Origin of the sequence: Flavobacterium sp. 90 (assembly GCF_004339525.1) — a bacterium.
GTDB lineage: Bacteria > Bacteroidota > Bacteroidia > Flavobacteriales > Flavobacteriaceae > Flavobacterium.
On sequence record NZ_SMGE01000001.1, the window covers coordinates 5,651,415 to 5,709,085 of the forward strand.

Consider the following 57,671-nt stretch of genomic DNA (forward strand, 5'->3'; position numbering starts at 1 on the left):
GTAGATTTACTGGTGGTCTTGTTGGTGTTGCCAAGTTTGCTAAAAATGACAAAATTTGGCAAATGAGATCTTTTCAACCTGCAGTTGCTGGATTTGGCGCATTTGCACAAGCACCAAAACCTAAACTTGTCGAAATTGGTGAAGATCAATATGCTTTTACGTTATTACATGTTAATGGTGGTGCCGGAGGTCCGTTTGAAGGCATTCTTTATCTTGTTGCAGGATTTGAAGGAAAATACCAACCTATTATGCAAGTTTATGATTATCAGCTTACAAATGTTTCAAGTGTAACCTGGTCAAGCTCTTATACTGTTGTAAACGACAATATCAAAAAACATTTCAGAGATATTGTCATTAAAACAAATGGCTCTTTTGATAAAGCTGAACAGGCAAACGATGAATTTGAAGTTACTCTTCCCGAAGAAATAGCTGCAATGGCCAAAACGAAAAAAAAGTTTAACTTCGAGATTGAAAAACATTTTTCGTTTAAAGGAAAACTATACAAAATGGTTGGTAAGCCAATTGTGAAATTCTCGAATGTAAAATAATTTTCTTTTAATGAAAGTATAGTATTGAAGCCAAGCCTAAACAAGCAATAAATATCCAAAGGAAAACTCCTTGCAATAATGGCTTCACTCCTACTGATTTCAACGTATTTATATTTAAGGTTGCGCCAATTAAAAACAACGTAATTGTCAATCCAATTTTTGCAATTCCTATAATATGAGGCGCAATAATAGCAGTTGCAGGTACATAAGTATTAAAAAGCATCGCAAGAATAAATAATCCTATGAAGTAAGGTATTTTTATTTTTGAGTTTTTATTTTTAAAAATCATAGCTGTCAAGATCGAAATTGGAATAATCCATAATGCTCTTGCTAGTTTTACGGTTGTTGCAATTTGCAAAGCTTCAGCTCCGTATTTATTTGCTGCGCCAACTACAGAACTTGTATCATGAATAGCAATTGCGCACCATAATCCGAAATCTTTTTGAGATAAGTCAAGCTGATGTCCGATAAACGGAAAAACAAATAATGCGATTGAATTCAGAATAAAGATTACGCCTAATGCGATTGAAGTTTGGTTTTCATTTGATTTAATAACAGGTGAAATCGCCGCAATCGCGCTTCCTCCACAAATCGCGGTTCCGCAAGATATTAAATGTGATATTTTTTTATCGGTTTTAAGCCATTTTCCCAGAAAAGTTCCTAATATTAAAGTACTAAAAATTGAAAGTATCGTTAGAACAAAGCCTTCTTTTCCGGCAGAAAGTGCACTGGAAGCATTCATTCCGAAACCTAAACCAACTACTGAAAATTGTAATAAATAGGTAATCGCTTTGCTATTGAATTCAACAAATGGATTTCCGAATATATTCACCATTATAACTCCTAATAATAATGCAATTGGCGGGGAAATTATAGAAAATAAGCAAAGAGCAATAATCAAAACAAAAATTGCTTGTTGTATATAAAGGTTAACTTCTAATAAATGTGACGTTGTATGTTGTTTCGTTTTCAAAATAATTGATTTGATATTTCTTTTACAAAGGTCTGCCGTTTATATCATAATCACTAATCGTAAATTGCAATCGACTATAACTCTAAGTTATAGTAAGAAGAAATATTCTGAATAAAAAGTTCTGACAATGAATCTGTTTTTCCTAGTAAAGTGATGATATAGAAATACCTTTCGACAGATAAATTTTCTACATCAAGAACCATAAGTTCGTTATTCTTAAGCTCTTTATCTACTGCATGTATTGACATAAAAGCAAAACAATCAGAATTTAACAAATAAGATTTTATACTTTCTGTGCTTCCTAATTGCATTTCGATTTGTAAATCAGTTATTTTAAAACCAATTTGCTTCAAAGCAAATTCTATAACTTCAAGTGTTCCGGAACCACGTTCTCGAGTTATGAAATTCATTGTTTTTAAATCTTCTACAGAAACTTCATTTTTCTTTGCAAAAGGATTATTGACATTACAAACCAAAACCAATTCATCTTTCAAAAACGGAATATATTTAATAGACTGATTTTTAGATTGTCCTTCTACAATTCCTATTTCTATTTCTTTGTTGATTAAAGCATTTTCGATTTGTTCTGTATTTCCGTTTAACAAATTGACTTTTATATCTTTTTGCTTTTGATGAAAACGAGCCAAAACCGGCGAAATAAGATATTGTGCAATTGTAGTACTTGCACCCAAACGCAATAAACCTTGACGTTCGTTAATAAAAGAACTCATATCAAAATCAATTTCGCGATAGATTTCGAAGATATTTTTGGTGTGTTTTAGCAGAATTTCTCCGGCTGGAGTTAAGGCAATTTTAGAACCATTACGTTCAAAAAGTTTTGTTTTGTAAGTTTCTTCTAATTCCTGAATGTGTTTAGAAACTGCTGGCTGTGAGATATATAATTCCGTAGCTGCTTTAGTAAAATTTAAGCGGAGTGCAACGGTGTAGAATACTTTTAGCCTGAAATCCATTTCTTATTTTTTTGAAAACTTATTATTGCCACTCAATTGGAAATATCGCTGATTCATTTATAACTAAAGTTAAAAAATATTTATCAGTCTTTTTATCTCTTCTATAAATATAAACTTTTTTTGAAAATGCTTTTTTGACCAAACTATCCTCTTTTTGAATGTCTTTTTTATATGAATCAAAATTTGCAAAACCAAATTCATTATCAGCATTACTAACAGTCAAATTACCTTTTGCTTCTTCGATAACTTTCGTAATTACAAAATGATAATCTTTTCTATTTTCTTTTCTATCGTTGATATAAATAAGAGAGAAAATGCTTAAAAAAAATAGACTGAAAAAAGCAATGATTTTCTTTGTCTTCATATAATTCTCAAATTAATTAACTCCTACTACAACTTACTAATTTCAATACTTTTTTTGAATAGGCTCCAGCTTTAGCTGGAGCTTAATATTTTCCAATTGATTTAACTCCAGATTCTGAAAATTTTAAAATTTCAGTTGTAATTGGATATCCCGAATTCTCATATTCTTCTACTACGATAGGACCGAGACGTTCAGAAAAATATTCAAAATCTTGCTCTCCAAAAATATAACAAAAGTCTCTCACAGGAATGACAGCATAAAATGGAAAACCAATATTATTTTTAACTAAATCCTTAATTTTTAATGAAAAAAGACAAGCGCTTTTAAGCCAGACTTCCTCAACATCAATCATTCCAAGTTTATGATTATCAAGATCTTCAACCTGTATCTGAACTTTATCCACAAAAGTATCTAGATTTAAATCAACTTGTTTTTTTAGTTCTTCTAAGTCTAAGTTCCAGTCCACCAAATCATCATGAGAAATAAATGAAAAATTATTATTAGTATTTACCATAAAAACTTTACTGAATTCATCTGTTACCTTTTCATATACAAGGTTTTCAAATTCAAAGTCATTAGGAAAAAACTGAATATATACTTTATCTTTTATAATCTCCCAATCTTCTTTCTCTAATGTATGCGACACAATTACATTAACTAAATCTGTAATATGCCTATCGTCAGAATCTCTTTCGTAATTGCGTCTAACATTATCTAAACTTACTTTCAATTCAGACCCTTCTACATCTATAAGAATAAATCCATCTTTATCAATAGAATCAATAGTTAAGCCTTTGCTTTCAAGCTGTGTTTTAAACTTATTAAAAACAATATCTTCTTTACTATTGTTTTTGAATGAATTAGACATATTATCGACAAATTTAGATTTTACTTAATTTTTTAAATGTTTCTTAGAAATAATTTTAATGATTTTAGTCAAAATCGATTTTCAATATTCGGCTAAAGCCAATTCTTTACTCTCTTATTTTCTCCAGCTAAAGCTGGAGTCTATTCAATAAAATTTGTGTAGATTAGTGAAATTACTTCATCTGTTCGCTCTTTCAGGCTCGGGTCGCGGCAAAAAACTGAGATAACAACTAATCGTAAAAACTTTGAACCTTTGTCCCTCTGAACCTTTGCCTCTTTTCTAAAGCAATCCATTATATTTTCTCACAAACCATTCAGTTGTCAGGAAAACTGCAATTAAAATCAACAACCAAACCCAATCAATTAGTGGAGTTTTAGTCGAAATATTTTTCTCTATTGATTTGTATTCTTTGTTTTCAAGAAGTGTATTAATCAAATTATCGGTTTGATCTTCAAAGAATGCTTTTCCACCCGTTTGAAGCGCCAGTTGTTTTAGTTTTGCAACATCCGGATTTACGAATTGTTTCTCGATATCAAAATCCAAAATCTCAAAATGACTTGAATATGATGTATTTGTATTTAGTTCTTTTACTGTAAAATTATATTTTCCGGTAACTAAACCGTCCAGATTCACAGAGAAAGAATTGTTTCCTTTTAGTAAATCGTAGTTTTTTACTTGTTTAGTTTCAGCGTTTGTAACTGTGATTGTTAATCTTGCTTTCTCGTCAAATTCATAGTTTTTATTGAAGTATTGCGCATTAATTACAATTGCTTCTCCTGAATTATAGAAACTTTCATGCGTTACAACAAGTGATTTTCTTGAAGTTGTTGAGGCTAAATATTGAATTATTTTATCTACAAAAACATCATATTTCTCGAATGACTGATTATCGATATGACTTTGCAAACGCCATTTCCAGCTGTTTTCTCCTAAAAGAAAAGCAGTTCTTTTCCCTTGATTTTCGGCGAAAGCCAATAAAGGCGCATTTGTAGAAACATTTCTAATTTTTGACGAAAGCAAAACAGAAACATTTCCGTTTGTAGTAATGGTTCCGAATAAATTTTGCAACGGCGGAAAATTTTCAAAACCTATATTATCAATAGCAAACAAATTAAACTGCGATTGAAATTCTGACAAATAATCTTCTCTTTGTCCGCTCATTTTAAAAACCAAATTATTTTGTTGTTGATTTAGAAAATTAAAATCGGTGTTGTTTCCTGTAATTATAAAAGTGTTTGTTCCTGCTAATTTATTATTATCAAAAATTGCTTTAAATGCTGTTGTTGGCTGATATAAAACCAGAACCGAAACATCTTGCAATTGACTAATATCATTTGGTTTAACCAAAATTACTTTGCGTTGTGCATTAACTTCAATTGCGCGTTTTAATGCAGCAATATCAGGATGATTTACAGCCGAAACAATCGCAATTGTTGACTTTTGATCAATAACTTCAACTGCAAAATTCTTTACGTTATTATAACTATTTTTCTCTTTTGTTCCTGATGTAATACTCGCTTTAAAAATTTGCAATCCTACTTTATCTGCGGGTAAAAGCAAATTTAAAGTGGCTGTTTTTTTAGAAGGAGAAAAAGAAACTTTCTCTTTTGCCACAACTGAGTTTCCCTGCGCAATTGTAAAATCGGCATTTGTAGTTTTGTCTCCGGAATATTGAAGAAAAACTTCAACAGGAAATTTATTTTTATGAAAAGCGTATTTGTTTACGTTAAGCTGATTGATTTTTAAATCAAGAAAAGTGGTTGTATCTCCCAAAACCAAAGGATAAACTTTATTGACAGGATCAAATCGATATACATAATCGTTTCCTGTAGTTTGATTTCCGTCTGTAATTACAACTGTTGGAAAAATCAGGTTTTTATTGATGCTTTTTAGATTTTTAGCAACTTCGTCTAAATTAGTTTGTTTTCCTTTAAAATCTAATTTATCCAAAGGCTTAAAATCCACATCAAATTGATAAGGCTGAATCTCGAATTTTTCCTGAATAGCAGGATTCGAAATTAGTTTCTGATACAATTCAGCCACTTTCTTATCTGATTTCAAAACTGAAATCGAACTCGAATTGTCGACTGCAATTGCTAATGGTGTTTTCGTTATTTCGAGAGAATTCTTTGTCATTATCGGGTTTATCAGCAAAAGCAATAATCCAAAAATGGCTAAAAAACGTAAAAAAGCCAAAAACCAAATCACATTGGATTTGTTTTTGGCTTTAAAAAAATATTGAAAATACGACAACCCTCCCGCTATTACTAATGAAAGCAATAATAATAGTATCGTGTTTGTAGTCATATTTATGATTTAATAATTGAGAAAATTTAATAATTTAAAGATTCCAATAATAAACCTTTGAACCTTTGTTACTTAGTGCCTTTGGACCTTTCTATGTAAGCATTCCTCCGCAAACATTAAGGACTTGTCCTGTAACGTATGCGCTCATATCTGAAGCAAGGAAAAGACAAGCATTTGCTACATCTTCTACTGTTCCTCCACGTTTCAACGGAATTCCTTCTCTCCATCCTTTTACTACATCTTCCGGTAATTTTGCTGTCATTTCAGTTTCGATAAACCCCGGAGCAATTGCATTACAACGAATATTACGCGAACCTAATTCTAATGCTACTGATTTTGTAAAACCAATTGCACCAGCTTTAGATGCTGCATAGTTCGTTTGTCCTGCGTTTCCTGATACTCCAACAACTGAACTAATATTGATAATAGAACCTGCGCGTTGTTTTAAGAAAGTTTTTTGAATTGCTTTTGTCATATTAAATACTGACTTCAAATTGACATCAATAACCTGATCAAAATCAGCCTCAGACATACGCATTAATAGGTTATCTTTTGTAATTCCGGCGTTGTTAATCAAAATGTCAACTGTTCCAAAATCAGCTAAAACAGCTTCAACAAAAGCTTGTGCTTCATTAAAATCGGCCGCATTTGACTGGTACCCTTTTGCTTTAACTCCTAAACTGTTCAACTCAGCTTCCAAAGCTTCTGCAGATGCAACAGATGAGCTGTATGTAAAAGCAACGTTTGCACCATGTTTAGCAAAAACTTCAGCGATTCCTCTTCCAATTCCACGACTAGCGCCTGTAATGATGGCAACTTTTCCTTCTAGTAATTTCATATTCAAAATTAATTTTAATAATTGTTTGTAGCTATTCCTGCTATCCACTTGTATCTTTTCCTTGATAAAGAATCAAGAAAAAGGATACCGCTTCTATCAGGGCTATGAATGACTTGCCAAATATATGATAATTCCCTTTTTAAAAAAATAGCAATAGTATAATTTATGAATAAGAACGCTTCTTTAAAATGAAAAAGGATAAAAAAACCGTTTCACGAATTGCGAAACGGTTCTATAAGAAATAACTTTATTACAAACATTCTATACCATCAATTGTTGCTTTGCATATTGGCTCAGCCGGAAAAATTTGTGGTTCCATAATACATGGTCCATTATAAGGAAATGGAGTCCACGGAATTGTACATCTGACAGTTCCGCTGCCCATTACATTTTTTTGTTCACTAATACTAAGTACTTCAACTCCTCTAAGGTTTAAAATTTTTTCTAACATAATAATTCAGTTGTTTAATATTTGTATTCTCAATCATTTTATGTCTGTTGAGTTTCAGACGTAACAATAAATGGATTCATTAAAATTTTGATATACAGACAAAAAAGCAAATTAATTAAGTTCTTAAAATTGACTTTGTTTTAAAAAAAACGGCTCGATTGGAGCCGCTTTTTTTCCAAAATCAAAAACAAAACTAAAAAAAACTCTTCTTTTAAAACTTGTAGTTTGTTAATCTAAACGGTGCATCTGCACTTGCATAAGTGTAAATAACATTCGTATAGAAGATTGTAAACGATTCTTTTTTAATATATAATCCTTTAGGATTTGTAATTTCATCGTCTAAGATTTTCAAAAATGCTCTTGTTGCCGCAGAGGCTGTCCAACCGTCATTGGTTAAGATAATCGTCTTATTTACCGCATCTTCACTAGTTGTAAAAAAGTGATAGATCGGTGCTTTTCCTCCGGTAAATGTGTACGCAATGTAATTACCATTCAATGGATCGTTAAAAGCGATCTGAACTCTCGCAATTTTTTGATTTGCAGGCAAACTAGCATTTACCTGCGCTAATATTGCTTTAGCGTAAGGTGAATTGGTACCGGCATTAGCTAAATTCGCAGCTATATATCCTATTGTAATTTGTCCTCCGCCTTCTAAAAACAGTTTATAATCATCTGTTAATCTTGGTGGTGTATTTGTAAATTGAATTGTAGCTTTTGCACCGCTTGTGCCTGTTGCTACAAAGTTATTATCCGTTTCATTATAAGCGAAAACTGATAATTTTTGACTTCCAACAGTGACTGCAGGTTTTACAGTTATTCCAGTTGGTGTGTAGGCAACTGCCACTTTAAGCGTTTCGGCATTTCCTGCTTCTAAAGGAGTTGCTGTTCCAAATCGAACTACAGGATTAAAGTTAAGCTCGTATTTTTTTACTGTTGTTCCGTCTGTAGTTTCAAGCGTTCTGAATAACGGACTATTAATATCACCTGTCAGGTTTTTGTTCATGACAGTGTTTCCTGCTAAATCATCCCAATCTTGAGCTGTTGCTTTTACAAAACGAACTTCTTTTACAGTTCGGTTTGTTCTAAAAACAAGGTCTTCATTTTCTACTCCGTAAAATAAAAACTGAAAATCACCTAAAAAACCTTTTCCCGGAGCAAGTGGCGAATTACCAGAATCTGACAATAAATGAATTTTATTTTTTGTCGTAAAAACCACACTCACAGTACTTCCTAATTGAATTTCATACTGACTATCATGCTTCTTTGTATCGTCATCAAAATCAGAAGCCATAGTTACTTTTCCATCAGGCAAGAATTTAATCAAGTGTGTAAATCCACCTAATTGATTATCATCTGTATAATAGACTACTTTCCATCCTTGATCTGCAGAAAGTAATAAATCATTTAATTCCTTTTTTCGCTTGTTTAATCGCTCCGTTGGTGTTTCGTCAAACTTTTGTTCGGCATCTGTACTAACACAACTATTTACTTGCAACATCAAAATAATGAGCAGCAAATACTTCAATATATTTTTAGTTTTCATAATTTTTCTTTGTTAAATTCTTAATCATTTAGAACCTCTGTGGTATTCTTCTGCGCTTCATCTCTTAGCTCATAAAAATCTATATTAAAAGCATCTCTGTAATATTGAACTACAAGTGCTTCTTTTTTCTTAATAGCATCAACTCCAGCCGGATTTACAATACTTGCCAGCAAAGCCGCATACTCTTCTTTTGAGCTAAGCAAAATTATCGCTGCTGTTTCTGCAAAATCTTCTATATAATTTGATCTTGCATATGCACTTATAAAACCAAGTTCCTGAGCTTCACCATCTGAAATGCTAAACGGATCTGAGCTGTAATCTTTAGGTGTTATTTTTGCCCAGGCTTGTACATCAAAAATTTTAGTCTGATTTAAAATATGCACATATTCATGTTGAATTGTATGAACAAATTCGGTTACACTTTCACGGTTTTTCTTATTTACATAATCAACCTGAAAAAGAGAAATTCTCTTTCCTCCTTCAGCCAAACCTAAGGTATTTGAGACATCATCAGGATTCACATTTACTCCTCCAACCAAAACAAAATCTCTTGGTGCAATGATCTTAACAAAATCTTTTCCTCCGATTGTTGTATAACTATCGATCCATATTTTTTTGATTATTTCTAATGCTGGCTGTACTTTGTCAACCTCTGGCGGAAATAAAAATCTTTCATTATCTACAACATTTTGATTCCATTCATATTGAACACTTATATTATAAGGATCAATATAGTTTTGATCAATCCATTTGTCTAAATCAGTTTTTACTTTTGGAGTAAAATTCAATAAACTTTCCTTTGGCTGGTCTTCCTGAGAACAAGATGCAAGTGTCAAAAAACTAACAGCCAGTACTATATTTTTATATTGTTTAATTAATTTCATAATCGCTTAAATTAAATTTATCTCGGATTTAGTTCAATTCCATTATTAGATGCATTTAGTGGTATTTGTACCGCACGACGCTTATCATCTTTAACCAGGATATTATTCTTAGTTATTTGCCCTTGTGGATTATAAGTATTGTGTACTACAACCAAATTAAACCTCTTGATGTCAAACCATCTTAATCCTTCGTGTAAGAACTCTCTTCTTCTTGCTTCTGTAATTGCTTTGATATAAGAAGTTTGCTCTGGTGTTAAAGAATAAAAAGGTGTATATTCATTAGCAATAACCGGAAATTTTTCTAAAACCATTTCTTTGGTCAACACATCTGTAGTACTATCATATCCATCTGTTCTGGTTCCCAGGAAATATTCTAACTCTGCTGTAGCAACATCCAGTTGATTTGTCATAACGTGAGCTTCGATACGGTTTAAGAACATTTCGTCGTTTGAAAAAAGTACAACTCCTGTAAATGGAAGACCAATTTGCGCCGTTACATTTGTATATTTAAAATACTCATTGAATTTATACACTGCCACATTTGCTCCGCTTGCTCCTTGTATTGAAATATCAATTAACCAATCTTTATTGAATATATTAGTATCACTACCAAGTATCTGATCTCTTTCATTTGCTCTTGTAAAAGCAAATCTGTTTGAAGTTGTTGCTCTTCCGCAAATTGAACTTGGAGATCCTATTAATAGGTTTGTAACTTGTGTATTCTTTGCATATTCGATTGGTTTATTAGGAAAATCATAAGAGTTATAAGCAACCCAATCCCTTAGTTTTCCTACTGGTTTATTTCCTAATACATCTGTAAGTTCCAGTACGCGTCTCCAATCTCCTTTTGCAGTATAAAATCTTGCTGCAAAAGCTTTTGCTGCTTCTTTGTTAAAGTGATATTTTAAATAATCAGTTCTGTAATCGTTAGTAACATATTTTAATCCTTCTTCAATATCTGCCTGAATTAGATCAAAAACTTCTTTTACTGAATTACGTTTGTAGTTTACGATTAAAGCTTTTTCAGGTTCTGTTACATAAGGAATTCCTAAATCAGTTCCTGCAGTAGCCGGATTGTAACGATTGGACCATATCGAAACCAGCATAAAATGAGCGTATGCTCTTGCAAGCAATGCTTCACCTTTTTGAGGATTTAGATTAGGCGTGTCTCCAAGTTCTTTTATAGATGCCAATGCTTGATTTGCTGTTGCAATTGCTTTATATGCCGCGTTCCAGTAAAATCCCTGAGTATCTCTGCCGGTTTGATCATCCTGCAATTCCCAATTGTAATTTTGAGTGTTATTTATATTTATAAGCGAACTTTTATTATCAGACACGTTATCAGTCATCGTTTCAGCAATATCGATATAAGTACCGTCTGGATATGCGTCTGCCAATAATTCTGATATTTTTTCTGGTGTGTCTATCTGTAATCTGTTATCCGGTGTTTCCGAAAGGAAATCATCGCAACTACTAAAACCAACAAGTATTAATAGTGATAAAGCTATTTTTATATTTTTCATAATCAATTATATTAAAATGAAAGGTTTATGGCGAATGTATATTGTGATGTAATTGGGAAAGCTACACCTCCTGTATTACGGAATTCAGGATCCTGACCGTTAAGTCTTTTATCTGAGTAAATTAACCAAGGGTTTACTGCTGATCCTTTTAATGTAAATGTGCTTACTCCTAATTTTTTCTTGAAATCCTTAGGGAATTCCCAACCTAATGAGATGTTTTTTAATCTCACGAAATCACCATCAGCAATTCTAACATCAGAATAATTATAAGTGTTGTAAGCTTTTGCTAACGTACGCACTCCTCCATTATTTTCAATTAATCTTTTGTCTGCGATAACTGGAACATTTGTAATGTTTTCGTCTCCAGGATTTATCCAACGATTAGTGAAGTCTTTTGTAAATACTGTCAAATCATCATAAACACTGTCATAAACTGGGTTCAAACGAACTTTATTTCCTCCAGAACCAACAATAAATACATATAATGACCAGTTTTTATAAGTAAAAGTATTCGCTAAACCAATAGATTTATTTGGCTCAATAGAACCTTCATATTTCAAATATTTAGTTACGTCTTTCGTATCTTGAAAATCTGCATCTGTCATATTATTTTCTGCCCCATCCTGCAATTTGAAAGTTGGTAATCCCTGATTATTTAATCCTGTGAATTCATAAGAATAAATTGAATTTCTAGGAGATCCTAATGCATTTCCACCGTTTCCGTTTACTAAACTAAAAGCTGATGGTTTGTTTTGTAATTTTGTAATTTTTTGATCGTAAACAGAGAAATTAAGTGTTGTAGACCATTTAAAATTATTGGTTACAATATTTTGAGTCGTGAAACCTACCTCAATACCTTTAGTTCTCATATCAGCATTATTACCTTGCTTGATACTTTCTCCTCCAACACCAGAAGTAGTCACAAAATCAACTAAATCAAAGGCATTACGAGTATAAACATCCGTTACAAATTGTATTCTGTTGTTAAACATTCCTAAGTCTAAACCAATATTAGTTTCATATTGTTTTTCCCAAGTTAAATCACCATTTTGCAACTCATCAATTGATATTTTAGATTCTCTGTTTGCAAGAAAAAGACGATCTGTAATAAAGCTTTTGTAAATCGCTAATGAGTTCGTAGCTGGTCCTGCAGTTGCTGTAAGTCCGTAAGAAGCTCTTAATGCTAAATTGTTGATAGACTTAACATTTCTCATGAAGTTTTCTTCTGTAACATTCCATTTTCCACTTACAGTATAAGTTGGTAACCATCTGTTAGAACCGCTATTTCCTTGTCTGTTAGAACCATCATAACGACCTGTAAGAGACGCAGTATAACGACGATTATAAGTATATCCCACTTTTCCGAAGAAACCAACTGTTCTTTCTCTTTCGGCATCAAAACCATAGTAAGAATCTCCATCATTTACGATTTTAGAAATTAATCTAGGATCTATAAAAGGTGTAAGTCCGCGGTCAAACTGAAGCCCTACTGCAGTAAAATTATCGCTGTTTCTGTCTACAGATCTAAGCTCTGTACCAAAGAAACCTTCAACTTCATGTTTTTCGTTAAATGTATTTCTATAATTAACACTATTTCTAATGTTGTAAGAAGTCATATCATTTGTAAATTTTCTTAAAAATCCACCATTTGGAAGTACAGAAATTTTTGGTGCAGTCAAATTATCCGGATCACGGTATAAGAAGATATTTGCCTCCTGAACAATCGCATTTTCACCTTCAGAACTCAAAGCAGTACCAGCTTTGTAAGCTGCAGCTACGTTTGAATCTTCATAAATTTTATGTTCTCTTGAAGTGTTAGCATATCTTGCTGAACCTGTAAGATTATAAGTTAAATGATTGTTTAATTTATATTCTAAATCCAATTGAAAACGAATATCATTTACTTTAATATCCAATGTATTATTCTGAAGCTCATTGATAATATTCATTGGAGCCCAGTTGTTTCTGTAATATTCTAAATTTCCATTTTCGTCATAAGGTCTTAAAGTTCTGCTTGTATTTAAAACATACTTAAATGGATTGATATCAAATTCTCTGTTTACGCTTCCGTATACAGGATCTGATTTGCTTTCGTAACTTCCCGGTGCAGTTTGATTACGTACAGAACCCATTGTAGATAAAGTAATATTTAATCTGTCATTGATAAAGAATGTACCTTTAATGTTAGAAGTCAATTGTTTTACGTTATCAGCAATTGTCCATCCCGGATCTGTATAATAACCAAGAGAGGCATAGAAAGTATTGTTTTTTCCACCGCCAGAAAAACTCAAAGAGTGATTTTGAGTGATCGATGGTCTGAATAAAACACTAAACCAATCTGTATTGCCTAATTCATATTTCTTTAAAAATTGATTACGGCTAACTTCGTCATTTCTAACTCCAAACTGACCTCCTGTTTTATTATAAGTATCGATTTGTTTCGCCAAAATATTATAAACTCCACCAAATCTTCCGTTAAGCGATGATGCAATTTCCAGAAAACCTTTACCATCTCCGCCGTATCCTTCTAATTCTTTTAAAATACTCATAGATTCCTGAGAATTTAAAATGTCATATTGCGAATAACTCGGAACAGTTCTTACTGTATTTTCAACAGAATAACTCACTTTTAAAGGCGAATCTCTACGTCCTTGTTTTGTAGTCACAACCACAACTCCATTTAATGATCTTGAACCATAAATAGAAGTTGCCGATGCATCTTTTAAGATTTCTATATTCTGAATATCATTTGCATTTAAACCTGCAACAGATGAACTCAATAAAGTTTCAGAGTTACCAGAAGCCAAATCAGCAAACGAAATATTAATGATATCTTCCTGAACAACTCCGTCAATAACCCATAAAGGTTTTGTGTCTCCAAAGATTGACGAAGATCCACGAACTGTGATTTTTGGCGCTGTACCAAAAGTTCCTGTTACGTTTTGAACCGTTACCCCTGCAGCTTTTCCTTCAATCATTCTACTAACATCAACTACACCATCAACTTTTAATTCAGTTGCCGAAATTTTACTAATAGCTCCTGTAAATGTTCTTTTAGACGTTTTTTCATAACCAGTAGTAACAACAACCTCTTTCAGGTTTTGTCCCACTTCATTTAAAACAATAGTTGGTGTTGTATTGTTTGTATCAATTTCTTTTGTCTCCATACCTACATAAGAAATGATCAATTTATCGCTATTAGCGGGTACTTCGATAGTAAAATTACCATCAAAGTCTGTTAATACAGCCGTTTTAGTTCCTTTTGCCATTACTGTTGCTCCAGGCAAAGGATTTCCAGCTGAATCAGTAACTTTTCCTTTTATAGTTGGACCTACTAGTATTTCAAATAATGAATCATGATTATCTGAATTTGCAAACGGATTACTAACATTTTTTTGCAAAATAATCTGGTTACTAACTTCTGCAAATGTTATATTAAACGGCAACAATATTCTGTCAAGAATACTAGATAATGTTTCCTGATTTGCCTCAATGCTAACCTTTTGGTTCAATTGTGGTAATCTGGAATTATAGGAAAATTTTACATGTGCAGACTTTTCAATTTTAGATAATGCATTATCCAATGTCAAATTTTCAACTGTAATTGTGACTTTGGTATCTAATTTTTTTTGCCCATTTACATCGTTCGCCATTGCACCACTTGAAAACACAAGCGCAAGGACAAACTGAAATAGTGTTATTTTCATGATTCGATGGAGTAATCGTTGTTTAACAACTGGTTTTTTCATAATTTTGGTTTGTTTTGATTAATACTGATTCGAGTGTATTTTAAGAAACGTACTGAATAACTCTTTACAGAGAGAAATTCAATTTTAATAAGTGTCGGAATGTTACAGCATTTCGGCACTTTTTTTATGCATTCTCTTTTACATAGGCATTTTTGTTTTTTTCTTGGTTTTGGTTTATACTTTGGTTTTGGTTTGTTTCAAAAGAAATAAATTACATTCTTGTTTTAAAAAGAAAGTATTTACTTCAAAATATTATTTTTCAGAGCTGGTTTTCTATTGTTTAATTACAGTTAAACAATGAGATTAATTACAACCTTCTGATGTTATAGTAATCTGATTTCCATTCATTTCAAAACTGGTATTGTTTCCAATGCTTCTGCAAACAATTTTCAATTTTTCTGTCAATGGCTGATCACTCAGTGAAGTTGTAAGGTGACAATCTTTTAATTTGTCTTTAGGATAATCAATATCAACTAAATAAGCCTGTTCGATAGTTTGAAAAATCTGAGAAACCGGAATATCACTAAATTCAAAGCTTAATTGTTCAATGTTTCCAACACTTTGTGTCAGTTCAACATCTTCAGTAATATTGGTAATTTTATTGAATTTTAGATCATTACGTACAAATCGCAATGCCTGATTAGGAAGTAAAACGACTTCATGATCCGATTTTGAAATCATTTCATTAGACCTAACCTTAACTTTACCGGTGCGAACAAGAACTTCGACATCAGGCTGATCAGAATAAGCTTTGACCCTAAAACTAGTTCCAACAACCTTTGTCACAATCTCGTTTGCATAAACGTAAAAAGGTTTTTTAGGATTTTTACTAATTTCAAAGAAACCTTCGCCGGATAAATACACCTTTCTTTCGTTTCCGGTAAAGATTTTAGGATAACTTAATTTACTATTTGGCTGCAACAAAACCGAACTACCGTCTGATAATGTAATAATTTGCGGTTTATCAGAATTGTTGGTTTGCTCCACCAATCCTTCACTATTTTCATCGATAAGTTCTTTGTAAGTGACAACTTTATTGACTGTCTGGAAATTGTTTTTGTAAAACCAAACTGATATTAATCCAAAAACCAAAGTTGCTGCAACTCCGGTAAAAAAGCATTTTCTAACGAATCTACTATTTGAGTTTTCAGATAAATTGCTTTGATTTTCTTTTCGCTCTATTTTCGACCACGTTGTTTCTAACGCTCTGCGAATATCTGAGCTTGATAATTTTGAATCCGGAACTTTCATTGCCAACAATAAATGCCTTGCGTCTTCGACTAATTTGGCACGTTGAAGACTTTCTAAAGTCCACTCTTCCCAACCATCATTGTCAATTTTTAATAAAATCCATGATTGGAATGATTCGTCAGATAAAAAATCCTCTATTTCGGTATATGTATTTCGTTTTTGCATCTAAAAATAAGGTTACAAAAACATAGAGGACAGTTCTCTGATTATATACTCACCAAATTGTGATTTTTTTTATATTTTTTTGAAAAAATTTAAAAACTACTTGAAGATAGTAGTAAAAATAAGGAAAAACTACCTTTCCATTCTTTACGAAGTGCCATTAAACCACGATACAACAAATTACTAGCCGATTGATAATTTACATCAAGCATTTCGGCAATTTGTTCTACAGTAAGTCCTTGATGATATCTTAAATACAAAGCTTCTTTCTGGCGAGGCGGTAAATCGTTTAATAATTTATTGAGATAAGTAACTTTCTCTTTAGTTGCATAATCATCATCTATAAGCTCGTGCTCAACCGAAAATTCCAACAAAAATGCAATTGAATCTGTGTTTGTAGCTTTTCTAAAAATATGATCACGTTCATGAAGTCTTGCAATTCTTTTGCGAACACTTGATAACAAATAGGCTTTTACAACCACAGACGCTTGCAACGAATTACGATAGACCCAGATATCAGTAAAAACATCCTGAACACAATCCTGCACTTTTTCGTGAAATGGAGAAAGAGAATTTCCGTAACTTACTAAATCGGCATAATATCTTTCAAACAACATTGAGAATGATTTTTCATCTCCTTCCTTTAGGTTAGTCCAAAGGGTAATGTCATCAAAGGTGCTAAATTCAAGGATTGAGGTTTTCATGGTTCTTGTGGCTGATATTCTAAAAGTAAATCTTCTACTTAATACAAAGAATATGTTTTTTTAACATTATCTTTTCATTTTGTGCGATAAATATATAAAAGCAAAAGTTTAAAACAAATTTTTTTACACAAAAGAAGCAGTTTCCTAATATTAGAAAACTGCTTCTTTATTGCGGTTTGGTTAATCTAATCCCTGTTATTTAAATCTTAATTTTATTTTGTTAAATATATCAATTGTGAGATTTTACTCCAATAATTTCATAGCCCTATTTCCTTCTTTTTAGTATGAAAATTTAGTTTTTCATTCAGAAACAAATCTATAAAACAAAAAACCTCGCTAAAAAATAGCAAGGTTCTATGAATTTTATTCTAAAAGCAGTTTTTTAGAAAGCTACATTCCATCTTGGTAATTTTGCATTTTCATCTAAGAAATTTTGCAAAACTTGCCCTTCAACAGTTGTAGGAATTCCTTTTACATCAGCATTAAAAGTTTCATACCAAACTACTTCAAGAGCATCGATATTTTCTAACTTCATTTGTGCTGGCCAAGAATATTTTCTTCCTGTTTTAGCAAATTGGTGTCCGTTTACGATTTTGTCGTATAAACCACCGTTTTTACTTTTCAAAGTTCCATCATTTTGAACTGTTCCTGTAGAACCAACCATGATTAATTCTTTTGCATCACCTTCAACAGCATAAACCACAAAAACTCCAGCACCAGATTCCGGAGCATTACAAGTTTGTTCTAAACTATCTTCGATTGTAAAAGTAAAACTATTGCTTACTTTAAACTTTTCTAATTCTTTGTACATATTTCTTTTTTAAGCTTCTAAGATACTAAGGATCTGAGCTGCTAAGTTTTTAATATTTATACCTTAGTATTTTTAAATGTAAAAAAGTCTCAAGTAAATATTGAGACTTTTTTTTGAATTTATTATTTCGAATATTGGAGATTATCCAAGTACTTCTTTTACTTTTTTACCAATTTCAGCTGGTGAATCAACAACGTGAATTCCGTTGTCTCTCATAATTTGTTTTTTAGCAGCAGCAGTATCATCAGAACCACCAACAATAGCACCTGCGTGACCCATTGTTCTACCAGCAGGAGCAGTTTCTCCAGCGATAAAACCAACAACTGGTTTACGGTTACCATCAGCTCTTACCCATCTTGCAGCATCAGCTTCAAGTTGACCACCAATTTCACCAATCATAATGATGATTTCAGTTTCTGGATCGTTCATTAATAATTCAACAGCTTCTTTAGTTGTAGTTCCAATAATTGGATCTCCACCAATACCAATAGCTGTAGTAATTCCTAAACCTTGTTTTACAACTTGGTCAGCAGCTTCGTAAGTTAAAGTTCCTGATTTAGAAACGATTCCAACTGTACCTTTTTTGAAAACGAAACCTGGCATAATACCAACTTTAGCTTCACCTGGAGTAATAACTCCTGGACAGTTTGGTCCAATTAATCTAGAATTTCTTTCTTTAACATAATTATTTGCTTTAATCATATCTGCTACAGGAATTCCTTCTGTAATAGCAATAATTACTTTAATTCCAGCGTCAGCAGCTTCCATAATTGCATCAGCAGCAAAAGCTGGTGGTACAAAAATAATAGATGTATCAGCTCCAGCTTGGTCAACAGCGTCTTTTACTGTGTTAAAAACCGGACGATCTAAATGGCTAGTTCCTCCTTTTCCCGGAGTAACTCCACCAACAACATTAGTACCGTACTCAATCATTTGAGAAGCGTGGAAAGTTCCTTCGCTTCCTGTAAATCCTTGAACAATTATTTTGGAATCTTTATTAACTAAAACACTCATGATATATATTTTATGTAGTTTTTAAAATTGTGATGCAAAAGTAAGGTTTTGTAACGTATTTTAACCTTTTTGTCTTCAAAAAAATTAAGAAAATTGACTCATTTGATAACCACGATATAATTTATCGTCTTTTATTTGCCAAATTGTAGAAAAGTGAGCCAATAACATCTCTTCTCTTGGGTTTTCAATCGTTTTCACAAAATGAGAATAACGAATTGAAACCAAGTCTTCTTCAGCAATAATATGGCTAATTCTAACTTTAGAACGCACATAAGCACGACTTAGCTCATTCGCCATATCTAACATCGAATTATAATCCATCTCGATCAGTCCTTTTGTGCTATTCCAATCTAACTTTACATCGGGATGTAAATATGTTTTCATGATTTCGCTATCGATTAAGGCATCTGACTTGTAAAATTTCTGAACAAATTCTTTAATAGACATATTATTTCAATTTATTTAAAATTTCAGGAATTTTCTTGATGTTGGCTAATTGTTTTAGCTTTTCTCTTGATTCTTCGATAGGAGTTCCAAAATAAGATTTCCCTCCTTCAACTGACTTAGTAACACCTGTTTGCCCCATAATAACAGCCTTCGCTCCTATTGTGATTCCGCTAGTTGTTCCTACTTGTCCCCAGATTGTAACTTCATCTTCGATAATAACACAGCCTGCAATACCAGTTTGTGAAGCGATCAAACATTTTTTTCCAATCACGGTATCATGTCCAACATGTACCTGATTGTCCAATTTTGTTCCTGCTCCAATTGTCGTATCGCCTGTTACACCTTTGTCAATCGTACAAAGCGCACCAATACCAACATTATCTTCAATAACAACTCTTCCGCTAGAAATTAACTGATCAAAACCATCCGGACGTTTTTTGTAATAAAATGCATCGGCGCCCAAAATAGTTCCGGCATGAATCATTACGTTATCACCAATTACAGTATGATCGTAAATGGTAACATTAGGATGTATCAAACAGTTTTTACCAATTGTAACATTGTTTCCAACAAAACAATTGGGTTGTATCACGGTTCCTTCTCCAATAGTTGCAGAAAGAGCAATTGATACATTTGTGGCTTGAAAAGGTCTAAAATGTTTCGTGAGAGTATTAAAATCTCTGAAAGGATCATCAGAAATTAAAAGCGCTTTACCTTCCGGACAATCTACTTGTTTGTTGATCAAAACAATAGTCGCAGCTGATTGTAAAGCTTTATCGTAGTATTTAGGATGGTCTACAAAAACTATATCTCCAGGTTCAACAACATGAATCTCGTTCATGCCTGAAACCGGAAAGTTTTCATCACCAATAAATTCGCATTGAAGCAAATTTGCAATTTCTTGTAAAGAATGAATCTTTGGAAATTTCATATATTTAAATTAGAAAATTTGTCAATTAGAAAATCTGTCAATTAGAAAATGAGTCAATTAGAAAATAAAAATTATTCAATTTCTGCGTATGCATTAATTTTCTAATTGACTCATTGACAAATTATCTAATTAAAAATTACTCCTTTACACGCTCCATGTAAGAACCTGAAGCTGTATCAATTTTAATCTTATCACCTTCGTTGATGAACAACGGAACGTTTACTGATGCTCCAGTTTCTACTGTTGCATTTTTTGTAGCATTTGTAGCTGTATTTCCTTTTACTCCCGGCTCAGCGTAAGTAACTTCAAGAATTACAGAAGATGGCATATCTACCGATAAAGGTAAATCAGTTTCAGTATTTACCTGAACCATTACGCTTGTTCCCTCTTTTAATAATCCTGGAGCATCTAAGATATTTTTATTTAAAGAAATTTGCTCAAAAGATTCTGTGTTCATAAAATGAAATTCATCTCCTTCAGCATATAAAAACTGGTAATTATGTGTTTCTACACGAATAACGTCGATTTTATGTCCTGCTGAAAATGTATTATCTAATACTCTTCCTGTAGTTAAACTTCTTAATTTTGTTCTTACGAAAGCTGGACCTTTTCCAGGTTTTACGTGAAGAAATTCAACGATTTTATAAATATCGTGATTGAATTTAATACACAATCCGTTTCTAATATCTGATGTAGATGCCATTTTTTTTTATTTTAGATTTTAGAATGTAGATTTTAAATTCTCAACAAGAGCAAACCTTCCATTCTGTTATTTTTTTTAATATTTTGTTGAATCGTTAAATCGTTTATTTGTTTTCGATTTAACGATAAACAAATAAACGATTAAACTTTTATCTAATAGTTTCCTGAATAACCTTTCATAATTCCTCGTGATGAATTTCTGATAAAGTCAAGAATTTCATCTCTCTCAGGAGTTGCTTCCATTTCAGCTTCTATAATACTTAAAGCCTGTGTTGTATTGTAATTCTTTTGGTATAAAATTCTATAGATCTCCTGTATTTCTCTGATTTTCTCAGTACTAAAACCTCTTCTCCTTAAACCAACTGAATTGATTCCTACGTATGATAATGGTTCTTTTGCAGCTTTTGTATAAGGCGGAACATCTTTTCTAACCAAAGATCCACCAGAAATCATAGCGTGATCACCAATGTGAATAAATTGATGAATTGCAGCTAAACCACCAATTACGGCGTGATTACCAACAACTACGTGACCTGCAAGAGCTACTCCGTTTACAATAATGGCGTTATTACCAATCTCGCAATCGTGAGCAATATGCGCATATGCCATAACTAAACAATTATTCCCAAGAATAGTTTGTCCAGACGCAACTGTACCTCTATTTATAGTAACACATTCTCTGATTGTGCAATTGTCTCCAATAATGGCAAGAGAATCTTCTCCTCCAAATTTTAAATCTTGTGGCACCGCAGAAATTACCGCTCCTGGAAAAATATTACAATTTTTACCAATACGAGCACCTTCCATGATGGTCACATTTGAACCAATCCAAGTACCATCACCAATAACAACATTATTGTGAATTGTTGTAAAAGGCTCTATTACAACGTTTTTAGCGATTTTGGCGCCGGGATGAACATATGCTAATGGTTGATTCATCTGTATGTTTTATATTTTAAATTTAAAATAATCTAATTTGGGCAACAAACGTAAACAATAAAATCGATTAAATGATTATTGTTTTCTAGCAATTTGAGCCATTAATTCTGCCTCAGTTACTAATTTTCCGTTTGCGTAAGCATTTGCCTGCATATGACAGATTCCTCTTCTGATAGGAGAAATCAATTCACACTTGAAAATCAAGGTGTCACCAGGTAATACTTTGTGTTTGAATTTAACATTGTCAATTTTCATGAAATATGTCAAATAATTTTCAGGATCCGGAACTGTGCTTAAAACCAAAATTCCACCTGTTTGCGCCATTGCTTCCACAATTAAAACTCCTGGCATAACCGGAGCTTCAGGAAAATGTCCAACAAAGAAATTCTCATTCATTGTTACATTTTTCATTCCTACCACATGACTGTCAGACATTTCGATAATTCTGTCAATTAACAAAAATGGAGGTCTGTGTGGCAATACGGCCATGATTTTATGAATATCCATCAACGGCTCAAGATTTAAATCGTAAACCGGTACGTGATTTCTTTGCTCAATTTTGATAATTTTCGCTAATTTTTTGGCAAACTGTGTATTCACATAGTGTCCAGGTTTGTTAGCAATAATTTTTCCTTGAATTCTAACCCCAATTAAAGATAAATCTCCAACAACATCTAACAATTTATGTCTTGCAGCTTCGTTTGGATAATGTAAAGTAAGGTTATCTAAAACTCCGTTTGGCTTAACAGAAATCTTATCTTTCCCGAAAGCTTTCTTTAAGTTTTCCATTGTAGAATCAGATATTTCTTTATCTACATATACAATAGCGTTGTTTAAATCTCCACCTTTAATTAATCCGTTTTCAAGAAGAGATTCTAATTCATGTAAGAAACTAAAAGTTCTTGAATTAGCGATTTCATCTTTAAAATCGGCTATACTTTTCATAGTTGCGTTTTGAGTACCTAAAACTTTAGTACCAAAATCAACCATTGCAGTTACTTGATAATCATCACTTGGCATAACCAAAATCTCACTTCCTGTAGTTTCATCAGTAAACGAAATAACTTCTTTTACAACATAAACATTACGTTTAGCATCTTGTTCTTCGATTCCGGCATTTTCAATTGCTTCAACAAAATATTTTGAAGAACCATCCATTATTGGAAGCTCAGAAGCGTTTAACTCAATGATAACATTATCCAAATCACATCCAACTAAAGCAGCTAAAACGTGTTCTGGTGTTTGAATTTTTACACCTAATTTTTCTAAATTAGTACCTCTTTGCGTGTTAACAACATAATTAGCATCAGCCTCAATGACTGGTTGACCTTGCAAATCTACTCTTACAAAAGTGAAACCATTATTAATTGGAGCTGGTTTAAAAGTCATTGTAACTTCTTTTCCAGTGTGTAATCCAACGCCTGTTAGTGAAATTTCATTTTTGATGGTCTTCTGTTTAACCATTATTTCCATTTTTTGGGTTTATTATTTGTTTTTTTAATTCTTCAATTTCGGTTACGATTTTAGGCAAATTCTTAAAATGAACATACGATTTGTTAAAATCAGTATATCCAAGTGACGGCGTGCCCTGCAAAATCTCACCATCCTTGATGTTTCTTGCAACTCCTGACTGAGCTTGCAATCTCACATTATTACCTATTGTTAAGTGACCTGCGATACCAACTTGCCCGCCAATCATACAGTTTTCTCCAATTTTTGTAGAACCGGCAACACCTGATTGCGCTGCAATCACCGTATTTTTCCCAATTTCTACATTATGAGCAATCTGAATTTGATTGTCTAATTTAACTCCTTGTCTAATAATTGTAGAACCTAGAGTTGCTCTGTCTATTGTTGTATTTGCTCCAATATCAACATTATCTTCTATGATAACATTACCAATTTGAGGCACTTTGCTATATACTCCTTCTTCATTAGGTACAAAACCAAAACCATCAGCACCAATAATAGTTCCTGAATGAATCGTGCAATTGTTTCCTATTATAGTTTCGGAATAAATTTTAGCGCCTGCAAAAATATATACATTATTGCCAATAACAACATTATCGCCAATAAAACTATTTGGATAAATTTTTACGTTGTCACCTAAAACTACGTTTTGCCCTATATAACTGAAGCTTCCTAAGTATAGATTTTCTCCGTGTTTAGTTCCTTCAGACATAAAAGACTGTGGTTCGATGCCATTTTTATTCAATTTTACCTGATTATAAAAGTGTAAAAGCTTCGAAAAAGACGCGTAAGCATCTTCGACTTTTATTAAAGTTGTCGTAATTTCCTGTTCAGGTATAAAGCTATCATTAACAATAGTAACGGATGCTTTTGTAGTATATATGTAGTTGATATATTTAGGATTAGCTAAAAAAGTAAGTGAACCTTCCTCGCCTTCTTCGATCTTAGATAGCCGAGAAACTTCTGCATTGGGATTCCCAACAACTTCTCCTTCTAAAATTCCTGCTATTTGTTCTGCTGTAAATTTCATTGCGACAAAAATATAAAAAATAGATTTTAAATGTTAATTTTAGATAAGTTGTTTTGGGAAACAGATGTAATATTTTGTCACCAATTTAGATAACGATTTCAAATTCAACTGATCAGACGCTTCCACAACATCCTCAATTGTTCTATCTTTTTTCAAAATTCGTATTGGTTCGGCTTCTTTACTATAAGCCTGATTTTTTATTTTACCTCTAAAAATGAAATATCCTGCATCTACAGCCGAAATATGATGCGCTTCAGCAAATTCTTCTTTTAAAGATTGTGATTCTTCCATCGGAATTTTTTCTGCGCTCAATTTAATCTTAAGTAAATCTCTGTTAATGATCATTTTACTTAATGTAGAAAGTATAAAATCGCTATGTCTTTGCCACGCTTTTAACGCACTAATAATATCAAAATCATCTAATTGAGAAAACAAATCAAGCTTTTCGGCATCAAAATCCTCCAAAGCAACTTTGTTTTGCATAAAATACATAAGAGGCTCGCTACAAGGCAACGCAACTCCTTTTAAAGTCAATTCTTTAGCTCTTTTTAATACTTTCATTAAAATTAATTCGGCCACCAAACTTGTTTTATGCAAGTAAGCCTGCCAATACATTAATCTTCGCGAAAGCAAGAATTTTTCAACCGAATAAATCCCTTTTTCTTCAATCACCAATACATCATTCTCCACATTCATCATCTGAATCAAACGTTCAGAATTTACATTTCCTTCTGCAACTCCTGTATAAAAACTATCACGTTTCAAATAATCCATTCGATCCATATCTAACTGACTTGAAATCAATTGCAACATGAATTTCCTGTGATATTCACCTTTAAAAACCTGAATAGCCAAACTCAATCTTCCATCAAATTCTTCATTAAGCTGATTCATAAATAATAACGAAATAGCTTCATGATTCACATCTTCAACAATACTCTTTTCCATAGCATGCGAAAACGGTCCATGACCAATATCATGGAGTAAAATAGCAATGTATAATGCGTTTTCTTCTTCGGAAGAAATCGCAACTCCTTTAAAACGAAGCGTATCAACAGATTTCTGCATTAAATGCATACATCCCAACGCGTGATGAAAACGGGTATGATTTGCCCCGGGATAAACCAAATACGATAATCCCATTTGCGAAATGCGGCGTAAACGCTGAAAATACGGATGTTGGATTAAGTCGTAAATAAGTTCGTTCGGGATGGAAATAAACCCATAAATGGGATCATTGAATATTTTTAACTTATTGATCTGAGTCACTATTTGGTTATTTTTAGATCAACAAATATAAGTAAATAACTATAATCAACTTCGTGTTTTTTACTTAAAAATGAACAATTATTCAGCCTGATTCTCAATATAGTAACAAAATAAAAAAAAGATATTCCACAAAAATCATAAATCATTATTCTGAAATTTATACTATTTTTAATACTTTTTAAGTTCTATACTTCTAAATTGCATTAAAAATAAAATCGTTTATGGACAAGATAAAAATACTTTGGGTCGATGATGAGATCGATCTTTTGAAACCACATATATTATTTCTGGAGAAAAAAAACTACGCTGTAACTACTTGTAATAATGGTTTGGACGCTATTTCATTATTTGAAGAAGACAATTTTGATATTGTTTTCCTTGATGAAAATATGCCCGGAATGAGTGGTTTGGAAACGCTTTCGGAAATGAAAGAAAAAAAATCGGCAATCCCGATGATTATGATTACCAAAAGTGAAGAGGAATATATAATGGAAGAAGCGATTGGTTCTAAAATCGCCGATTATCTTATAAAACCTGTAAATCCGAATCAGATTTTATTGAGTTTGAAGAAAAATCTGGATCATTCGAGATTAATTTCAGAGAAAACCACTTTAGATTATCAGAAAGAATTTCGTAAAATATCTATGGAATTAGCTATGGTAAATTCCTTTGAAGATTGGGTTGAATTATACAAAAAATTGATTTTCTGGGAATTAGAACTAGAGAATATAAATGATCAGGGAATGATAGAAATCCTTGAATCTCAAAAGGTTGAAGCCAACTCACAATTCGGAAAATATATTGAACGAAACTACGAAGACTGGTTTGCACCAAAAGCCGATAAACCTATTCAATCGCATAATTTATTTAAAGAATTAGTTGTTCCGGAACTTAAAAAGAAAGACAAACCAATCTTGTTTGTTGTTATTGATAATTTGCGTTACGACCAGTGGAAATCTTTCGAAACTGTAGTTTCTAACTATTACAAATTAGAAAAAGAAGTTCCGTATTTCTCCATCCTTCCAACAGCAACGCAATATGCCAGAAATGCCATTTTCTCTGGTTTACTGCCTATTGAAATGGAAAAACAATTTCCGCAATACTGGAAAAATGATGTTGAAGACGGCGGAAAAAATCTTTTTGAAGCTGAATTCCTTTCAGCACAATTAAAGCGTTTAGGATTAAATATTAAGGAAGATTATTTTAAAATCACAAATTACGCTGGCGGAAAAAAATTGGCTGAAAACTTCAAAGCCTTAAAAGGAAATGATTTAGTTACGGTTGTCTACAATTTTGTCGACATGTTATCGCATGCCAAAACGGAAATGGAAGTCGTAAAAGAACTTGCTTCTGATGATAAAGCATATCGTTCTCTGACATTAAGCTGGTTTAAGAATTCTCCGCTTTTAGAGATTATTCAGCAAGCACAAGTTTTAGGTTTTAAATTAATTCTGACCACGGATCACGGAACAATTAATGTAAAAAATCCTTCGAAAGTTGTTGGAGATAAAAATACAAGCTTAAATTTGCGTTACAAAACAGGTCGTAGTTTAACTTACGAACAAAAAGATGTGTATGTTGTCAAAGAGCCAAAAGACATTGGTTTACCGGCTATAAACATGAGTAGTTCGTTTATTTTTGCTAAAAATGATTACTTTTTGGCTTACGTAAACAACTATAATCATTATGTAAGTTATTACAGAAATACGTATCAACACGGAGGAATTTCGTTAGAAGAAATGATTATTCCGTTTTTAGTTTTTAATCCGAAATAGAAAATGAGTTTTCAGTCCCGGTCACAGTTTTCAGTTTCTAACTGAGACTTAGAACTGCGACTACGACAGAGACTTATATAATAAGTATAGAATTTAATCCAAAATAGAGAGACGCCTTTTATATGACGAAACCATTAAATTTTTTATTCTTTTTAGTTTTATTAGCTAATATTAATTATAGTTGCGCTCAAGATTGTCCTCAGGGAATTAATTTGATTCCCATGTATGGTGAAGTCAAAAAATGCCCTCAGCAAATACAAAGTGATAATCAATTTATTGAAGAAGCTGAAAAACAATTTAAAAATAAAAAAGAGGCTTCGGAATATTACGCCAGTAAAGGATGGGAATATTTCTATAAAGATGATCTTGATACTTCAATGAAAAGATTCAATCAGGCTTGGCTTTTGGATAATGAAAACCCAAACGCTTTTTGGGGATTTGGAATTATTTCAGGAAAGAAAAAAGAATATGAAAAATCTGTTATTTATTTACAAAAATCCATTGCATTAAATCCAAATAACGGAAAAGTATTTTATTGTGCAGCTACAAGTTACGGTCAAATATTCATGGAGAAAAATGATAAAAAATTTTTAGATCTAGCTATCCAAAATTTAAATAAAGCTGTTAAAATTGAACCAAAGAATGGTAGTTATTATGCGCAATTGGCAAATTCTTATGCTTATTATTCTCAAAAAGACAGCTTAAATAAATACATCAAAAAAACAGACGAAATTGATCCTAACTTAATCAATCCGGAAGTTAGGAAGCTTGCAAAAAAGAAATAAAATCAAATTAAATATTAACAATGAATATCGTTTTTTCATTAGATCAAATTCAAGAAGTAGCAGAACAAATTTTAGCTTCAAATCCTAAAAAGATCATTCTTTTTAATGGAGAAATGGGAGTTGGAAAAACTACACTTATCAAGCAATTATGCAGAAGTTTAGGAGTTGAAAGCGCTACAAGCAGCCCAACTTTTTCTTTAGTTAACGAATACACCACTTCGAACAATCAAATCGTTTATCACTTTGATTTCTATAGATTAAACAAAGAAACCGAAGCGCTAGATATGGGTGTTGATGATTATTTGTATTCTGGAAATTGGTGTTTTATCGAATGGTCTGAAAAAATTGCGAATTTACTTCCTGAAGAAACTTCTACCATTAATATTGAGTTATTGGCGGATGGAAAAAGAAGCTTAGAATTAGTTTAAAAATATGAAGACATTAAATATCCTTATAGCTTTTTTTCTATTTTCTTCATTTTGTAGAGCGTCAGATACTATAGGTTATTGGCATGTTTTTTATAATAAAATAAAAATCAAGGAATATAATGGATATCCTAATAAGTCTCCGCTTATTTTAAAAGCAAGTGATTACAAAATTGGCGATTCTATTACAGTAAAATACTACTCAGATACTCCATGTCACGATTGCTTGACAGGAATAGTGCTGAAAGCAAAGGATAACCAAGTTACAATGGCTGGAAAGAGTATTGGGACACGAAATCCAATAACATTCCCGGTAATGTTCTTGATGGATCCAAAAAGAAAAAGAAATTCCTTCAAAGTTTTATATCTGAATAGCAATGGAAATCAAGCAGCTTCAGAAGAATTATTTGAAGTAGAAGTAATTTACGAATAAAATAATATTCAATGAATACCCAAAATACCGTAGAAATAATCCCTTTTTCTCCAGATTTAAAAGATCACATCAAAACCTTAAATATAGAATGGCTTCAAAAGTATTTTAGAGTTGAAGAAAAAGATGAAATCGTATTTTCAAATCCGCAGGAAGAAATTATCAATAAAGGAGGACTTATCTTTTATGCTAAATATAATAACGAAATTATTGGAACAGCCTCTTTAATGAAGATTGATGACACAACATTTGAGTTGAGTAAAATGGCTGTTTCTGATAAAGCACAAGGACTTGGAATCGGGAATAAACTATTAATTCATTGTTTGGCTATAGCCGAAGAAAACGGTATTAAGAAAGTACTCTTATATTCAAATACAAAATTACTTCCCGCAATTCATCTCTATAGAAAATTTGGTTTTGAAGAAATTCCTTTAGAAAATGGGATTTACGAAAGAGCCGACATTAAAATGGAAAAACTAATGCCTTAATTATTAAAACAGTATTAGCACAATTTTTACATTGATTTTAAAACTTTTTACGTAATTTGTACTCTTAATATTTTGCACAACCCATGTCAATTACCTTAACTCCATTTACGAAACAACAATTGTTGCCACAAGAAGAAAAACTTGAAATTGGCCGATTCAAAAGTGAACTTTTTATAGGAATTCCTAAAGAAACAAGTTACCAGGAACGTCGTATTTGCCTGACTCCAGATGCCGTAAACTCTTTGACTTACGAAGGTCATCGTGTTATGATTGAATCTGGTGCCGGAGAAAGCTCTAGCTATTCTGATAAAGAATATGCAGATGCTGGTGCAGAAGTAACAAAAGACACTAAAAAAGTTTTTGGCTGTCCGTTATTACTTAAAGTTGAACCTCCAACATTGGCTGAAATTGAAATGATAAATCCCGAAACGATTATTATTTCGGCAATTCAGTTAAAGACAAAAAGGAAAGCATACTTTGAAGCCTTAGCTCTGAAAAAAATAACCGCACTTGCTTTTGAATATATTAAGGACGAAGACGGTTCTTATCCTGCTGTAAAATCATTAAGCGAAATTGCAGGAACGGCTTCCATATTAATTGCTGCCGAATTAATGATCACAGACGAATTTGGAAAAGGACTTTTGTTTGGTAATATTACCGGCGTCCCTCCTACTGAAGTCGTGATTCTTGGTGCGGGAACTGTAGGTGAATTTGCCGCTAAAACCGCAATTGGACTTGGCGCAAACGTAAAAGTTTTTGATAATTCGATTACCAAATTACGTCGTTTACAAAATAATTTAAACCAAAGAATATTTACTTCTACCATTCAGCAAAAAGCATTATTAAAAGCTTTAAGACGTTGTGATGTAGCTATTGGTGCGATGCGCGGAAAAGAACGCTGCCCGATTGTCGTGACAGAAACTATGGTTGAGCACATGAAAAAAGGAGCTGTAATTGTCGATGTGAGTATTGACACAGGAGGTTGTTTCGAAAGTTCTGAAGTTACAACTCACGAAAAACCAACTTTTATAAAAAGTAATGTTTTACACTATTGTGTACCAAATATTCCGTCAAGATATTCCAAAACTGCCTCACTTTCAATTAGTAACATCTTAACTCCTTACTTAATTCAGATAGCTGAAGATGGTGGCTTAGAGAGCGCAATCAGATGTAATAAAGGTTTAAAAAACGGAGTTTATTTGTACCACGGAATCCTTACCAACAAAGCAATTGGCGAATGGTTTGATTTGCCTGATAACGATATTAATTTACTTGTATTTTAAGGGAACTTTAGCTTACCTTTGCAAAAATTTTATTTCATGAAGTTCGTACATCGTTTTGCATATTATTTGATTGGTTTGATTATGGGATGCTTTTTTGTAGCCCTTGTTTTTAGTGGAAAAGATACTCGTTGTAATTATTTCCCGAACGCCAGAGTTTTGAATAATTTAAGAACAAAACCGTTTCAATATTCTCCAAAAGCAATCCAGACTTTAAACGAAAAATGGGTTGATACTTTAGATATTAAAAACACATTAACATACGGAGACGTTGATTTTGATCAAAGTAATATTCCTTTCAAAAAAGGTAAACTATATATTATAGAAGGAAAAACAGTTAAAAACCAAGAGATTATTCTTAAGGTAATTAACTACGAAAACAAAGCAATTCTAGACGAGATCGTTAAGAAAACAGCAGAAAAATAGTTGCTAAAACGAGCTTTTTTGTCATTTCGAGGAACGAGAAATCACACTCGGGATTCGGCAAAGATTAGCGATTAAGATTGCGTAGTTTCCTGTGTGATTTCTCTTTTCAATCGAAATGACAAGATTGTGAAATTATAATTTAAAACCAATCTTATATTTGACTTACATCACTTATATGGTTTAAATATTACCATTCAATCTCCTTAATTCTTTTTGATTGTAGAAAGTCATTTGTTTTACTAAAATGTTTATTCCCAAACCATTTTCCTTGATTAGCACTCATTGGCGAAGGATGTCCTGATTCTAAAACACAATGTTTTGAACGATCTATTTTAAGACCTTTTTTCTGAGCGAAACTTCCCCATAATAAGAAGACAACATTTTCTTTTTGATCAGAAATTGCCTGAATCACAGCATCCGTAAAAAGATTCCACTTTAAGTGTTTATGACTATTTGGACTATCTTTGCGAACTGTTAATGAAGCATTTAAAAGCAAAACACCTTGCTGAGCCCATTTTTCTAAATTGCCGGAAGTCGCCATAAAAATGGAATCAAAATCATCATTTAATTCTCTAAAAATATTACGCAATGAAGGCGGAATTTTAACGGAATCATTTACCGAAAAACTTAAACCATTGGCTTCTCCTTCTCCATGATAAGGATCCTGACCAATGATAACAACTTTTAGATCTGAAAAAGAACAGTTGTTAAAAGCCGAGAAAATTAATTCTGCCGGAGGATAGCAAGTATGAGTTTTGTATTCGACGTCTAAAGCCAACATCAATTCATTGAAATATGGCTTTTCGATTTCGTCTTTTAAAATTGCTTGCCACTCAGGAGAGAGATTAATTTTCATTTTATTAAATTTTATACAAATTACGCAAAGTTTTTTTCAAAGTACCAATTAATAGTGCTATTTAGTTTTAAAACTTTGTAACTTTGAACTTTACAACTTACGATATATAATGATATCCATTACCGAAAAAACATTACAAGATTTACAATTTCCAACAGTACTCGAAACCATTTCAGCAGGCTGTAATACTGACATTGGAAAAGAAAAAGCTTTACAAATAACACCTTTTAGAGACAAAGAAACTTTGATGCAAGCCTTGATGCAGACATCAGAATATGTTTCGTCTTTTCAAAATAACAACGCAATTCCTAATCATGGATTTGACGCTATAACACACGAAATTAAGTTTTTAGCAATTGAAGACAGCTTTCTTGAAGTAGGAAGTTTTAGAAAAATTGCTACACTTTCTTCGACATCGAATTTCTTGCTGAATTTCCTTAAAAAGTTCGATGACTATTATCCAAATTTAAACGCAAGAGCATCACGAGTTGAATATACCAAAGACATTGTTACTTTAATCGATGCCATTGTAGATAAATATGGCGAAATAAAAGACAATGCTTCACCGGCTTTATTGAGTATTCGCCAAAACATGAATATTGTTCGAGGCAAAGTAAATCAAAGTTTTGGAGTTGCACTTACTCACAATAATAGTCTTGGTTACTTAGACGATATTAAAGAAAGCTTTGTTCAAAACCGTAGAGTTTTGGCGGTTTTGGCAATGTATCGTCGAAAAGTAAAAGGCTCAATTTTAGGAAGTTCCAAAACCGGAAGTATCGCTTATATTGAACCAGAAGCAACTTTGCAATATTCTCGCGAATTAGCAAATCTTGAATACGAAGAAAAAGAAGAGATTACCAGAATCTTAAAGCAATTATCAAATCAAATTCGTCCGTACTTACCTTTATTAATTGAGTATCAGGAATTTTTAAGTGATATTGATGTTGTTGCCGGAAAAGCAAAATACGCCAATAGAATAAACGGAATCCTACCAACAATTACAGAAGAGAGAAGATTGTTTTTTAGAGAAGCGTATCATCCGATTTTGTATTTGAATAATAAGCAAAAAAACGAAGTCACGCATCCGCAAACTATTGAATTAAAACAAGATAACCGAATCATTGTAATTTCTGGTCCAAATGCCGGAGGAAAAACAATTTCGCTTAAAACAGTTGGTTTACTGCAATTGATGTTACAATCCGGAATGTTGATTCCTGTCCATGAACGAAGCGAAACTTTTTTATTCGACAGAATTTTAACAGATATTGGAGATAACCAATCTATTGAAAATCACTTAAGTACTTATAGTTACCGATTAAAAAACATGAATTATTTCTTGAAGAAATGCAATAAGAAAACCATGTTTTTAATTGATGAATTTGGTACAGGTTCTGATCCTGAATTAGGTGGAGCTTTGGCTGAAATTTTCTTAGAAGAATTTTATCATCGTGAAGCTTTCGGAATTATCACAACGCATTATTCAAATTTAAAGATTCTCGCCAACGAATTACCTTTTGCTACAAATGCAAATATGATGTTCGATGAAAAATCTTTGGAACCAATGTATAAGTTAGCTTTAGGTCAAGCCGGAAGTTCGTTTACTTTTGAAGTTGCCTTGAAAAATGGAATCCCGTTTGGATTAATCAATCGCGCCAAAAAGAAAATCGAAGTTGGTAAAGTTCGTTTTGATAAAACTATTGCAACACTTCAAAAAGAAAGATCAAAACTCGAAAAAACTTCTATAAATCTTAAAGAAGAAGAAACCCGAGCGCGTGAGGAAAGCAAAAAGATGGAAAACATCAATGTAAAAATCAAGCAGAAATTGGAAAGCTATCAGGAATTATATGATAGTAATCAGAAGACAATTTACATTGGTCAGAAAATTGAAGATATCTCTGAGAAATATTTCAACAATAAAAACAAGAAAGAACTTATTGGCGAATTCTTGAAAATTATTGAAATCGAAAATTCAAAACGCAAAAAAGCAACTCCAAAAGAAGCTAAAGCGATAATCGAAAAGAAAAAAGAAGTCATTGCAGAAGTAACAGTTCAGGTTGAAGAAATTCGAAAAGAGAAAAAAGAAAAGAAACTTAAACCTGTTATCGAAAAGCCCAAACCAGTTTTAAAAGTTGGCGATCGCGTGAGAATGCAAGACGGAAGATCTGTTGGAAGCATTGATTCTATAGAAAAAAACAAAGCAACTGTTAATTATGGAATCTTTACTTCGAAAGTAAGTTTAGATGAATTGGAATTTGTTGAAGCTGGAAAGAAGTAAAATTTCAGTTTTCAGTCGCAGTTTTCAGTCTTAAAAATTTGAAAATTGGTCAAAAATTAAAATAAAGCGATTTAATTAATTGTTTTTAAAAAGAGAACTACGAAGATGGAAATTTTTCAAAAACACTTAAAAAACAATTTATGGAAGCTGTTTTTGATTCGTAAAATTTATTATTTTCTATTTTTCAATAATTAAAACTAATACCCACTTTTTATGTCATTTCGACGAAAGGAGAAATCACACACGTAACTCGACAAAGATTAACTACATTCTGTATAGAATTACTAGTGTGATTTCTCCTTTCGTCGAAATTGTAAAGGTTACTTATTTCGGTAACGGATTTATCATTTCGATTGTTTTTTTTCCATCAATACCTTGATGTGGTCTTTCATGATTATAATAATATAAGTATTGCAATAATTCTTCTTTTAATTCTTCATGAGAATCAAAATCTGTGTCTCTCAATAAATCATCTTCAAGAGTTCTCCAAAAGCGTTCAACTTTACCATTAGTTTGTGGTCTGTAGGGTTTTGTGTACCTATGAACAATACCTAATTCCATTAACATCCTCTCAAAAGGGTGATTATTTTTCACTTTGCTTGTTTTAGGTCCAAATTCAGCTCCATTATCAGATAATATCTCTTCAAATTTTATTTCATAATGATCACTTAGGATGTTTAAACATTTCAATGCCGCAAACATAACTGTTAAACTGGTAATATCAGAAACTAATTCAGCCCAGGCAATTCGACTGTAATCATCTATTACACAAACTAAATAGCGATTTTTATTTTCCCCTTTAATTATACTTTTGCTCAAATAATGACAATCAATATGACCAAGTTGTCCCATTCTTTCCTTGATTATTTTTTGATGATTCTTTTTAATCTTCGGAGTTAATCTATTTATTTTATTGCGTTTTAAAATATTATAAACTCCTGAATATGATGGTGTATGCTTCCCTAATTTGGGCCTTAAGATACTAACAATTTCATATTTGTTGTTTCCTTTTTCTCGTAATGCAATTACTTTTTGCTCTATAAAAGGCAAAGGACGTCTTGTTTTATATTTGGGACCTCTTTTTTGGGGCAATAAATCAATAGATTTCCCACTTTGTTTAAAGCGATTATAATACTTTAAAAAACTCTTTCGGCAAGTATTATTTGCTGCATAAAAATCCATTGCTTTTTTATACAAAGGATGAGTTTTATTTTTTACCTGTTCATATTCTTTTATTAGAAAACGATACTTCTCTAAGTAGTTCCGCTCTAAAGTGGAATCCTGACTATTATTTCTCATCGTAACAAAATTTATTAAAGTTAAATTTTGTTACCGAAATATCTAACATCTACAGAAATGACAAATCTAATGTAATACCTTTGTCAAAGTTTCAAACTTTGACAAAGCTTAAAACTCGAAACCTTAAACTTTTACTCAAATGCAAAACCTTCCAGAAAACAAAAAAATAATCCTCTTTGATGGCGTTTGCAATTTATGCAATGGTGCTGTTCAGTTTATTATCAAAAATGACAAAAAAGATATTTTCCGTTTTGTGGCTTTGCAATCAGAATTGGGAATTGAAATTTGCAATTATATCGGAGTTGATCAAACCAAAATTGATAGCATAATTTTATACAATCCTGGAGTTGCTTATTATTACAAATCTACAGCCGCAATTAAAATTGCCGAAGAACTTGGAGGAATTTATAGTTTGATTTCTATAGGTAGAATATTCCCGGAAAAAATCCGAAATTATATTTACGATTACATTGCAAAGAATCGTTACAAATGGTATGGTAAAAAAGAAAGCTGTATGATTCCTACTCCGGAGTTGAAGAGTAAATTTTTATAATTGCTTTTGTAAAAGCAGCCCGCCGATTTTACTGATTAAACGGATTTAAGAAGATTTTTTTATTCTATTTTTTATGTCATTTTGACGAAAGGAGAAATCACACATGAAACTCCATAAAGTATATCAATAATCTTTGTCGATCACCTAGTGTGATTTCTCCCCTCGGTCGAAATTGTAGATGTTAGATATTTCGGTAACAAAATTTAACTTTAATAAATTTTGTTACGATGAGAAATAATAGTCAGGATTCCACTTTAGAGCGGAACTACTTAGAGAAGTATCGTTTTCTAATAAAAGAATATGAACAGGTAAAAAATAAAACTCATCCTTTGTATAAAAAAGCAATGGATTTTTATGCAGCAAATAATACTTGCCGAAAGAGTTTTTTAAAGTATTATAATCGCTTTAAACAAAGTGGGAAATCTATTGATTTATTGCCCCAAAAAAGAGGTCCCAAATATAAAACAAGACGTCCTTTGCCTTTTATAGAGCAAAAAGTAATTGCATTACGAGAAAAAGGAAACAACAAATATGAAATTGTTAGTATCTTAAGGCCCAAATTAGGGAAGCATACACCATCATATTCAGGAGTTTATAATATTTTAAAACGCAATAAAATAAATAGATTAACTCCGAAGATTAAAAAGAATCATCAAAAAATAATCAAGGAAAGAATGGGACAACTTGGTCATATTGATTGTCATTATTTGAGCAAAAGTATAATTAAAGGGGAAAATAAAAATCGCTATTTAGTTTGTGTAATAGATGATTACAGTCGAATTGCCTGGGCTGAATTAGTTTCTGATATTACCAGTTTAACAGTTATGTTTGCGGCATTGAAATGTTTAAACATCCTAAGTGATCATTATGAAATAAAATTTGAAGAGATATTATCTGATAATGGAGCTGAATTTGGACCTAAAACAAGCAAAGTGAAAAATAATCACCCTTTTGAGAGGATGTTAATGGAATTAGGTATTGTTCATAGGTACACAAAACCCTACAGACCACAAACTAATGGTAAAGTTGAACGCTTTTGGAGAACTCTTGAAGATGATTTATTGAGAGACACAGATTTTGATTCTCATGAAGAATTAAAAGAAGAATTATTGCAATACTTATATTATTATAATCATGAAAGACCACATCAAGGTATTGATGGAAAAAAACCAATCGAAATGATAAATCCGTTACCGAAATAAGTAACCTTTACAGAAATGACAAAAAGACTCTCGGTTTATTATAAAAAAACAAAAAATCCCAAATTTCAAATTTATTACAATTTGGAATTTGGGATTTTTAAGTTGGAAATTTATTTAGATAATTATCTAATCAATTTTCTGTATTTCAAACGTTTTGGAGTTAAATCACCACCTAAACGTTTCTTTTTGTTTTCTTCATATTCAGAGAAACCTCCTTCGAAATAATAAACTTCAGAATCTCCTTCGAAAGCTAGAATGTGCGTACAAATTCTATCTAAGAACCATCTGTCGTGTGAAATAATTACGGCACAACCCGCAAAATTCTCTAAACCTTCTTCAAGTGCACGAAGCGTATTTACATCTAAGTCATTCGTAGGCTCATCTAGTAAAAGTACATTTCCTTCTTCTTTCAACGTCATTGCTAAGTGCAAACGGTTACGCTCACCTCCTGATAACATTGAAACTTTCTTATTTTGCTCGCCTCCACCAAAGTTAAAACGAGAAAGGTAAGCTCTAGAATTTACTTGCTTTCCTCCCATCATGATTAATTCCTGACCATCTGCAAAATTTTCCCAGATAGATTTATTTGGGTCAATATTAGAGTGAGATTGATCTACGTAAGCGATTTTTACAGTTTCTCCAACCGAAAATTCTCCACTGTCAGTAGCTTGTTCTCCCATAATCATTTTGAAAATAGTCGATTTACCTGCACCGTTTGGTCCAATAATTCCAACAATTCCGGCTTGTGGCAAAGTGAAGTTTAAATTATCGTACAATAATTTTTCTCCAAAAGCTTTTGCGACATTTTTAGCTTCAATAACATTTGTTCCTAAACGTGGACCGTTCGGGATATAGATTTCCAGATTTTCATCCAGTTGTTTTTGATCTTCGTTTAATAATTTGTCGTAATTCTGTAAACGAGCTTTTTGTTTTGTCTGACGACCTTTTGCTCCCTGACGAACCCAGTCAAGCTCACGCTCTAAAGTTTTTCTACGTTTTGAAGCTACTTTTTCCTCCTGAGCCATACGGTTTGATTTTTGATCTAACCAAGAAGAATAATTTCCTTTCCAAGGAATACCTTCTCCTCTATCTAATTCAAGAATCCAACCAGCAACATTATCAAGGAAATATCTATCGTGCGTTACAGCAATTACGGTTCCTGCATATTGTGCTAAGTGTTGCTCTAACCAAAGAACTGACTCAGCATCAAGGTGGTTGGTAGGCTCATCAAGTAACAATACATCAGGTTGTTGCAACAACAGACGACATAAAGCTACACGACGACGCTCTCCTCCTGAAAGGTTTTTAATAGGCGTATCTCCTTCTGGAGTACGTAAAGCATCCATTGCAATTTCAAGTTTTGTATCGATTTCCCAAGCACCAAGAGCATCAATTTTGTCTTGTAAAGCTGCCTGACGATCCATCAATTTATCCATTTTATCTGGATCTGAGTAGTTCTCTTCAAGACCAAATAAATCATTAATTTGATTGTACTCTTCTAAAACTGCCATTGTTTCTGCTGCTCCTTCACGAACAATTTCGATAACTGTTTTAGAATCATCAAGAATTGGCTCTTGCTCTAAATAACCAACTGTATAACCTGGTTGAAAAACAACATCTCCTTGATAATTTTTATCTACTCCGGCAATAATCTTTAAAAGAGAAGATTTTCCAGAACCGTTAAGTCCAAGAATACCAATTTTAGCTCCGTAAAAGAAACTTAAATAAATGTTTTTAAGCACTGGTTTGTCTGCTCCCTGATAGGTTTTGCTCAATTTTTGCATTGAGAAAATTACTTTCTTATCGTCTGACATTTGTTATGATTTTTATTTTATTATTATTTCTATTGAATTTTCTAATTATTTTTGAAATGGCCTAAACTCTGCCTTTCAACGCATTAAAAACCCAGGCATTCGCAAAAAAGCCAACACCAACAGCTACAAATCCCCAGCCTGACACATCTCTGTATCTAAAAGCTCCAAGACCTATAAGTAATAATCCCATAAGTATCATTATAAAAGTAGCCCATCCTAAAACGGTATTTTTATTCATTCCCATAATTGTGATAATTATTTTTTAATGTGATTTATTTTTAGAAGTGCAAATATCGTGAATTTCCACGGCTTAATTAAATATTTTGTAAAGCATTTCTTTTAGTAAATCTGACTGTGGTAACGCATTCGCTCCTACACCTTTGCTTTTGACATCAACATCACGCAACGCTCCAACAATCTGACTTACTTTTCGCATTGGATAATTTTTTATGGCTAAATCATATTCCTTTAAAAAATAAGGATTTACACCAATCGCAGCAGCAACGTTTTTAGGATTTTTATCTTTTAAACCATGGTATTTTAAAAGCTGAACAAAAAAACCAAAAACTAATCCAGTTGTCATTACCAATGGATATTCTTTTGGATTGTGTGCAAAATTCTCTGCAATTTTATACGCTTTTAACTGATTACGTTCACCAATAGCTTTTCTAAGTTCAAAAACATTGTAATCTTTACTAAAACCAATATTTTCCTCGATATGTTGCGGCGTAATCACAGTTCCTTGAGGTAAAATAATCTGTAATTTCTCTAATTCATTATTGATTTTACTTAAATCAGTACCTAAAAACTCCACCAACATAGCATTTGCTTTAGGATCAATTGTGTATTTTTTTCCGGCAAGAACACGTTTTATCCAATCTCCAACTTGATTTTCGTATAGTTTTTTACTTTCGTAAACGATTCCGTTTTGAGCTAATAGTTTGGTTACTTTTTTACGTTTGTCAAGTGTTTTGTATTTATAACAAAATACAAGGACAGTTGTTTCCATCGGATTGTTAACATACGATTCTATTTTATCAATTGTTCTTGATAAATCTTGCGCTTCTTTCACGATAACAACTTGACGATCAGCCATCATAGGATAGCGCTTGGCCGTTGAAACAATATCTTCTACAGAAACATCTCTACCATATAATACCGTTTGATTAAATCCTCTTTCTTCTTCAGAAAGAATATTTTGCTCAATATACTCCGATAATTTATCAATATAATAAGGTTCTTCACCCATTAAAAAATATATCGGTTTGATATTTCCGGCCTTTATATCGTTAACAATTTTTACAACTTCGTCCATTCAATCTTTTGTTTCAAGTTTAAAGTTTCAGGTTCTGGCTTCAACAACTTGAAACTTTAAACTATTTTAATATTTTTGTAGTATGCAGCAATTAAATTTTCCTACCTATACTTTCCGATTCAAAAATAGCGAAAATAAAGTGTCTATTTTTGATGAAATCAGGAAAAAATTTATCATTCTTACTCCTGAAGAATGGGTTCGTCAACATGTCGTTCATTTTTTAATGAATGAAAAAAAATACCCCAAATCACTTATCAATGTAGAAAAAGTTTTGACGGTCAACGGATTACGAAAACGATACGATGTTGTGGTCTTTAATTCAGACGGTTCTATACATATATTAGTAGAATGCAAAGCGCCTGAAGTAAAAATTTCTCAGGCAACTTTTGATCAAATTGCCCGTTATAACATGACAATGAAGGCACGGTTTTTGAATGTAACGAATGGTCTCAGCCATTTTAATTGTCAAATGGATTTTGAAAACGAAAAATATGTGTTTTTAAGAGACTTGCCGGATTATAAGAAATAAAAAATACTAAAAACAAATAAATTTTACTTTTGGATAAAATAGCTGTTGTCATTTTAAATTGGAACGGTGTAAAGTTGTTGGAACAATTTTTACCTTCAGTCATTCAATTTTCAGAAGGAGCCACTATATATGTTGCAGATAATGCTTCTACAGATGATTCTATAAATTTTGTCAAACAAAACTTCCCTACTATTAAAATTGTTCAGAATAGTGGGAATTATGGTTTTGCAAAAGGTTATAATGATGCTTTACAACATATAGATGCTGAAATTTATGCATTAGTAAATTCAGATATTGAAGTTACAGAAAATTGGCTTGAGCCTATAATTCAAACTTTTGATACTGAAATACAAACCGCTATCATTCAGTCTAAAATTCTTGATTTTAAGAATAAGGAATACTTTGAATATGCCGGAGCAGCGGGAGGATTTATCGATAAATATGGTTTTCCTTTCTGTCGTGGCCGAATTTTTGATACAATTGAAAAAGACAATGGTCAATACGATGATAATTGTGAATTATTCTGGGCTTCGGGAGCTTGTTTTTTTATCAGAAGCAAAGTATATAACGAGTTAAAAGGTTTTGACGAAACGTTTTTTGCACATCAGGAGGAAATTGATCTATGCTGGCGAGCTGCAAATGAAGGACATATTATAAAGTACAATTCACAATCAGTTGTATATCATGTTGGAGGTGCTACATTGCAACAAGGAAATCCGAAAAAGACATTTTTGAATTTTAGAAATTCACTATTAATGCTTGTCAAAAACTTACCTAAAAAAGGGTTGTTTTTTGTGATTTTCTTCCGAATGGTTTTAGACGGAATTGCAGGTATCCGCTTTCTTACACAAGGTAAGTTCAGCCATACTTTTGCCATTTTAAAGGCACATTTCTCTTTTTATTGCCTATCTTTAAAATATCTAAGTAAAAGAAAAGATTTTCAAATACAACAATACTATACAGTCAAAAGTATCGTTTACCTATATTACATCAGGAAATTGGCTGTTTTTAAAGAAATCTTTAACAGTAATCAAAATTTTAAAAACTAAATTTGTAATCAACGTTTAATTAAATATAATACCTATGAGAAAAATAGTTATCGCACTAACAGTATTAATGGCCTTAACTTCGTGCGTATCGAAAAAAGAATATGCAGCATTAGAAGCTAAGAACAAAGAGATTCAGGATTTATTAAACTCTTGCACCGTAAAATTAAATTCTTGTCTTGAAGAAAAAGCTGGACTTGCAGCTACAGCTGAAAGCTACAAAGCACATAACCAAGACTTAATCAATAGCTCTAAAGATTTAACTGTATTAACTACTAAAGGAGCTGAAAATCTTGAAAAATCTTTAGAAAGTTTAAAAGAAAAAGATTTAAAAATATCTAGACTTCAAGATGCTTTAACTAAAAAAGACAGTGTTACACTTGCTTTAGTTACTAGTTTAAAAGGAGCAGTTGGTATTAATGATCCGGATATCGAAATCAACGTAGAAAAAGGAGTAGTATTTATCTCTATTGCAGATAAATTATTATTTAAAAGCGGAAGCTATGACGTAAGCGACAAAGCAAAATCTGTTTTAGCTAAAGTTGCAAAAGTAGTAAACGACAAACCAGATTTCGAATGTATGGTTGAAGGACACACAGATGACGTTCCTTACAAAAGCAACGGTATAATCTTAGACAACTGGGATTTAAGTGTTAAACGTTCTACATCTATTGTACGTGTATTAACAAACGACCTAGGAGTTAACCCTGCAAAATTAATTGCTGCTGGTAGAAGTTCTTACGTACCATTAGTTGCTAATGATTCTCCAGAGAACAAAGCTCGTAACAGAAGAACTCGTATTGTGGTTATGCCAAAAATCGATCAGTTCTATGATATGATTGAAAAAGAGATGAAAAAACAAGCTAAATAATCTTAGTTTTTACATACTTTATAATACAGAAAAAGCAGGTCAATTGACCTGCTTTTATGTATCCTTAATTTTTTTAATAACCAATTAAATATAAATCAAGAATAGCATTATTTTAAATTAACTAACTAAATTTTAACTATAATAAAGTTAGTTATTTATTTTTAACTATTATTCAATTTCAGTATTTATTTACAAAATACCAATATCCCCCTTACCTTCTCTCACAATAACAGGCTCGTAATCTGATAAGTCAATAATCGTCGAACCAACATTATCACCATAACCTCCATCGATTACTAAATCAACAATATTCTGCCATTTTTCAAAAATCAATTCAGGATCAGTAGTATATTCAATTACATCATCTTCATCCCTGATAGAAGTTGAAACCACTGGATTTCCTAATTGACGAACAATTTCTAAAATAATATTATTATCAGGAACACGAATACCAACAGTCGTTTTCTTTTTAAACTCTTTTGGTAAATTATTATTTCCAGGCAAAATAAAAGTATAAGGTCCCGGTAAAGCTCTTTTCAGAATTTTGAAAGTAGATGTATCAATCTGACGAACATAATCTGATAAATTACTCAAATCATGACAGATGAACGAGAAATTTGCTTTCTCTAATTTTACACCTTTAATCTTTGCAATTTTCTCTAAAGCACGCGAATTTGTAATATCACAACCCAAGCCGTAAACTGTATCAGTTGGGTAAATTACTAATCCACCATTCTGAAGTACTTTTACAACTTTGGCAATTGCAGCTTCACTAGGTTTATCCGGATATATTTTTATGAACTCAGCCATTTTTTTTTAGAATAAAGAAGTTAGATTATAGAATAAAGACTACTCTTTAATTCTTTTTATTTTTTTTTAATAGATAACAAAATCCTCAATTAAAAATAGATTTAATTTAAAACTAAAAAATCCATATTCATCTGAAAAGTCACGAGAAATTGCGAAGCAAGAAAATCGAATCCAGTAACAAAAAAATCAACTTTTAAAATCTATTTTCTATCATCTTTCTTCTATATTCTTTCTTCTATACTCTTTTTCTATCCTACCACATCCAATTTAGCAAAACGAAGCAAAAGCTTTTTAAGACCTCCAACTTCAAATTTTATTTCGGCTTTTTTATCAGGACCGACACCTTCAAGATTTACAACTTCACCTTTTCCAAAACGTTCGTGCATTACGACATTCCCAATCGTCAGCTTATTATCGAATAAATTTGGTGCACTTGGAGTATTCGGATTAGTTCCTGCAACTGGTTTTAATTTGCGAATATTCAAATCCGGTTTTGGATGATTATCTGTAACATGTTTTGGTGGCGTTGAACCAATTGGTTTTGCCAAACGCAATTTAGATTTATCAATATCTCCAAAAATATCACCATCGATAGGCGATTTGTATCTGTAATTAGTTTCCGCAGGAGTTAGATATTCCAGATATTGACCGTCGATTTCTTCAATAAAACGCGATGGTTCACTGTCTGTTAGTTTTCCCCAACGGTAACGCGATTGTGCATAAGTTAAATAAGCATGATGTTCTGCACGAGTTAAAGCTACGTAAAATAATCGACGTTCTTCTTCTAATTCACTTCTGGTACTCATACTCATCGCACTCGGAAACAGATCTTCTTCCATTCCCACCACAAAAACATGAGGGAACTCAAGTCCTTTTGCAAGGTGTATTGTCATTAAAGCGACACGATCTTCATCAGATGTATCTTTATCTAAATCAGTTGCAAGCGCCACATCTTCCATAAATTCAGACAAAGCTCCTCTTGCGCCGTCAATTTCTTTTTGTCCTTCAGTAAAATCTTTTAAACCATTCAAAAGTTCTTCGATATTCTGAATTTTTGCCATTCCTTCCGGAGTCGCATCTTTCTTTAATTCCTGAACTAATCCGGTTTTCTTAGCTACATAATCAGTAACATAAAAAGCATCCTGATTTTGATCAATTACCTGAAAACTCTGAATCATTGTAACAAAATCATTGATTTTATTCTTCGTTCCAGCGTTTAATTTCAAGTCAATTTTATCAATATTAACCATTACTTCCCAAATAGAGCGTTTGTAATGATTAGCAGCAATAGTTAATTTTTCAACCGTAGTATCACCAATTCCACGAGCCGGATAATTAATTACACGCACAAGCGCTTCTTCATCTTTGGGGTTAATTACTAAGCGTAAATAACACAAAACATCCTTAATTTCCTTACGTTGATAGAACGATAATCCACCGTAAATTCTGTATGGAATATCACGTTTTCTCAATGCGTCCTCCATTGCACGCGATTGTGCGTTGGTACGGTACAAAATTGCAAATGCACCATTGTGCAATTGATTTTGCATTTTTTGTTCGAAAATAGTACTGGCTACAAAACGTCCCTCTTCGGCATCTGTTAAACTACGATGTATTTTAATTTTTGAACCAAAATCATTCGCCGTCCAAACAACTTTATCCAGTTTGGTTTTATTATGTTCCATTACAGTATTCGCTGCTTCAACAATATTTCTTGTCGAACGGTAATTTTGCTCTAAACGGAACATGATTACACCTTCATAATCCTTCTGAAAATTCAGAATGTTATTAATATTTGCTCCACGGAAAGCATAAATACTCTGCGCATCATCACCAACTACACAAATATTCTGAAACTTATCTGATAAAGCCCTTACAATCAAATACTGAGAGTGATTCGTATCTTGGTACTCATCAACCATAATGTATCTAAAACGGTTTTGATATTTAGCCAAAATCTCAGGGAAACGAGTCAATAACTCATTGGTTTTCAACAATAAATCATCAAAATCCATTGCTCCAGCCTTAAAACAACGCTCTACATATTGCTGATAAATTTCTCCCAATCTTGGTCTTTTCGCCATTGCATCGGCTTCGACCAACTCGGGATTATTGAAATACGCTTTTACCGTAATTAAACTGTTTTTATAATTAGATATACGTCCTAAAATCTGTTTTGGTTTATAGATATCACGATCCAACTGCATCTCCTTAATAATAGAAGAAATCAGTCTTGCCGAATCCTGAGAATCATAAATTGTAAAATTGGAAGGATAACCCAAATGATCTGATTCCGCACGCAGAATACGAGCAAAAATTGAGTGAAAAGTTCCCATCCAAAGGTTTTTTGCTTCAGATGCTCCCACAATATCCGAAATCCTGTGCTTCATTTCACGAGCCGCTTTGTTCGTAAACGTAAGCGATAAAATATTGAAAGCGTCAATACCTTGCGCCATCAAATAAGCAATCCTAATAGTTAAAACACGGGTTTTTCCAGAACCCGCACCAGCAATAATAATCATTGGCCCGTCTTTTTTCAGAACGGGTTGTCGTTGCGCTTCATTGAGTTGATCAATGTACTTTTGCATGAAATTGTTCTCCATATGATGCAAAAATAAGAATTATAAAAGAAAGTTCCTAAGATACTAAGTCGCTAAGATTCTAAGTTTTTTTTATTTTTTTTTGAAGCAAAACATTTGGCATTTTCTTCAAACATAGTTCCCGCTTTCGGCTTTATCTCTTCGTTTCACTTCGAGGATACCGCCTCTATCGGGGCTAGATTAACACAATTGGCTTCTTTTACACAAGGTACTAAGGTTCTGAGTTGCTAAGGTTCTAAGTTTTTATTTTTTGAGGTTATAAACAGTATTCTTTAAATTTAAAAGACCATACTTAATTCTAAGTTTTTCTTTAAAATCTGAAAAATCTATTGTTCTGCCCGCTACTATATCCTTTTCACTTTTTTTTAATTTCTCTAACACTTTTTCTAAACCATTCTCGCAATCATCATCTAATTCTGTCATAACTTATTAATATGTATCAAACAAAAATAAGTAATTATTTACATATAAATTCCTATAATTAAGTAGAAAACTTAGTACCTCAGAATCTTAGTTTCTTAGTACCTTTTATTTAAAAAACACATCATAAGCAAATCGGATCAACGTACCAATTACCACAACCAAAAAGAAAATTCTAATAAAGCCATTTCCTTTATTAATCGCTAATTTGGCGCCAAGCCATCCGCCAAGTCCATTGCTGATTGCCATCGGAATTGCGATTGACCAAATGATTTTTCCTTTAATCATAAACAAACAAATCGAACCAAAATTAGTCGCCAGATTCACCATTTTTGCATTTGCAGAAGCATGTAAAAAGTCAAAACCAAGCAAAGCAATAAAGGCAACTACAAAAAAACTTCCTGTTCCCGGTCCAATAAATCCATCGTAGAAACCAACAATTACACTGATAATTACTGCATAAATAATTTGCGTTGTAGCCGAATGATCTTTGGCTTCATGTTGTCCGAAGTTCTTCTTTGCATAAGTGTAGATAAACAACAATGATAAAACAACCAATAAAAGTGGTTTCATAAAATCATTACTTACCATGGTCAATATAGTAGAGCCTAAAAATGCAGACGGAACCGCCAAACACATCATTATCAAAAGCAACTTCCATTGAATAACTACTTCTTTTAAATACTGAAAAGCTGCAAAAGCCGTTCCGCTAAAAGCCGGTAATTTCAGTGTTCCAATAACGGTTGAAACAGGTAAATTTGGTAACAAAATTAATCCCATTGGCGTTTGAATCAATCCGCCGCCGCCAACAATTGCATCAATAAATCCTGCTGCAAAAGCAGCTAAACAAAGAAAAAGTATTACGTATGAATCCATTAATGTTGTGTTTCAGTAGATTTTAGAAGAAGGAAACAAAAGTAAACTTCCATTTTGTTTATTACAATAAATTTAAAGCGGATTTCTCCTCAAAAAGTATATTTTTGTTGAAAAATTGAACCAAATGGATTTTAATAGAATTATAGAATTAGCCAGTTATACTTTACCTGCAATTGTTACCGGATTTGTGGCTTATAGTTTTTTTGAACTACACATAAAAAACAACGATAAAAAGCGTACTTTTTTATTAAACAGAGAATATCAGAAACAATCTTTGCCAATACGTTTGCAGGCTTACGAACGTATGACTTTGTATCTAGAGCGTATCAATCTTACGAAATTATTGATCAGAATTGCTCCAATTTCTCCAGAAAAACACGATTATGAAAACTTTGTAATCGACCAAATCGAACAAGAATTTGAACACAATCTAACGCAACAAATTTATATGTCTGATGAATGTTGGACAATTATTACAACTGCAAAAAACTCAACGATACAAATCATTCGTAAAGCTGCCATGAGCGACCGTGTTGAAAGCGCAGACAAATTACGAGAAAAGATTTTGAATGATTTATTAGAAAAACAATCTCCAAGTAATGCTGCTTTGGCATATATTAAAAATGAAGTTGCTGAACTTTGGTAAACTTTATTGTAGAGTTCAGATTTTAGATTTTACATTTCTTATTAAATTATGAATTAAAATCTAAAATCAACTTTACAAAATTATTGAAATTTACACTCTAAAGAACTTAGACTATTTTATTTAAAATGGTTTGAGTCCAATCTTCATCTGTTTCAGAAATTATAATAGTTTTGAAACCATATTTTTGACCTTCCATTTCAACTCCAATTGAATCATCCACATGGATGTCAATATGGAACATTGAAGGAAATTTAGAAGAATGAATATTTGTTTTACTAATCATTTTTTGGTGTTTCTGTTGGTTAATTATATAATCAACAGAAATTCCATAAGAACAAAATGTCCACTTTATTCTTAATTCACTTCTATATGAAGTGGTGTAAATATAAATCTGATGTTTTTGTTTTTTTAGCTCTTTAAATAAATCTATCGTTCCTTTTCTCAGACACTCAATTCCAAAAAAACGCTGAAGAAAATTTGTTTTTTCTAATTGAAATTTATTTTTAGAAATCAATGTATCATCCAGATCAAAAGATATAATCATAAACTACTTTTAATTTTGTTTAAATCTCTTTTTCTTTAGACTCAAGATTTTTCTTTAAAGCATTTAGCAATTTGCTCTCAAAATCAGCAATTATATTCTTCGAGCAAAATTCTCCATAAAGCGGAACATTTGTTCTTACTTTATAATCACAAACAAGAGTTAGTTTCGTTTTTGATTCACTTATTTTTTCCAACTCATATGTGATGGCGCTAAAAATCAAACTTTTACTCTTAAGAACATGGTTAAATGTTTGACTATTCTCCAGCTTTGATTTATCAACATTAATCGCAAAAGACATTTTCTTAAATTTGTCCAATTCTATAATCTTCTCGTTTAATATTATTCCGTTGTCAAAATATCCCAATCTGGTATTTGTTTTTGAATTATAGTCGGATTTTACCGGATTCGGAAAGCCCAGATAATTATAAAAGGAATTATTTATATCGTTTGTAAGTACAGGAACAGAAGCTAAATTGTTCCAAACAAATTCATCTGAAGTATTAATTTCTACTGTTTGAGAAACCTGAAAACTAGATTCTCTTTTTTCGACGTACTTTTCAATATTTCCTAAAACAATTGGAATTAAAACTAATAACAAACTATTTCTATTAGTGTTTTCTTTTACCTTTTCTAATTTACTTTTGATAAAATGTCTAAAAAGCAAACTTGCCAAGACAGAAGCAATCACATAAGGCGGAAGCAAAATAATCAAACATCCAAGATCTTCAAATCGTGATCTGAAAGCAAAATATAAAAATAGAAATGAGCTTATCAACGGAAAAAGTGCCGCTTTTAAACAACTGTCTGCAAAAACTTTAGGATCAATAACAAAAGGTAAATATCCCATTATAATTGGGACAATAATCAGGTAATCGAGTGAATTAAATTCAATAATATTATATTCAACTAAAACCCTAAAAAGCATTGCATAAACAACAGCAAATATAATTCCGTAGTATTTCTTCATTCTTTACTTTTAACTTTTATATTACCTATTATCACTCATAATTTCAGACTTATTCTGAGCATATTCATAACCTTGTTCCCACCAAACTTTCATGACTTCCTTATTAAAAATAAGCGCATTGTTAGTCAGTTTTGTTGGCGTGTAATATAAGTTAAGTTTCACATTCTTGTTAGTTGCCATAAGTTTTCCTATAGCAATGTCGTGTTTTTCGACCTGATCTAAGGCAATTCTAAACAAGTCAATCATTAGCGAAAAAGGATTCTTACCAATAACTGTTTTATCCATATTCACCTCAGTTTCCAGAATAATTACATCAATTTCTGTGGCTCCGCGATTAATAGCTTCCCGAATAGGAACCAAACTCGAAAATCCGCCATCGCCATATTCGGAATTATTTCTCTCAACCAAACTCATAAACGGAACATAATTACTGGAAATCCAGGACCAATCACAAAACTCTTCATAAGTACAATCTTTTATAGATTTATATTCCGATTCATTTTTGGTAAAATTGGTTACGGTGATTATAACGTCATTATTCAGTTTTTTCAGTTTATTAAAATCCGAAAGACTGAAATTATTCTGAATATATTTCTTTAATCCTTTGCTTTCGCCAAAAGTTCGCTTTCCCTTAAAAAACTGACGTATAACATTGAAGTGATTTATGGTTACAATATCGACTCCATCTTTATTTTTAACCACAAATGGGCAAATATTAAAGATGCTTCCCATTGTAACATTGGTATAAACCGAATGAATTTTCTTGATATGCCCCAGCGCTAAATGCGGAATCAGCAAACTTCCTGTAGAAGTGCCAATAAACAAATCATATTCGTGATTTTTTTCTTCAATTAGATATTGCGCCACACCACCAGCAAATGCGCCTTTACTTCCTCCACCAGAAATAACCAATGCTCTCATAAATTTATTGTAGGTATTTGTATTTGTTTTTTTGGGCTTTTAGAAGGAGAGGAAAGATTTTTAGAGGCAAGAACAAAGACTTTCTTTAAATCTCAAAATCTTGCCTCTTGCTTCTTTTATTCTATTCTCTTTATTCTATTCTCTTTATTCTATTCTCTTTATTCTATTCTCTTTATTCTATTCTCTTTATTCTATAATCTTTATTCTATAATCTTGCCTCTTGCTTCTATATTCTATTCTCTACTTCTCTCCTACTTTCTCTTTCAACAAACGATCCAATTGGAATTGCTCATCGGGGGTCAAATTAGGCAAAATTCTTTCAAATGAAACACGCATCTCTGAATTTTTTAATAAAAACCGAATTGTATCTCTTCCAAACTTAGAAAACTGCCACATATGATGCGTTGTTGCCGATACTAAATTAGTCAAAACCTGATCGTTAATAATTTTGAAGGAAATTAGTTTTTCGAGTGCATTTTGTCTTGTTGTAGCTTCGTATTTCGTAGAAGAAAAAGAAATTAATTCCGTTACTAAACCTTCGGGATTATTGCTGTAATTAGGTGTAGACAAAGCTAATGAAAGCCACATTGTGCGAAGATTGTAATCATTGAAACCTATCCAATCTTTTGATTTATCAAGATATTCTGAGCGATGATCCGGAAAGTTTTTCCACAACCAAAACAAAGCAATTTCCTGCGTTTGATAAGACTTATCGTCAAGCAAAGTTTCATATTCTAACCTAAAATCTTCCGGAATCTTGGTTAACGTACTTGCAACATCTTGACGAACTTGGATATTGTTTGTTTTTAAAGCTGTAATCAAAAGATCTTTTTTGGCTTCGTATTTTTCATTTACTAATTGATCTACAATTGCTTGTTTTACACCTTGAAAAACATCTGATTCTAAAGTTTTCTTCAAAAAAACTTCTTTTTCAGACAATGGTGTTTTCTTTAATTTATCAACTTCTAAACGTATTTGAATTGCTTTGTTTTTACTTAATAAAGCATTTGCGGTTGGTGTATCAAAAACCGGTGATTCCAACCATGTTTTCTGAAATTTGTCTAAATCAAAATCAGAAACTTTCTTTATTTCGTCAAAGAAATTTTGTGTATTTACATTTTGATAGGAATACTTTTTCAAGTAGTTTTTTATCACTTTTTTGAATGCTTTATCCCCAATTGCTTCATTTAAAACAAACAATGCCCAAGCTCCTTTTTCATAAAAAGTCAGAGAACTTGCCTTAGCATTCAAAACCGGAACAGAATCTGTTCTGGAAGCAAATTTTATTTGTTGTGCAGAATCATATAATTTTGAATAAAAATAATCTTCTCCGTAAATGTCTCTTTCAGCAAGCAAGGCATAATAAGTTGCAAAACCTTCCTGAAGCCAATGATGTGTGCTGCTTTCGGCGGTAATTAAATCACCAAACCAATGATGTGCCAACTCATGTGCGTCTACATTTGTATAATTGCGATCTTCAAAACCTATTGAATCCACTACATAACGTGTTGCAAAAAGTGTAGAAGTTGTGTTTTCCATTCCTGCATAAAGAAAATCACGAACGGGAATTTCTCTATAAATTTCCCATGGATATTTGATTCCGATTTCTTTTTCCAGAAAATCAAAAATTCGTTTTGAATAACGATATGTTGATTCGAAACGATTAACATCTTTATTCTCTAAGTAATATTCCAGCGGAATTTTTGACTTCGCAGTTAATTCTGTTTTATCATATTTACCAATCGCAAGCATTGCCAGATAAGAACTCATTGGCTTCTCCATTTCGTATTGCCATTGCGTTACGTCTCCATTTGCTGTTTTTTCCTTTAAGACTCCGTTTGAGATAACCTGATATTCTTTATTGAAAGTAATTCCGAAATTAAAAATCAGTTTTTCGTTGACATCATCAAAACTCGGAAACCAATTACTCGTATATCTTCCCTGTCCTTGTGTCCAAATCTGAACTTCTGAATTTTCTATATTGATAAAATACAAAGCTTGTTTTGGTTTTGCCCAATAATCAAAAGTCAATACATTTTTTCCTTTCTGAAAATTATCAATAAGTTGTAATTCTTTACCTGTATTTACAAAATTGACTTCTTTTTGATTGATTCGGATTTTTGTAAATTCCATGTTTTTTGCATCAATTTTAATCGTATCAATTGGTTTCAAAACCTCAAACTGATATTCTACTGAACCGGCAATTGTTTTGTCCGATGTGTTTAATTTCAATTGCGCATTAACCGATTTGAAATCGACAAATTGAGTTTGTTGTGCAAAAATGAAAGTGGTAAAAAATAGAAGAATATATTTCATTGACGGTTAAAGTTTTATAGAATCCATTTCCCAAAGTCTTGGGTTGGTTTTTATATAATTATAAATAATTTCAAATCTTTTGTGATTTCGAACAATATGATCGTGATAATTGGATTGCCATATAGATTCGATTCCATTAATTTGTTTGGTTGTTACCGATTTAAATGCCGCAACAAATGAAGATATTGAATTGGGTTTTCGTGACAATGTTGTGCTCAATGGATTTTGGTTGTCGTTTTCAATTCTACCATTTTTGTTTTCGTTTTTACGATTCATATTACTGATTTCAATTCCATCACAATTATCATGTAGAGGCGCACGGCAGTGCGTCTCGGCAATGTTTGTTCCATTGTTTGTGTTTTTATTTGTCGATATACTGGACGGAGACGCACTGCTGTGCGCCTCTACGATATGCGATCCTACAATATCTGTGTCGACGTTATACGCATTTACTGTGTCTAATCGATTTTCATTCTCATTTCTAATTCCATCCCAATTATCACGTAGAGGCGCACAGCAGTGCGTCTCGGCAATGTTTGACTCAATCTTTGTTTCAATGTTTGTTTCAATGTTTGTGTTTTCATTTGTCGATATACTGGACGGAGACGCACTGCTGTGCGCCTCTACGATATCTGTGTCGATTATGGGAATTTGATTATTTTGAATTTCAATTAATAAATGAATATGATTGGGCATAACAACCCAATTATGGAAAAACCAATTTTTGCGAATTTTTATTGATTTTAAAAGCTCTGTTTCGATTATTTGTCCACTCTCATTCAAGATCATTTTATCATTCTTAATAGATCCAAAAATACATTCTCTGTTTTTTGCAACTAATGTAATAAAGTAAATTGCTTCACTCGAATAATCCCAATTTTTCAATCTTTTAGAATCAATTTTATATTTATCTTTAAATAATGTCATTTTTTGGCGTGTAAGAAATCCAAAGTTACAAAGGTTTCGTCAACAAATCGAACGAAATTTGTAAGTTTACCAACAGAAAATTACATTATCGTGTCAATACCCAAAAAAGCCATATTTAACTGGAGCAGCGGAAAAGATTCTGCACTTGCTTTGTATAAAATTTTACAAAATCCTGATTTTAAAATCGAATGTTTATTGACGAGTGTCAACCAACAATTCCGGCGTATTTCGATGCATGGCGTTCGTGTTGAATTACTTGAAAAACAGGCAACAAGTATTGGTTTACCTTTGAAAATTCTGCAAATTCCCGAAATGCCAACAATGGAAGTTTACGAAAATGTAATGACCAAAACCTTAACAGAATTAAAAGAACAAGGTATAACACATTCAATTTTTGGAGATATTTTTCTGGAAGATTTACGAAAATACCGTGAAGATCAATTGGCTAAAATAGGATTTGAAGGCGTTTTTCCAATCTGGAAAGTCCCGACTCACGACTTGATACAGGAATTTATTTCCTTAGGATTCAAAACTATTGTGGTTTGTGTAAACGAGCGTTATCTTGATAAAAGCTTCGTTGGACGCGTAATTGATCAGAGTTTCATAAATGATCTACCTGAAAATGTAGATGTTTGTGGTGAAAACGGCGAATTTCATACTTTTACTTTTGATGGGCCAATTTTTTCGGAACCTATAAACTTTGAAATCGGAGAAATCGTTTATCGAAAATATGAAAAACCAAAAACAGAAAATTCTTCAAATACTGCTTGCGACACCAATTCTACTGATGCTTTTGATTACGGATTTTGGTATTATGATTTGATTCCTAAAAACGAAAAATAGCCAATTAGATAATGAGATAATTTATAGAGAGTTCTAGAATTATCTAATTACTCAGCGTACATATTCAACAAATTAGTCACCGTATTCCAGTTTCTAATTGTTGCTGTAACGTTTAGTTTTTTCTCAATATATTTTTGATCAAATCTTGTTTTTCCAGCGCCAACAGCATATTTAATAAAGATTCTGTTGCCGTCAATACTAGCTTCATCAGGTTTAAACTGACTTATTTTTAAATCGTTGATGTTTTCGCTTTTTAGAGAAATCGAAACAAAAGCGACATATAGTTTTTTAGTGTCAACTTCTTTTTCTTTTAAAAACGGACTGTTTTTAAAACATAATTCTAAATCTTCTTTTGTGATCACAATCGTAGGAACTTCGTGTCCAAAAACTTTAAAAATTTCCTGTTTGATCATAAAACCAACTTTCGACGCACTTTCTTCATCAGTATCTACAAAAACATTTCCGGATTGAAGATATGTTCTCACATTTTTAAAACCAATATTTTCTAACATTGCTTTCAAAGCTTCCATTTTCATCATATTGTGTCCCGAAACGTTGATTCCTCTTAAAAGTGCTAAATGTGTTGTCATTTTATTTTTTTATTTAAAAACAAAAAGTATTCAATTTTAAAAATTGAATACTTTTTTTATTCTTTAGCAAATTTACGATTTTTATTTCGTTTTCTCGTATGTTGACTCAGCATCACACATACGCCCGTCATTGTCCAGAAGACCTGCTTTAGTTATCGTTAAAGTTTCTATTAAACTATTCGAACAATTTAATATTAGCATGTTATCAGTAGGATAAGTTAATTTTAAATTTGTTCCTATTTCGTTAGCCGAGACTTCAAATGTCCCTGATGCTGTTGTGGTTACGTTTCCGTGAATTCTGGTTTTTGTAAAAGTTTTATCTCTGTTAAATTTATAAGACTCTCTAAAAACATACGGGTTATCAATATCTTTCGCATCAACGACATTAATCCAATTTCCATAATAATTATAAACGACAGGCTTATCATCTGAATCATGAGACGAACAAGAAATAGCAACAAACAGTACTGTAAATAAAAGTGCGGTTATTTTCATTTTTAAAAAGTTTTTTTTTAAGGTTACTATTATTAAGATTTCACTTTCTTAAAATGGTTGCGTCCTAACTTACTAAATTTACGATATTTGTATTCAATAATTTATGGCAAACAATAGATTTTCAAATTTCCCAATTAAAATCTATCTTCGCTTTTCTAAAAAGAACAGATTATAGAACATAGAATATAGATAAAATTATACTGCTTGTTACTATAATCTAAAGTCTAAAATCAAAAATCTAAAATAATTAATGTCCTATAATCTCCTTGAAACTCAAATCGAATACTTAAAAGGTGTTGGTCCAAGTCGTGGTCAATTGCTTCGTAAGGAATTGGGGATTCATAAATATGGGGATTTAGTTAATTTTTTTCCGAATAGATATATTGACAGAACTCGTTATTATAAGATAAACGAACTTCAAAATACGGGTTCAGAAGTTCAGATTATTGGGAAAATCATCAACATAAAAACGGTTGAATTTGCCAAAAACAAAAAACGTCTTGTAGCTACTTTCGTGGATGATACGGGACAAATGGACTTAAACTGGTTTCAGGGACATAAATGGGTTCGTGAAAGTTTAAAGCTGAATGAAGTGTGTGTGATTTTTGGAAAATGTTCCCTTTACGGAAGTCAGTTTAGTATGGCGCATCCGGAAATTGAGTTGTTTAGCGAGCATGAAAAAAGTCTTCGTTCTGCCATGCAGCCTGTTTATCCTTCGACCGAAACTCTAGCAAACAGAGGAATTTCAAATCGAACGATTAACAAGATAATGGAGCAATTGTTTATTGAAACTCAAGCTTTATTCACAGAAACATTTCCACCTTATTTGATCGCTGAGCTAAATTTAATGTCCAAAAGAGCGGCATTATTCAACATACATTTTCCTAAAAGCACTGAGATTTTAGCAAAAGCCCAATTCCGACTTAAATTTGAAGAATTGTTCTTTATTCAGTTGCAATTAATTACCAAAAATCTGATCAGGAAACATAAAATAAAAGGGCATCCATTTTCAAAAGTGGGTGAATTTTTCGGTGAGTTTTATCAGAATCATTTGCCTTTTGAGCTTACAAATGCACAAAAGAGAGTTATCAAAGAAATCCGTTCAGATATGGGCAGTAATGCTCAAATGAACCGTTTATTGCAAGGTGATGTTGGTTCAGGAAAAACTATTGTGGCTTTTATGAGTATGCTTCTGGCAATGGATAATGGTTTTCAGGCTTGTTTAATGGCGCCGACAGAAATTCTCGCTAATCAACATTTTATTGGTTTGTCAGAATTAGCAGAAACCTTAAATATAAATATCAAAATACTTACGGGTTCAACTAAAACTTCGGCTCGAAAAATCATTCACGAAGAACTTGAAAACGGAACTTTAAATATCTTAATTGGAACGCACGCTTTACTCGAAGACAAAGTAAAGTTCCTTAATCTGGGCTTGGCGGTAATCGATGAGCAACATAGATTTGGCGTAGAACAACGTTCTAAATTATGGAAGAAAAACGAGATTCCTCCACACGTTTTGGTGATGACCGCCACCCCTATTCCGCGAACTTTGGCAATGAGTTTATACGGTGACCTGGATATTTCGGTAATTGATG

At 32.2% G+C, this 57,671-nt stretch carries 55 protein-coding genes (2 of these 55 cut by a window edge); 17 read left to right on the forward strand and 38 right to left on the reverse strand.

Annotation, left to right across the window (positions count from 1 at the left end; translation table 11 throughout):
* On the forward strand, positions 1-548 hold the 3' portion of the coding sequence (locus C8C83_RS23000; protein WP_121330879.1) for a hypothetical protein. The gene continues 403 nt to the left of window position 1, outside the view; only the last 548 of its 951 coding nucleotides appear in the window; the start codon falls outside the window, past its left edge; it ends in the stop codon at positions 546-548.
* Positions 549-555: 7 nt separating this feature from the next.
* On the opposite strand, the gene C8C83_RS23005 is transcribed toward C8C83_RS23000, so the two are convergent.
* The 22 genes from C8C83_RS23005 to C8C83_RS23110 form a co-directional block, all read right to left on the reverse strand.
* Positions 556-1,521, reverse strand: coding sequence for a putative sulfate exporter family transporter (locus C8C83_RS23005; protein WP_121330880.1), 966 nt, complete (start codon positions 1,519-1,521; stop codon positions 556-558).
* 74 nt (positions 1,522-1,595) lie between these two features.
* Positions 1,596-2,492, reverse strand: coding sequence for a LysR family transcriptional regulator (locus C8C83_RS23010; RefSeq protein WP_121330881.1), 897 nt, complete (start codon positions 2,490-2,492; stop codon positions 1,596-1,598).
* Positions 2,493-2,514: 22 nt separating this feature from the next.
* Entirely contained in the window at positions 2,515-2,856 is a 342-nt protein-coding gene (locus C8C83_RS23015) for a hypothetical protein (protein WP_121330882.1), read from the reverse strand.
* Positions 2,857-2,938: 82 nt separating this feature from the next.
* On the reverse strand, positions 2,939-3,724 hold the full coding sequence (locus C8C83_RS23020) for a hypothetical protein (RefSeq protein WP_121330883.1): 786 nt from the start codon (positions 3,722-3,724) through the stop codon (positions 2,939-2,941).
* Between the two features lie 279 nt (positions 3,725-4,003).
* Positions 4,004-6,031, reverse strand: coding sequence for a hypothetical protein (locus tag C8C83_RS23025; protein ID WP_121330884.1), 2,028 nt, complete (start codon positions 6,029-6,031; stop codon positions 4,004-4,006).
* A 91-nt stretch (positions 6,032-6,122) separates the two neighbouring features.
* Positions 6,123-6,869: a 3-oxoacyl-[acyl-carrier-protein] reductase gene (gene fabG / locus C8C83_RS23030; protein WP_121330885.1), complete on the reverse strand. Its 747-nt coding sequence runs from the start codon at positions 6,867-6,869 to the stop codon at positions 6,123-6,125.
* Positions 6,870-7,119: 250 nt separating this feature from the next.
* On the reverse strand, positions 7,120-7,320 hold the full coding sequence (locus tag C8C83_RS23035; RefSeq protein WP_121330886.1) for a hypothetical protein: 201 nt from the start codon (positions 7,318-7,320) through the stop codon (positions 7,120-7,122).
* Positions 7,321-7,531: 211 nt separating this feature from the next.
* Entirely contained in the window at positions 7,532-8,863 is a 1,332-nt protein-coding gene (locus C8C83_RS23040; RefSeq protein ID WP_121330887.1) for a DUF4302 domain-containing protein, read from the reverse strand.
* Positions 8,864-8,883: 20 nt separating this feature from the next.
* Positions 8,884-9,747, reverse strand: coding sequence for a substrate import-associated zinc metallohydrolase lipoprotein (locus C8C83_RS23045; protein WP_121330888.1), 864 nt, complete (start codon positions 9,745-9,747; stop codon positions 8,884-8,886).
* Positions 9,748-9,764: 17 nt separating this feature from the next.
* Positions 9,765-11,270, reverse strand: coding sequence for a RagB/SusD family nutrient uptake outer membrane protein (locus C8C83_RS23050; RefSeq protein ID WP_121330889.1), 1,506 nt, complete (start codon positions 11,268-11,270; stop codon positions 9,765-9,767).
* An 11-nt stretch (positions 11,271-11,281) separates the two neighbouring features.
* On the reverse strand, positions 11,282-15,019 hold the full coding sequence (locus tag C8C83_RS23055; protein WP_121330890.1) for a SusC/RagA family TonB-linked outer membrane protein: 3,738 nt from the start codon (positions 15,017-15,019) through the stop codon (positions 11,282-11,284).
* A 303-nt stretch (positions 15,020-15,322) separates the two neighbouring features.
* Positions 15,323-16,435: a FecR family protein gene (locus C8C83_RS23060; protein ID WP_121330891.1), complete on the reverse strand. Its 1,113-nt coding sequence runs from the start codon at positions 16,433-16,435 to the stop codon at positions 15,323-15,325.
* 89 nt (positions 16,436-16,524) lie between these two features.
* Positions 16,525-17,136, reverse strand: coding sequence for a sigma-70 family RNA polymerase sigma factor (locus C8C83_RS23065; RefSeq protein ID WP_121330892.1), 612 nt, complete (start codon positions 17,134-17,136; stop codon positions 16,525-16,527).
* A gap of 382 nt (positions 17,137-17,518) precedes the next feature.
* Complete coding sequence (locus C8C83_RS23070; RefSeq protein WP_099712377.1) at positions 17,519-17,947, reverse strand: hypothetical protein; 429 nt, start codon at positions 17,945-17,947, stop codon at positions 17,519-17,521.
* A gap of 141 nt (positions 17,948-18,088) precedes the next feature.
* Positions 18,089-18,961, reverse strand: coding sequence for a succinate--CoA ligase subunit alpha (sucD, locus tag C8C83_RS23075; protein ID WP_089351425.1), 873 nt, complete (start codon positions 18,959-18,961; stop codon positions 18,089-18,091).
* Positions 18,962-19,045: 84 nt separating this feature from the next.
* On the reverse strand, positions 19,046-19,408 hold the full coding sequence (locus C8C83_RS23080) for a nuclear transport factor 2 family protein (protein ID WP_121330893.1): 363 nt from the start codon (positions 19,406-19,408) through the stop codon (positions 19,046-19,048).
* Between the two features lies 1 nt (position 19,409).
* Complete coding sequence (locus C8C83_RS23085; protein ID WP_121330894.1) at positions 19,410-20,339, reverse strand: UDP-3-O-(3-hydroxymyristoyl)glucosamine N-acyltransferase; 930 nt, start codon at positions 20,337-20,339, stop codon at positions 19,410-19,412.
* 136 nt (positions 20,340-20,475) lie between these two features.
* Positions 20,476-21,042, reverse strand: coding sequence for an elongation factor P (gene efp / locus C8C83_RS23090; RefSeq protein WP_099712374.1), 567 nt, complete (start codon positions 21,040-21,042; stop codon positions 20,476-20,478).
* A 152-nt stretch (positions 21,043-21,194) separates the two neighbouring features.
* On the reverse strand, positions 21,195-21,980 hold the full coding sequence (gene lpxA / locus C8C83_RS23095; RefSeq protein WP_029270176.1) for an acyl-ACP--UDP-N-acetylglucosamine O-acyltransferase: 786 nt from the start codon (positions 21,978-21,980) through the stop codon (positions 21,195-21,197).
* A 75-nt stretch (positions 21,981-22,055) separates the two neighbouring features.
* The gene (locus tag C8C83_RS23100) at positions 22,056-23,444 is read right to left on the reverse strand and encodes a bifunctional UDP-3-O-[3-hydroxymyristoyl] N-acetylglucosamine deacetylase/3-hydroxyacyl-ACP dehydratase (RefSeq protein ID WP_121331434.1); all 1,389 of its coding nucleotides are present in this window, start codon (positions 23,442-23,444) and stop codon (positions 22,056-22,058) included.
* Positions 23,437-24,480 carry a UDP-3-O-(3-hydroxymyristoyl)glucosamine N-acyltransferase gene (gene lpxD, locus C8C83_RS23105; protein ID WP_121330895.1) on the reverse strand — a complete coding sequence of 348 codons (1,044 nt, stop codon included), beginning with the start codon at positions 24,478-24,480 and terminating at the stop codon, positions 23,437-23,439. The genes C8C83_RS23100 and lpxD overlap by 8 nt, the downstream gene beginning before the upstream one ends.
* Before the next feature lie 39 nt (positions 24,481-24,519).
* A complete protein-coding gene (locus tag C8C83_RS23110) occupies positions 24,520-25,749 on the reverse strand; it encodes an HD domain-containing protein (protein WP_121330896.1) in 1,230 nt (409 codons plus the stop codon).
* A gap of 221 nt (positions 25,750-25,970) precedes the next feature.
* On the opposite strand from C8C83_RS23110, the gene C8C83_RS23115 reads away from it, so the two are divergent.
* The 7 genes from C8C83_RS23115 (at position 25,971) to C8C83_RS23145 (ending at position 31,358) form a co-directional block, all read left to right on the forward strand.
* Positions 25,971-27,524, forward strand: coding sequence for a bifunctional response regulator/alkaline phosphatase family protein (locus C8C83_RS23115; RefSeq protein ID WP_121330897.1), 1,554 nt, complete (start codon positions 25,971-25,973; stop codon positions 27,522-27,524).
* A gap of 122 nt (positions 27,525-27,646) precedes the next feature.
* Positions 27,647-28,309 (forward strand): hypothetical protein, encoded by a 663-nt coding sequence (locus C8C83_RS23120; protein WP_121330898.1) that lies wholly within the window; start codon positions 27,647-27,649, stop codon positions 28,307-28,309.
* Between the two features lie 20 nt (positions 28,310-28,329).
* Positions 28,330-28,737 carry a tRNA (adenosine(37)-N6)-threonylcarbamoyltransferase complex ATPase subunit type 1 TsaE gene (gene tsaE, locus C8C83_RS23125; protein WP_121330899.1) on the forward strand — a complete coding sequence of 136 codons (408 nt, stop codon included), beginning with the start codon at positions 28,330-28,332 and terminating at the stop codon, positions 28,735-28,737.
* Between the two features lie 4 nt (positions 28,738-28,741).
* Positions 28,742-29,167: a hypothetical protein gene (locus tag C8C83_RS23130; RefSeq protein WP_121330900.1), complete on the forward strand. Its 426-nt coding sequence runs from the start codon at positions 28,742-28,744 to the stop codon at positions 29,165-29,167.
* Between the two features lie 11 nt (positions 29,168-29,178).
* Entirely contained in the window at positions 29,179-29,652 is a 474-nt protein-coding gene (locus C8C83_RS23135) for a GNAT family N-acetyltransferase (RefSeq protein ID WP_121330901.1), read from the forward strand.
* An 83-nt stretch (positions 29,653-29,735) separates the two neighbouring features.
* Complete coding sequence (locus C8C83_RS23140) at positions 29,736-30,935, forward strand: alanine dehydrogenase (protein WP_121330902.1); 1,200 nt, start codon at positions 29,736-29,738, stop codon at positions 30,933-30,935.
* Between the two features lie 36 nt (positions 30,936-30,971).
* Entirely contained in the window at positions 30,972-31,358 is a 387-nt protein-coding gene (locus tag C8C83_RS23145) for a DUF4258 domain-containing protein (protein WP_121330903.1), read from the forward strand.
* A 187-nt stretch (positions 31,359-31,545) separates the two neighbouring features.
* Here C8C83_RS23145 and C8C83_RS23150 read toward each other — a convergent pair whose 3' ends face one another.
* Positions 31,546-32,214: a uracil-DNA glycosylase gene (locus C8C83_RS23150; protein WP_121330904.1), complete on the reverse strand. Its 669-nt coding sequence runs from the start codon at positions 32,212-32,214 to the stop codon at positions 31,546-31,548.
* A gap of 109 nt (positions 32,215-32,323) precedes the next feature.
* Between C8C83_RS23150 and C8C83_RS23155 the strand changes: the two genes are divergently transcribed.
* A complete protein-coding gene (locus C8C83_RS23155) occupies positions 32,324-34,489 on the forward strand; it encodes a DNA mismatch repair protein MutS (protein ID WP_121330905.1) in 2,166 nt (721 codons plus the stop codon).
* A gap of 324 nt (positions 34,490-34,813) precedes the next feature.
* Here C8C83_RS23155 and C8C83_RS23160 read toward each other — a convergent pair whose 3' ends face one another.
* On the reverse strand, positions 34,814-35,788 hold the full coding sequence (locus tag C8C83_RS23160; protein WP_132011922.1) for an integrase core domain-containing protein: 975 nt from the start codon (positions 35,786-35,788) through the stop codon (positions 34,814-34,816).
* Between the two features lie 139 nt (positions 35,789-35,927).
* Here C8C83_RS23160 and C8C83_RS23165 point away from each other — a divergent pair, with 139 nt between their 5' ends.
* Together C8C83_RS23165 and C8C83_RS23170 are read left to right on the forward strand one after the other, a co-directional pair.
* Positions 35,928-36,341, forward strand: a complete 414-nt coding sequence (locus C8C83_RS23165; RefSeq protein ID WP_132011923.1) for a DCC1-like thiol-disulfide oxidoreductase family protein — start codon at positions 35,928-35,930, stop codon at positions 36,339-36,341.
* A gap of 227 nt (positions 36,342-36,568) precedes the next feature.
* Positions 36,569-37,543: an integrase core domain-containing protein gene (locus tag C8C83_RS23170; RefSeq protein ID WP_121326054.1), complete on the forward strand. Its 975-nt coding sequence runs from the start codon at positions 36,569-36,571 to the stop codon at positions 37,541-37,543.
* 122 nt (positions 37,544-37,665) lie between these two features.
* Here C8C83_RS23170 and ettA read toward each other — a convergent pair whose 3' ends face one another.
* The 3 genes from ettA to holA all read right to left on the reverse strand — a co-directional run bounded on the left by ettA (position 37,666) and on the right by holA (position 40,672).
* Entirely contained in the window at positions 37,666-39,357 is a 1,692-nt protein-coding gene (ettA, locus tag C8C83_RS23175) for an energy-dependent translational throttle protein EttA (protein ID WP_121330908.1), read from the reverse strand.
* Between the two features lie 61 nt (positions 39,358-39,418).
* Entirely contained in the window at positions 39,419-39,601 is a 183-nt protein-coding gene (locus C8C83_RS23180; protein WP_035666747.1) for a CAL67264 family membrane protein, read from the reverse strand.
* Between the two features lie 66 nt (positions 39,602-39,667).
* Positions 39,668-40,672: a DNA polymerase III subunit delta gene (gene holA, locus C8C83_RS23185; RefSeq protein ID WP_121330909.1), complete on the reverse strand. Its 1,005-nt coding sequence runs from the start codon at positions 40,670-40,672 to the stop codon at positions 39,668-39,670.
* 82 nt (positions 40,673-40,754) lie between these two features.
* Between holA and C8C83_RS23190 the strand changes: the two genes are divergently transcribed.
* The 3 genes from C8C83_RS23190 to C8C83_RS23200 are packed head-to-tail and all read left to right on the forward strand — an operon-like array spanning position 40,755 to position 43,118.
* Positions 40,755-41,201, forward strand: coding sequence for a type I restriction enzyme HsdR N-terminal domain-containing protein (locus tag C8C83_RS23190; RefSeq protein ID WP_121330910.1), 447 nt, complete (start codon positions 40,755-40,757; stop codon positions 41,199-41,201).
* A gap of 29 nt (positions 41,202-41,230) precedes the next feature.
* Positions 41,231-42,250, forward strand: a complete 1,020-nt coding sequence (locus C8C83_RS23195; RefSeq protein ID WP_121330911.1) for a glycosyltransferase family 2 protein — start codon at positions 41,231-41,233, stop codon at positions 42,248-42,250.
* A gap of 34 nt (positions 42,251-42,284) precedes the next feature.
* Entirely contained in the window at positions 42,285-43,118 is an 834-nt protein-coding gene (locus tag C8C83_RS23200; protein WP_121330912.1) for an OmpA family protein, read from the forward strand.
* Between the two features lie 189 nt (positions 43,119-43,307).
* Here C8C83_RS23200 and C8C83_RS23205 read toward each other — a convergent pair whose 3' ends face one another.
* The 4 genes from C8C83_RS23205 to C8C83_RS23220 all read right to left on the reverse strand — a co-directional run bounded on the left by C8C83_RS23205 (position 43,308) and on the right by C8C83_RS23220 (position 47,824).
* Entirely contained in the window at positions 43,308-43,928 is a 621-nt protein-coding gene (locus C8C83_RS23205; RefSeq protein ID WP_099712356.1) for an L-threonylcarbamoyladenylate synthase, read from the reverse strand.
* A gap of 248 nt (positions 43,929-44,176) precedes the next feature.
* The gene (locus tag C8C83_RS23210; protein ID WP_121330913.1) at positions 44,177-46,516 is read right to left on the reverse strand and encodes a UvrD-helicase domain-containing protein; all 2,340 of its coding nucleotides are present in this window, start codon (positions 46,514-46,516) and stop codon (positions 44,177-44,179) included.
* Between the two features lie 255 nt (positions 46,517-46,771).
* A complete protein-coding gene (locus tag C8C83_RS23215; RefSeq protein WP_121330914.1) occupies positions 46,772-46,951 on the reverse strand; it encodes a hypothetical protein in 180 nt (59 codons plus the stop codon).
* A 105-nt stretch (positions 46,952-47,056) separates the two neighbouring features.
* Positions 47,057-47,824, reverse strand: a complete 768-nt coding sequence (locus C8C83_RS23220) for a TSUP family transporter (RefSeq protein ID WP_121330915.1) — start codon at positions 47,822-47,824, stop codon at positions 47,057-47,059.
* A 124-nt stretch (positions 47,825-47,948) separates the two neighbouring features.
* Between C8C83_RS23220 and C8C83_RS23225 the strand changes: the two genes are divergently transcribed.
* A complete protein-coding gene (locus C8C83_RS23225) occupies positions 47,949-48,470 on the forward strand; it encodes a hypothetical protein (protein ID WP_121330916.1) in 522 nt (173 codons plus the stop codon).
* A gap of 106 nt (positions 48,471-48,576) precedes the next feature.
* On the opposite strand, the gene C8C83_RS23230 is transcribed toward C8C83_RS23225, so the two are convergent.
* From C8C83_RS23230 to C8C83_RS23255, 5 genes are all read right to left on the reverse strand, one after another.
* Positions 48,577-49,014, reverse strand: a complete 438-nt coding sequence (locus tag C8C83_RS23230) for a hypothetical protein (RefSeq protein ID WP_121330917.1) — start codon at positions 49,012-49,014, stop codon at positions 48,577-48,579.
* A gap of 19 nt (positions 49,015-49,033) precedes the next feature.
* Positions 49,034-49,981, reverse strand: coding sequence for a hypothetical protein (locus C8C83_RS23235; RefSeq protein ID WP_132011924.1), 948 nt, complete (start codon positions 49,979-49,981; stop codon positions 49,034-49,036).
* A gap of 21 nt (positions 49,982-50,002) precedes the next feature.
* Entirely contained in the window at positions 50,003-50,902 is a 900-nt protein-coding gene (locus C8C83_RS23240) for a patatin-like phospholipase family protein (RefSeq protein ID WP_121330919.1), read from the reverse strand.
* Between the two features lie 240 nt (positions 50,903-51,142).
* On the reverse strand, positions 51,143-53,218 hold the full coding sequence (locus C8C83_RS23250; protein WP_121330921.1) for a M1 family metallopeptidase: 2,076 nt from the start codon (positions 53,216-53,218) through the stop codon (positions 51,143-51,145).
* A gap of 6 nt (positions 53,219-53,224) precedes the next feature.
* Entirely contained in the window at positions 53,225-54,145 is a 921-nt protein-coding gene (locus C8C83_RS23255) for a transposase (protein WP_121330922.1), read from the reverse strand.
* A gap of 96 nt (positions 54,146-54,241) precedes the next feature.
* Between C8C83_RS23255 and C8C83_RS23260 the strand changes: the two genes are divergently transcribed.
* Positions 54,242-54,988 carry a diphthine--ammonia ligase gene (locus C8C83_RS23260; protein ID WP_121331436.1) on the forward strand — a complete coding sequence of 249 codons (747 nt, stop codon included), beginning with the start codon at positions 54,242-54,244 and terminating at the stop codon, positions 54,986-54,988.
* Between the two features lie 47 nt (positions 54,989-55,035).
* Here C8C83_RS23260 and C8C83_RS23265 read toward each other — a convergent pair whose 3' ends face one another.
* Together C8C83_RS23265 and C8C83_RS23270 are read right to left on the reverse strand one after the other, a co-directional pair.
* On the reverse strand, positions 55,036-55,578 hold the full coding sequence (locus C8C83_RS23265; RefSeq protein ID WP_121330923.1) for a DUF1697 domain-containing protein: 543 nt from the start codon (positions 55,576-55,578) through the stop codon (positions 55,036-55,038).
* An 81-nt stretch (positions 55,579-55,659) separates the two neighbouring features.
* A complete protein-coding gene (locus C8C83_RS23270) occupies positions 55,660-56,073 on the reverse strand; it encodes a hypothetical protein (RefSeq protein ID WP_121330924.1) in 414 nt (137 codons plus the stop codon).
* Between the two features lie 250 nt (positions 56,074-56,323).
* On the opposite strand from C8C83_RS23270, the gene recG reads away from it, so the two are divergent.
* Positions 56,324-57,671: the 5' portion of an ATP-dependent DNA helicase RecG gene (gene recG / locus C8C83_RS23275; protein WP_121330925.1), read on the forward strand. The gene runs 761 nt beyond the window's last position; 1,348 of the gene's 2,109 nt are visible here — the first part of the coding sequence; its start codon is at positions 56,324-56,326; its stop codon lies off the right edge, out of view.

Coding starts and splice junctions, on each gene's coding strand:
- C8C83_RS23060 (WP_121330891.1), bottom strand. CDS start 16,435: ATGCAAAAACGAAATACATATACCGAAATAGAGGATTTTTTATCTGAC.
- C8C83_RS23180 (WP_035666747.1), bottom strand. CDS start 39,601: ATGGGAATGAATAAAAATACCGTTTTAGGATGGGCTACTTTTATAATG.
- C8C83_RS23155 (WP_121330905.1), top strand. CDS start 32,324: ATGATATCCATTACCGAAAAAACATTACAAGATTTACAATTTCCAACA.
- C8C83_RS23025 (WP_121330884.1), bottom strand. CDS start 6,031: ATGACTACAAACACGATACTATTATTATTGCTTTCATTAGTAATAGCG.
- C8C83_RS23210 (WP_121330913.1), bottom strand. CDS start 46,516: ATGCAAAAGTACATTGATCAACTCAATGAAGCGCAACGACAACCCGTT.
- C8C83_RS23255 (WP_121330922.1), bottom strand. CDS start 54,145: ATGACATTATTTAAAGATAAATATAAAATTGATTCTAAAAGATTGAAA.
- C8C83_RS23130 (WP_121330900.1), top strand. CDS start 28,742: ATGAAGACATTAAATATCCTTATAGCTTTTTTTCTATTTTCTTCATTT.
- C8C83_RS23140 (WP_121330902.1), top strand. CDS start 29,736: ATGTCAATTACCTTAACTCCATTTACGAAACAACAATTGTTGCCACAA.
- C8C83_RS23100 (WP_121331434.1), bottom strand. CDS start 23,444: ATGGTTAAACAGAAGACCATCAAAAATGAAATTTCACTAACAGGCGTT.
- C8C83_RS23135 (WP_121330901.1), top strand. CDS start 29,179: ATGAATACCCAAAATACCGTAGAAATAATCCCTTTTTCTCCAGATTTA.
- ettA (WP_121330908.1), bottom strand. CDS start 39,357: ATGTCAGACGATAAGAAAGTAATTTTCTCAATGCAAAAATTGAGCAAA.
- C8C83_RS23145 (WP_121330903.1), top strand. CDS start 30,972: ATGAAGTTCGTACATCGTTTTGCATATTATTTGATTGGTTTGATTATG.
- C8C83_RS23250 (WP_121330921.1), bottom strand. CDS start 53,218: ATGAAATATATTCTTCTATTTTTTACCACTTTCATTTTTGCACAACAA.
- C8C83_RS23205 (WP_099712356.1), bottom strand. CDS start 43,928: ATGGCTGAGTTCATAAAAATATATCCGGATAAACCTAGTGAAGCTGCA.
- C8C83_RS23160 (WP_132011922.1), bottom strand. CDS start 35,788: ATGAGAAATAATAGTCAGGATTCCACTTTAGAGCGGAACTACTTAGAG.
- C8C83_RS23040 (WP_121330887.1), bottom strand. CDS start 8,863: ATGAAAACTAAAAATATATTGAAGTATTTGCTGCTCATTATTTTGATG.
- C8C83_RS23270 (WP_121330924.1), bottom strand. CDS start 56,073: ATGAAAATAACCGCACTTTTATTTACAGTACTGTTTGTTGCTATTTCT.
- C8C83_RS23265 (WP_121330923.1), bottom strand. CDS start 55,578: ATGACAACACATTTAGCACTTTTAAGAGGAATCAACGTTTCGGGACAC.
- C8C83_RS23120 (WP_121330898.1), top strand. CDS start 27,647: ATGACGAAACCATTAAATTTTTTATTCTTTTTAGTTTTATTAGCTAAT.
- C8C83_RS23010 (WP_121330881.1), bottom strand. CDS start 2,492: ATGGATTTCAGGCTAAAAGTATTCTACACCGTTGCACTCCGCTTAAAT.
- C8C83_RS23035 (WP_121330886.1), bottom strand. CDS start 7,320: ATGTTAGAAAAAATTTTAAACCTTAGAGGAGTTGAAGTACTTAGTATT.
- C8C83_RS23170 (WP_121326054.1), top strand. CDS start 36,569: ATGAGAAATAATAGTCAGGATTCCACTTTAGAGCGGAACTACTTAGAG.
- C8C83_RS23070 (WP_099712377.1), bottom strand. CDS start 17,947: ATGTACAAAGAATTAGAAAAGTTTAAAGTAAGCAATAGTTTTACTTTT.
- C8C83_RS23215 (WP_121330914.1), bottom strand. CDS start 46,951: ATGACAGAATTAGATGATGATTGCGAGAATGGTTTAGAAAAAGTGTTA.
- C8C83_RS23200 (WP_121330912.1), top strand. CDS start 42,285: ATGAGAAAAATAGTTATCGCACTAACAGTATTAATGGCCTTAACTTCG.
- C8C83_RS23015 (WP_121330882.1), bottom strand. CDS start 2,856: ATGAAGACAAAGAAAATCATTGCTTTTTTCAGTCTATTTTTTTTAAGC.
- C8C83_RS23150 (WP_121330904.1), bottom strand. CDS start 32,214: ATGAAAATTAATCTCTCTCCTGAGTGGCAAGCAATTTTAAAAGACGAA.
- C8C83_RS23220 (WP_121330915.1), bottom strand. CDS start 47,824: ATGGATTCATACGTAATACTTTTTCTTTGTTTAGCTGCTTTTGCAGCA.
- C8C83_RS23190 (WP_121330910.1), top strand. CDS start 40,755: ATGCAGCAATTAAATTTTCCTACCTATACTTTCCGATTCAAAAATAGC.
- C8C83_RS23045 (WP_121330888.1), bottom strand. CDS start 9,747: ATGAAATTAATTAAACAATATAAAAATATAGTACTGGCTGTTAGTTTT.
- C8C83_RS23115 (WP_121330897.1), top strand. CDS start 25,971: ATGGACAAGATAAAAATACTTTGGGTCGATGATGAGATCGATCTTTTG.
- C8C83_RS23165 (WP_132011923.1), top strand. CDS start 35,928: ATGCAAAACCTTCCAGAAAACAAAAAAATAATCCTCTTTGATGGCGTT.
- C8C83_RS23085 (WP_121330894.1), bottom strand. CDS start 20,339: ATGAAATTTCCAAAGATTCATTCTTTACAAGAAATTGCAAATTTGCTT.
- lpxA (WP_029270176.1), bottom strand. CDS start 21,980: ATGAATCAACCATTAGCATATGTTCATCCCGGCGCCAAAATCGCTAAA.
- C8C83_RS23235 (WP_132011924.1), bottom strand. CDS start 49,981: ATGAAGAAATACTACGGAATTATATTTGCTGTTGTTTATGCAATGCTT.
- tsaE (WP_121330899.1), top strand. CDS start 28,330: ATGAATATCGTTTTTTCATTAGATCAAATTCAAGAAGTAGCAGAACAA.
- fabG (WP_121330885.1), bottom strand. CDS start 6,869: ATGAAATTACTAGAAGGAAAAGTTGCCATCATTACAGGCGCTAGTCGT.
- C8C83_RS23080 (WP_121330893.1), bottom strand. CDS start 19,408: ATGTCTATTAAAGAATTTGTTCAGAAATTTTACAAGTCAGATGCCTTA.
- C8C83_RS23020 (WP_121330883.1), bottom strand. CDS start 3,724: ATGTCTAATTCATTCAAAAACAATAGTAAAGAAGATATTGTTTTTAAT.
- C8C83_RS23055 (WP_121330890.1), bottom strand. CDS start 15,019: ATGAAAAAACCAGTTGTTAAACAACGATTACTCCATCGAATCATGAAA.
- efp (WP_099712374.1), bottom strand. CDS start 21,042: ATGGCATCTACATCAGATATTAGAAACGGATTGTGTATTAAATTCAAT.
- lpxD (WP_121330895.1), bottom strand. CDS start 24,480: ATGAAATTTACAGCAGAACAAATAGCAGGAATTTTAGAAGGAGAAGTT.
- C8C83_RS23050 (WP_121330889.1), bottom strand. CDS start 11,270: ATGAAAAATATAAAAATAGCTTTATCACTATTAATACTTGTTGGTTTT.
- C8C83_RS23065 (WP_121330892.1), bottom strand. CDS start 17,136: ATGAAAACCTCAATCCTTGAATTTAGCACCTTTGATGACATTACCCTT.
- sucD (WP_089351425.1), bottom strand. CDS start 18,961: ATGAGTGTTTTAGTTAATAAAGATTCCAAAATAATTGTTCAAGGATTT.
- C8C83_RS23240 (WP_121330919.1), bottom strand. CDS start 50,902: ATGAGAGCATTGGTTATTTCTGGTGGAGGAAGTAAAGGCGCATTTGCT.
- holA (WP_121330909.1), bottom strand. CDS start 40,672: ATGGACGAAGTTGTAAAAATTGTTAACGATATAAAGGCCGGAAATATC.
- C8C83_RS23225 (WP_121330916.1), top strand. CDS start 47,949: ATGGATTTTAATAGAATTATAGAATTAGCCAGTTATACTTTACCTGCA.
- C8C83_RS23230 (WP_121330917.1), bottom strand. CDS start 49,014: ATGATTATATCTTTTGATCTGGATGATACATTGATTTCTAAAAATAAA.